This is a genomic window from Vibrio sp. YT-19(2023), from assembly GCF_033337395.1.
Window position 1 is genome coordinate 1 of the sequence record NZ_JAWOQN010000012.1, and the last position, 57,671, is coordinate 57,671.

General features: G+C 44.7%; 48 protein-coding genes, 1 pseudogene and 1 other annotated feature (1 of these 50 running past the window's edge). Of the genes and pseudogenes, 19 read left to right on the plus strand and 30 right to left on the minus strand.

Features of this window, described 5'->3' with window-relative positions; translation table 11 throughout:
* Nucleotides 1-48: 48 nt before the first annotated feature.
* Nucleotides 49-210 carry a hypothetical protein gene (locus tag R7E78_RS10880; RefSeq protein ID WP_318057879.1) on the minus strand — a complete coding sequence of 54 codons (162 nt, stop codon included), beginning with the start codon at nucleotides 208-210 and terminating at the stop codon, nucleotides 49-51.
* A gap of 1,086 nt (nucleotides 211-1,296) precedes the next feature.
* Between R7E78_RS10880 and R7E78_RS10885 the strand changes: the two genes are divergently transcribed.
* A complete protein-coding gene (locus R7E78_RS10885) occupies nucleotides 1,297-2,271 on the plus strand; it encodes a DUF1852 domain-containing protein (protein ID WP_017636059.1) in 975 nt (324 codons plus the stop codon).
* A gap of 30 nt (nucleotides 2,272-2,301) precedes the next feature.
* Nucleotides 2,302-3,330, plus strand: coding sequence for a methionine synthase (locus R7E78_RS10890; protein WP_033905704.1), 1,029 nt, complete (start codon nucleotides 2,302-2,304; stop codon nucleotides 3,328-3,330).
* 433 nt (nucleotides 3,331-3,763) lie between these two features.
* On the opposite strand, the gene R7E78_RS10895 is transcribed toward R7E78_RS10890, so the two are convergent.
* Entirely contained in the window at nucleotides 3,764-4,783 is a 1,020-nt protein-coding gene (locus tag R7E78_RS10895; protein ID WP_033905703.1) for a DUF2955 domain-containing protein, read from the minus strand.
* 9 nt (nucleotides 4,784-4,792) lie between these two features.
* The gene (locus tag R7E78_RS10900) at nucleotides 4,793-5,857 is read right to left on the minus strand and encodes an HlyD family secretion protein (RefSeq protein ID WP_017634711.1); all 1,065 of its coding nucleotides are present in this window, start codon (nucleotides 5,855-5,857) and stop codon (nucleotides 4,793-4,795) included.
* 99 nt (nucleotides 5,858-5,956) lie between these two features.
* On the opposite strand from R7E78_RS10900, the gene R7E78_RS10905 reads away from it, so the two are divergent.
* Both R7E78_RS10905 and R7E78_RS10910 read left to right on the plus strand, forming a co-directional pair.
* Nucleotides 5,957-6,817, plus strand: a complete 861-nt coding sequence (locus R7E78_RS10905; protein WP_017634710.1) for a LysR family transcriptional regulator — start codon at nucleotides 5,957-5,959, stop codon at nucleotides 6,815-6,817.
* Between the two features lie 150 nt (nucleotides 6,818-6,967).
* Complete coding sequence (locus R7E78_RS10910; protein ID WP_005457944.1) at nucleotides 6,968-7,510, plus strand: hydrolase; 543 nt, start codon at nucleotides 6,968-6,970, stop codon at nucleotides 7,508-7,510.
* A 39-nt stretch (nucleotides 7,511-7,549) separates the two neighbouring features.
* On the opposite strand, the gene R7E78_RS10915 is transcribed toward R7E78_RS10910, so the two are convergent.
* Entirely contained in the window at nucleotides 7,550-8,446 is an 897-nt protein-coding gene (locus R7E78_RS10915; protein WP_064376498.1) for a 1-aminocyclopropane-1-carboxylate deaminase/D-cysteine desulfhydrase, read from the minus strand.
* Between the two features lie 218 nt (nucleotides 8,447-8,664).
* Here R7E78_RS10915 and R7E78_RS10920 point away from each other — a divergent pair, with 218 nt between their 5' ends.
* The gene (locus R7E78_RS10920; RefSeq protein ID WP_064376497.1) at nucleotides 8,665-9,903 is read left to right on the plus strand and encodes a leucine-rich repeat-containing protein kinase family protein; all 1,239 of its coding nucleotides are present in this window, start codon (nucleotides 8,665-8,667) and stop codon (nucleotides 9,901-9,903) included.
* A gap of 95 nt (nucleotides 9,904-9,998) precedes the next feature.
* On the opposite strand, the gene R7E78_RS10925 is transcribed toward R7E78_RS10920, so the two are convergent.
* On the minus strand, nucleotides 9,999-11,297 hold the full coding sequence (locus R7E78_RS10925) for a sensor histidine kinase (protein WP_064376496.1): 1,299 nt from the start codon (nucleotides 11,295-11,297) through the stop codon (nucleotides 9,999-10,001).
* Complete coding sequence (locus R7E78_RS10930; protein ID WP_005389368.1) at nucleotides 11,294-11,971, minus strand: response regulator transcription factor; 678 nt, start codon at nucleotides 11,969-11,971, stop codon at nucleotides 11,294-11,296. Before R7E78_RS10930 ends, R7E78_RS10925 begins: the two co-directional genes overlap by 4 nt.
* Before the next feature lie 152 nt (nucleotides 11,972-12,123).
* Between R7E78_RS10930 and R7E78_RS10935 the strand changes: the two genes are divergently transcribed.
* From R7E78_RS10935 to R7E78_RS10945, 3 genes are read left to right on the plus strand one after another with little or no spacing between them, the layout of a single operon-like run.
* Nucleotides 12,124-13,164, plus strand: a complete 1,041-nt coding sequence (locus R7E78_RS10935) for a glycosyltransferase family 2 protein (protein ID WP_017634706.1) — start codon at nucleotides 12,124-12,126, stop codon at nucleotides 13,162-13,164.
* 2 nt (nucleotides 13,165-13,166) lie between these two features.
* Nucleotides 13,167-14,573: an ArnT family glycosyltransferase gene (locus R7E78_RS10940; protein ID WP_064376495.1), complete on the plus strand. Its 1,407-nt coding sequence runs from the start codon at nucleotides 13,167-13,169 to the stop codon at nucleotides 14,571-14,573.
* 4 nt (nucleotides 14,574-14,577) lie between these two features.
* The gene (locus tag R7E78_RS10945; protein WP_031781328.1) at nucleotides 14,578-14,994 is read left to right on the plus strand and encodes a GtrA family protein; all 417 of its coding nucleotides are present in this window, start codon (nucleotides 14,578-14,580) and stop codon (nucleotides 14,992-14,994) included.
* Between the two features lie 134 nt (nucleotides 14,995-15,128).
* On the opposite strand, the gene R7E78_RS10950 is transcribed toward R7E78_RS10945, so the two are convergent.
* The 3 genes from R7E78_RS10950 to R7E78_RS10960 form a co-directional block, all read right to left on the minus strand.
* Nucleotides 15,129-16,073, minus strand: a complete 945-nt coding sequence (locus R7E78_RS10950; RefSeq protein ID WP_064376494.1) for a hypothetical protein — start codon at nucleotides 16,071-16,073, stop codon at nucleotides 15,129-15,131.
* Nucleotides 16,074-16,076: 3 nt separating this feature from the next.
* On the minus strand, nucleotides 16,077-19,574 hold the full coding sequence (locus R7E78_RS10955) for a T6SS effector BTH_I2691 family protein (protein WP_064376493.1): 3,498 nt from the start codon (nucleotides 19,572-19,574) through the stop codon (nucleotides 16,077-16,079).
* Between the two features lie 263 nt (nucleotides 19,575-19,837).
* On the minus strand, nucleotides 19,838-22,171 hold the full coding sequence (locus R7E78_RS10960) for a YgiQ family radical SAM protein (RefSeq protein ID WP_318057880.1): 2,334 nt from the start codon (nucleotides 22,169-22,171) through the stop codon (nucleotides 19,838-19,840).
* Nucleotides 22,172-22,596: 425 nt separating this feature from the next.
* Between R7E78_RS10960 and R7E78_RS10965 the strand changes: the two are divergent.
* The 3 genes and pseudogenes from R7E78_RS10965 (at nucleotide 22,597) to R7E78_RS10975 (ending at nucleotide 26,203) form a co-directional block, all read left to right on the plus strand.
* Nucleotides 22,597-25,053, plus strand: a pseudogene (locus R7E78_RS10965) (EAL domain-containing protein).
* A gap of 86 nt (nucleotides 25,054-25,139) precedes the next feature.
* Entirely contained in the window at nucleotides 25,140-25,850 is a 711-nt protein-coding gene (locus tag R7E78_RS10970) for a hypothetical protein (protein WP_064376491.1), read from the plus strand.
* Nucleotides 25,851-26,002: 152 nt separating this feature from the next.
* Entirely contained in the window at nucleotides 26,003-26,203 is a 201-nt protein-coding gene (locus R7E78_RS10975; RefSeq protein WP_005376762.1) for a DUF4250 domain-containing protein, read from the plus strand.
* Between the two features lie 21 nt (nucleotides 26,204-26,224).
* Here the strand turns inward: R7E78_RS10975 and metR are convergent, their stop codons facing one another.
* Nucleotides 26,225-27,136 (minus strand): HTH-type transcriptional regulator MetR, encoded by a 912-nt coding sequence (gene metR, locus R7E78_RS10980; RefSeq protein WP_005376763.1) that lies wholly within the window; start codon nucleotides 27,134-27,136, stop codon nucleotides 26,225-26,227.
* 281 nt (nucleotides 27,137-27,417) lie between these two features.
* Between metR and metE the strand changes: the two genes are divergently transcribed.
* Complete coding sequence (metE, locus tag R7E78_RS10985) at nucleotides 27,418-29,700, plus strand: 5-methyltetrahydropteroyltriglutamate--homocysteine S-methyltransferase (protein WP_262640466.1); 2,283 nt, start codon at nucleotides 27,418-27,420, stop codon at nucleotides 29,698-29,700.
* 133 nt (nucleotides 29,701-29,833) lie between these two features.
* Here the strand turns inward: metE and R7E78_RS10990 are convergent, their stop codons facing one another.
* From R7E78_RS10990 to R7E78_RS11025, 8 genes are all read right to left on the minus strand, one after another.
* Nucleotides 29,834-30,226: a GspS/AspS pilotin family protein gene (locus tag R7E78_RS10990; protein ID WP_005386726.1), complete on the minus strand. Its 393-nt coding sequence runs from the start codon at nucleotides 30,224-30,226 to the stop codon at nucleotides 29,834-29,836.
* 3 nt (nucleotides 30,227-30,229) lie between these two features.
* Nucleotides 30,230-30,526 (minus strand): YciI family protein, encoded by a 297-nt coding sequence (locus tag R7E78_RS10995; protein ID WP_005386727.1) that lies wholly within the window; start codon nucleotides 30,524-30,526, stop codon nucleotides 30,230-30,232.
* A 115-nt stretch (nucleotides 30,527-30,641) separates the two neighbouring features.
* Entirely contained in the window at nucleotides 30,642-31,037 is a 396-nt protein-coding gene (gene yciA / locus R7E78_RS11000) for an acyl-CoA thioester hydrolase YciA (protein ID WP_005376768.1), read from the minus strand.
* A gap of 225 nt (nucleotides 31,038-31,262) precedes the next feature.
* Entirely contained in the window at nucleotides 31,263-31,826 is a 564-nt protein-coding gene (locus tag R7E78_RS11005; RefSeq protein ID WP_064368603.1) for a septation protein A, read from the minus strand.
* A 198-nt stretch (nucleotides 31,827-32,024) separates the two neighbouring features.
* Entirely contained in the window at nucleotides 32,025-32,267 is a 243-nt protein-coding gene (locus tag R7E78_RS11010) for a hypothetical protein (RefSeq protein ID WP_005376770.1), read from the minus strand.
* 111 nt (nucleotides 32,268-32,378) lie between these two features.
* The gene (locus R7E78_RS11015) at nucleotides 32,379-34,919 is read right to left on the minus strand and encodes a hybrid sensor histidine kinase/response regulator (RefSeq protein WP_086046909.1); all 2,541 of its coding nucleotides are present in this window, start codon (nucleotides 34,917-34,919) and stop codon (nucleotides 32,379-32,381) included.
* Nucleotides 34,912-36,096 carry an acyl-homoserine-lactone synthase gene (locus tag R7E78_RS11020; RefSeq protein WP_262640464.1) on the minus strand — a complete coding sequence of 395 codons (1,185 nt, stop codon included), beginning with the start codon at nucleotides 36,094-36,096 and terminating at the stop codon, nucleotides 34,912-34,914. Before R7E78_RS11020 ends, R7E78_RS11015 begins: the two co-directional genes overlap by 8 nt.
* Nucleotides 36,097-36,252: 156 nt before the next feature.
* A complete protein-coding gene (locus R7E78_RS11025) occupies nucleotides 36,253-37,512 on the minus strand; it encodes a dicarboxylate/amino acid:cation symporter (RefSeq protein ID WP_005376774.1) in 1,260 nt (419 codons plus the stop codon).
* A gap of 543 nt (nucleotides 37,513-38,055) precedes the next feature.
* Here R7E78_RS11025 and R7E78_RS11030 point away from each other — a divergent pair.
* A complete protein-coding gene (locus R7E78_RS11030; protein WP_033905678.1) occupies nucleotides 38,056-39,597 on the plus strand; it encodes a long-chain-fatty-acid--CoA ligase in 1,542 nt (513 codons plus the stop codon).
* A 126-nt stretch (nucleotides 39,598-39,723) separates the two neighbouring features.
* On the opposite strand, the gene R7E78_RS11035 is transcribed toward R7E78_RS11030, so the two are convergent.
* The 8 genes from R7E78_RS11035 to R7E78_RS11070 form a co-directional block, all read right to left on the minus strand.
* Nucleotides 39,724-40,419 (minus strand): Crp/Fnr family transcriptional regulator, encoded by a 696-nt coding sequence (locus tag R7E78_RS11035; protein WP_005376777.1) that lies wholly within the window; start codon nucleotides 40,417-40,419, stop codon nucleotides 39,724-39,726.
* A gap of 196 nt (nucleotides 40,420-40,615) precedes the next feature.
* Complete coding sequence (gene trpA, locus R7E78_RS11040; RefSeq protein WP_199454836.1) at nucleotides 40,616-41,422, minus strand: tryptophan synthase subunit alpha; 807 nt, start codon at nucleotides 41,420-41,422, stop codon at nucleotides 40,616-40,618.
* Nucleotides 41,422-42,612, minus strand: a complete 1,191-nt coding sequence (trpB, locus tag R7E78_RS11045) for a tryptophan synthase subunit beta (RefSeq protein WP_017820482.1) — start codon at nucleotides 42,610-42,612, stop codon at nucleotides 41,422-41,424. The genes trpA and trpB overlap by 1 nt, the downstream gene beginning before the upstream one ends.
* A gap of 64 nt (nucleotides 42,613-42,676) precedes the next feature.
* On the minus strand, nucleotides 42,677-44,116 hold the full coding sequence (gene trpCF / locus R7E78_RS11050) for a bifunctional indole-3-glycerol-phosphate synthase TrpC/phosphoribosylanthranilate isomerase TrpF (RefSeq protein ID WP_262640463.1): 1,440 nt from the start codon (nucleotides 44,114-44,116) through the stop codon (nucleotides 42,677-42,679).
* Between the two features lie 13 nt (nucleotides 44,117-44,129).
* Complete coding sequence (gene trpD, locus R7E78_RS11055; RefSeq protein WP_017820480.1) at nucleotides 44,130-45,140, minus strand: anthranilate phosphoribosyltransferase; 1,011 nt, start codon at nucleotides 45,138-45,140, stop codon at nucleotides 44,130-44,132.
* A gap of 36 nt (nucleotides 45,141-45,176) precedes the next feature.
* Nucleotides 45,177-45,785, minus strand: coding sequence for an aminodeoxychorismate/anthranilate synthase component II (locus R7E78_RS11060; RefSeq protein WP_005434961.1), 609 nt, complete (start codon nucleotides 45,783-45,785; stop codon nucleotides 45,177-45,179).
* A gap of 16 nt (nucleotides 45,786-45,801) precedes the next feature.
* Nucleotides 45,802-47,367 (minus strand): anthranilate synthase component 1, encoded by a 1,566-nt coding sequence (locus R7E78_RS11065; RefSeq protein WP_033905669.1) that lies wholly within the window; start codon nucleotides 47,365-47,367, stop codon nucleotides 45,802-45,804.
* A gap of 126 nt (nucleotides 47,368-47,493) precedes the next feature.
* Nucleotides 47,494-47,597 (minus strand) — a sequence feature (Trp leader region).
* Entirely contained in the window at nucleotides 47,544-47,669 is a 126-nt protein-coding gene (locus R7E78_RS11070; protein WP_005376787.1) for a trp operon leader peptide, read from the minus strand. It overlaps the preceding feature by 54 nt.
* Nucleotides 47,670-47,764: 95 nt before the next feature.
* Between R7E78_RS11070 and rnm the strand changes: the two genes are divergently transcribed.
* On the plus strand, nucleotides 47,765-48,622 hold the full coding sequence (rnm, locus tag R7E78_RS11075) for an RNase RNM (protein ID WP_005386777.1): 858 nt from the start codon (nucleotides 47,765-47,767) through the stop codon (nucleotides 48,620-48,622).
* A 59-nt stretch (nucleotides 48,623-48,681) separates the two neighbouring features.
* Nucleotides 48,682-49,302: an L-threonylcarbamoyladenylate synthase gene (locus R7E78_RS11080; protein ID WP_005376791.1), complete on the plus strand. Its 621-nt coding sequence runs from the start codon at nucleotides 48,682-48,684 to the stop codon at nucleotides 49,300-49,302.
* Nucleotides 49,303-49,395: 93 nt separating this feature from the next.
* Here R7E78_RS11080 and R7E78_RS11085 read toward each other — a convergent pair whose 3' ends face one another.
* A complete protein-coding gene (locus R7E78_RS11085) occupies nucleotides 49,396-50,106 on the minus strand; it encodes a calcium-binding protein (RefSeq protein ID WP_005376796.1) in 711 nt (236 codons plus the stop codon).
* A 565-nt stretch (nucleotides 50,107-50,671) separates the two neighbouring features.
* Between R7E78_RS11085 and rluB the strand changes: the two genes are divergently transcribed.
* Complete coding sequence (rluB, locus tag R7E78_RS11090; protein WP_005376798.1) at nucleotides 50,672-51,610, plus strand: 23S rRNA pseudouridine(2605) synthase RluB; 939 nt, start codon at nucleotides 50,672-50,674, stop codon at nucleotides 51,608-51,610.
* Between the two features lie 187 nt (nucleotides 51,611-51,797).
* Here rluB and R7E78_RS11095 read toward each other — a convergent pair whose 3' ends face one another.
* Together R7E78_RS11095 and yeiP are read right to left on the minus strand one after the other, a co-directional pair.
* Nucleotides 51,798-52,118 (minus strand): HI1450 family dsDNA-mimic protein, encoded by a 321-nt coding sequence (locus R7E78_RS11095; RefSeq protein ID WP_005376800.1) that lies wholly within the window; start codon nucleotides 52,116-52,118, stop codon nucleotides 51,798-51,800.
* 2 nt (nucleotides 52,119-52,120) lie between these two features.
* Nucleotides 52,121-52,687, minus strand: coding sequence for an elongation factor P-like protein YeiP (yeiP, locus tag R7E78_RS11100; protein ID WP_005376801.1), 567 nt, complete (start codon nucleotides 52,685-52,687; stop codon nucleotides 52,121-52,123).
* 194 nt (nucleotides 52,688-52,881) lie between these two features.
* Between yeiP and R7E78_RS11105 the strand changes: the two genes are divergently transcribed.
* The gene (locus R7E78_RS11105; RefSeq protein WP_017635724.1) at nucleotides 52,882-53,649 is read left to right on the plus strand and encodes an elongation factor P; all 768 of its coding nucleotides are present in this window, start codon (nucleotides 52,882-52,884) and stop codon (nucleotides 53,647-53,649) included.
* On the opposite strand, the gene R7E78_RS11110 is transcribed toward R7E78_RS11105, so the two are convergent.
* The gene (locus tag R7E78_RS11110; protein WP_205390931.1) at nucleotides 53,646-56,009 is read right to left on the minus strand and encodes a DNA polymerase II; all 2,364 of its coding nucleotides are present in this window, start codon (nucleotides 56,007-56,009) and stop codon (nucleotides 53,646-53,648) included. The genes R7E78_RS11105 and R7E78_RS11110 overlap by 4 nt on opposite strands.
* A gap of 438 nt (nucleotides 56,010-56,447) precedes the next feature.
* Here R7E78_RS11110 and uvrY point away from each other — a divergent pair, with 438 nt between their 5' ends.
* Nucleotides 56,448-57,092: a UvrY/SirA/GacA family response regulator transcription factor gene (gene uvrY / locus R7E78_RS11115; RefSeq protein ID WP_005386783.1), complete on the plus strand. Its 645-nt coding sequence runs from the start codon at nucleotides 56,448-56,450 to the stop codon at nucleotides 57,090-57,092.
* A 1-nt stretch (nucleotide 57,093) separates the two neighbouring features.
* On the plus strand, nucleotides 57,094-57,671 hold the start of the coding sequence (gene uvrC / locus R7E78_RS11120; protein WP_017820475.1) for an excinuclease ABC subunit UvrC. Its footprint extends 1,255 nt past the window's final position; 578 of the gene's 1,833 nt are visible here — the first part of the coding sequence; the start codon lies at nucleotides 57,094-57,096; its stop codon lies beyond the right edge, outside the window.

Sequence of the window (57,671 nt, forward strand, 5' to 3'; positions counted from 1 at the left end):
GGCTACGACGATTGATGGGCGTAGCCGCTCAGATCGTAGTTTCTTGATTTAGTTCCATCGAATTACGCAACAAAGCCAGCGTGCATCACCATCATCAAGCTGAAGCAATGTCGAAGTGTAAGATTTCAATGTATCTTCAGCATGTGCTGGTGCTAAAGAACCAAGTAAAGCGAGTGCGATAATACTCGCGGAAAGATGCTGTTTTTCCATTATTTTTTCCTATTAGTCAGCCCATAAAGACTTTTGTTTTAAACCATCTTGATGGGCACTTTATAATTATGGACAGGTTATAAATTCAAGCTCAATAAATGAGCGGTGAAATAGTGCATCTTGTTTTTTATTAAAAAAAGAAAAAGGATAGATTCGTGGGATTAATGTCTCATAGTTTTTAAATTCACCACTCAACTATAATAAATAAGAATTTGGTTATTAAGTCTTGTCTTTTTAAGTTATTGCTTAATTTTAATTTTCTAATGTTGTGTTGAGATTTTCTATTGATAAAAGTGAATTTTATAAATGTTAGCCATGTTATTTTTAGGGTTTTTGTTATACCAAATTAAGTAAAGTATCGTTATGTGGTTATCTCGGGTTTATGGGTTTAATTCAAATTAAAACAGTGGCTTATGTTTTTTTGTTATTATTTTTTTAGAGCTTAATGTAATAGTTTAGTGATAAAGTCCGTCAATGAAGTTGCCATGTTCGTGTATGAAGTTATATGTGCTTTTACAGCAGGAAATTAAACTTTACGTTTAAGATGGTAAAGATAGAAAAAGAAATAAATAATCATGTTTCGAGAATATAAAATGTAACGTACTTCTAATTAAACGAATGCTTGAATAAACGATGGAGTGTGAAAAGTGCTATTTAAGTTACGCTGCCCTATATTCCAGTTGGTGCCTTGTTCATACAATGCGTTTTCTCGGCTTAAACTGGTTTACGTACTGCTAATCTCTTATCCGTTTCTTAATTACACATATTGGCAATATGCTCGCCAAGTTACGTGTATTGGTGTCAATGAAAAACAGTATCTACGATAGCTCTCTCAGGGTTGGAACTGCCACTATGAATTTCCTTCATGTTCAATGTGAAACAATACCAATATTACTCAACTCGTGAAGCAAGTATAAAAAAGGACTGCTCTGGTGTTAGGCACTGCGACGGTCGTTTTTTGTACGAACCGTTCGTCGTAAGTGCTGTGCAACCTAACGATTGGGAAAACCAAAAAACAAAAAATGTCCCCATGCACAGAGTTAGGAAAAGTCTGCTTTATCTAAGGAAATAGGATACCAACTCACGATGAATAACGATTTCACATTTGCTATCAAAAGCATTCGCTTTGATGAGAATTACCAACCATCAGACAACACGCGAATCACTACCAACTTTGCTAATCTGGCTCGCGGAAACTACCGCCGAGAGAATCTGCGCAATGCGCTCCGAATGATCGATAATCGTTTTAATGCGTTGGCATATTGGGATAACGCGCAAGGTGACCGCTACTCAGTTGAACTTGAAATCATCTCTGTTGATATGGATATCCAAGGTAGTGGAGAAGCATTCCCATCGATTGAAGTGCTCAAAACTAACATTGTTGACCACAACACTAACGAGCGTATCGAAGGCATTGTGGGCAACAACTTCTCTTCATACGTGCGTGATTACGACTTTAGCGTTTTGCTGTTGGACCACAACAAAAACCAGCCACAGTTCAGTATCCCAGCGAACTTCGGTGATTTGCATGGCAAACTGTTCAAAGCTTTCGTTAATTCTGAGTCTTACAAACAGCATTTCAAAAAGCTGCCAGTGATTTGTCTGAGCGTATCGGACAACAAGGTATATCGACGCACCGAAAACCAACATCCTGTTTTGGGCTTTGAATATCAGCCGAACGAATCTTCGTTGACGGAGCAGTACTTCAAAAAGATGGGCTTACAGGTGCGCTACTTTATGCCGCCAAACAGTGTTGCACCATTGGCATTCTACTTCTTCGGTGACTTGTTGAACGATTATTCAAACCTAGAGCTTATCAGTACGATTAGCACGATGGAGACATTCCAGAAGATTTACCGACCTGAGATTTACAATGCCAACGCGGTTGCCGGTAATTGCTACCAGCCAAACTTAAAAAACCTAGACCACTCGCTAACTCAAATCGTTTACGACCGAGAAGAGCGCAGCCAACTGGCGATTGAACAAGGGAAATTTGCCGAGGAGCATTTCATCAAACCTTATCAATCTGTGCTTGAACAATGGTCTGCAAACTACGCGTAATCGACAACGAGAATCTAGAAAGGAATGACGATGAAAACACTATTACCGACTTCAACGGCTGGCAGCTTACCGAAACCTTCTTGGCTGGCCGAACCAGAAAAACTTTGGTCACCGTGGAAACTGCAAGGTGAAGAACTGATTGATGGCAAACGCGATGCGCTACGTGTCGCTTTGCAAGAACAAGAACTGGCAGGCGTTGATATCGTCAGTGATGGCGAGCAAACTCGCCAACATTTTGTGACGACCTTTATTGAGCATTTAAGCGGCGTAGATTTTGAAAACCGCAAAACGGTGACCATTCGCAACCGTTATGAAGCAAATGTTCCGACTGTGGTTGGCCCAGTAAGCCGCACAAAGCCCGTGTTTGTTGAAGATGCCAAGTTCTTGCGTCAGCAAACTAAGCAACCTATCAAGTGGGCGCTGCCAGGCCCTATGACGATGATCGACACACTTTATGATGATCATTACGGTAGCCGTGAAAAGCTGGCTTGGGAATTTGCGAAGATCCTCAACCAAGAAGCGAAAGAGCTTGAAGCGGAGGGTGTCGACATTATTCAATTCGATGAACCTGCGTTCAATGTGTTCTTCGATGATGTGAACGAATGGGGCATTGCGTGTTTAGAGCGTGCGATTGAAGGGCTGAAATGTGAAACTGCAGTGCACATCTGCTATGGCTACGGCATCAAAGCGAACACGGATTGGAAGCAAACGCTAGGCACTGAATGGCGACAATACGAAGAAATATTCCCTAAATTGCAGCAGTCAAATATCGATATTATCTCGCTTGAGTGTCATAACTCACGAGTGCCTATTGAGTTACTTGAGTTGATTCGCGGTAAGAAGGTGATGGTTGGTGCGATTGACGTCGCTACCAACGAAATTGAAACGCCAGAAGAAGTGGCGAACACACTGCGAGAGGCGTTGAAGTACGTTGATGCCGACAAGCTTTACCCATGTACCAACTGCGGTATGGCGCCTTTGTCTCGTGAAGTATCGACCGCTAAGCTCAATGCATTAAGTGCGGGTGCGGAGATCATTCGTAAAGAGTTGGTGGGTTGATATTAATACTTAGGCTCCGCACCATGAACTAAAATTAGGGTCATTCTAGCGAGTTTAAATGAGACTAGGAATCGGTTTACTGCTCGCTAGGAAATGACGATAACTTTCGCACTTCAAAGCAGTCGGTGAGTAGATCCTGAATCACGCTCGTCCCTCACTGTTCAGGATGATGGATGTTGGAAGATACATTGCTCGCCATCCCTCAGGTATTAGAGCAGCTCTAAGGTAGGGTCATTCCAGCGAGTCTAGACGAGACTAGGAATCTGATTACAGCACGCTAGGAAATAGCGATAACTTTCGCACTTCAAAGCACTCGGTGGGTAGATCCTGAACCACGCTCGTTCCTCGATGTTCAGGGTGACCGTTTTAAATAAAAATGCCGCTCACAGTAAAGTGAGCGGCATACATTTCCCGTTTCCAGCCTCGGCCAGATTTAATTCAACTCTACGTTCTTAATCTCAGGATGCTTTAGCAACATCACACGAATCCAGTGATGCACCACCCACATCACCATCGCGGTGAGCAGAACCGCAACGAAAATCGAGCTGAAACGGTACAAGATCGAAAAGAACGCGTCTTTTTGTTCTGGCACCAACGAGGTCGTCAGCGGAACCGATAGGGCAGACATGGCAGAAAACGCGATAGCCGCTTTAATTTGCCCCTTGGTGAGCCACAAGCAGAATGGCCCCATTGCAATGGTAAAGGCGAGCCAAAAGAGTAGCCCATGCCCATACCAACTGCCCAATATCAGCTGAACAGCCATCCCTGCGATGCAGCCTAGTGCGGTGCCGATGATGCGAATTTTTGCCATGGCGAGCGAGCCCGCTAAAGTCATTGGGGTTAGGATGATCAAAATGGAAGCTTGTGCGGATAGCGAGTCATATAAGTCCGCTACTTGGAATACGATAAACGCAGCCATCGCCACTACCCAACCCATAGCAACTTGGCTGATGTAGTCAATATCGCTTTTTACTGGGGTCGACATCTCAAGGTGCTCGGCGGGGGATTTTGGCTCCGGGAACAACCAATACGCGAATGCGCAAACAAAAATATTGCTGAACGCCATCACCCACATGTTGACGTTGAACTCTTCAATATCCATGAAGTTATAGCTGGCAAAATTCAACACAATTGAACCCACCAACAGCCCCATGTAACCAAACAAATAGGTTTTCTGGTTCATCATTGCAATGCACTTGAACAGCATCATAATTCCGACGGCAACGGTCATTAATGTTGGATGAAACTGCAAGTATTCCAGCAAAAATGTGGCTTGTATGGTTGTCCACACCGCAGAGAAAAACACGATCAATAAAGCCGAAATATTAAAGTTGTCCATTTTGCCCAATATAAACAGCGGCATCATGATGGCAAAAAATCCGTAAGACCAACCGAAGATCATGCTTAGCGCGAGCCCTAAAGAGCAGCCGAACCAAATTCGTAAGGTTTTCATTGTCGCCGCCTAGTAAATGAAGTGGAACCAGCTTGCGAGGTGAATCTGTGCTTGCGCCATCAACTGCCAGAAAATGCTGTTGTCTGGGTACAAAACAATGGTAGCGCGAGAGCCGACAAACAGTGCTGGTGGTAACTCTTCGCTGCTGGTTAGGTTCACTCGTGTACGCTGCGCATCACGTACCCAGCGGTTGTTCACTTCCACTTTGGTCAGTGCGCCATTAGGCGTTTGTTGTGCGGCTGCTACACCGTAATCGCGGCTAGCTAAATCAAAGTCGTACACCGAACCTGGGTTGGAATCAAATGTGACCAAGGCGTGGAAAGTCTTGTCTACGTTCGCGACGGACTTTTCACGAAAATCAGCGGCTACCCAGAGTGATCCTGTTGGTACAAACGTCAGCAATGGCATGTTGGTGTTTGCCATCGTGCCAACTTCTAGTTGCAGGTTGGTCACGACACCATCACTGGGAGCGAGTACCGCGGTATTTGCCAAATCAAGTTGCGCCTTTTCGATGCCGTTTTTGGCAATTCGAACGGCGGTGCTTTGACCTTTTTGATCGCCTAATTGCGCCTCAATGACTTTTAAGTTTTGTCGTTCCGCTTTAAGCGCTGCACGTGATACCTGATTTTGGGCAAAGGCATTATCGAGTGTCGATTGAGAGATGACTTTCTGCTTCGATAGTGTCAGTAAGCGGTTGTACTCGCGGTGTGCATTATCAAATGTCGCTCGTGCGCGGGCAATATTGGCAAGAGCGGCTTCGCGTTGAGAATACAGTGTTGCTTCTTTTTCATAGGCGGATTGCAGAGACAGCTCCGCCTGTTCAAGCGCTATCTTGTATTTACGATCATCAATCGTAAACAACACATCGCCTTTTTGAACGGACTGGTTATTCTCGATGAGAACGTCGGTCACTTTACCAGATACCTCGGGTGCGACTTGGACAACGTATCCTTGCACTCGTCCTTCGGTCGTTAAGGGGGCGTGGCGGTCAGCAATGATAATGTACAAAAATAGTACGATGAACAGGACAATCAAAGTTCGCATCCAGTGTTTGAATTTTTGGTCAGCCGTCATTACAAGTTCCGTTAAACATATTGGATAGCGGATTATAGAGAAGTCACTCACAATTCAGTAGAATGATAATACGAACATAAATGACCTAAAAATAGGACAATGAACGTTAATTTTGATGATATTTACCTATTCACTCAGACGGTGGTTCACGGCGGTATAAGTGCAGCGGCAGAGGCGAATCAACTACAACGCTCAAAAGTGAGTCGTCGTCTGCAAGAATTAGAGAAATCGCTCGGGGTACAGCTTTTGATTCGCACAACACGCAGCATTGAGTTGACGGAGCACGGGAAACGCTTGTTTGAGTTGGTGGGGCAGCCTATTGACCATATTCAGCAAGGTTTAAATGCCATGCACGAATATCAACAAGAGCTGACGGGCAAGGTGCGTTTAGCCATTCCTTCCGCATTGATGAGCTCTGCCGCGTTTAACGCGATCATCACTGAGTACACAACGCGGTATCCGGAGATTTCGGTCGAGATCGAAAACCATCAAGAGAGTGTCGATCTCAAGCGTCAATCGTTTGATTTACAGCTTCTTCCGAGCGTGGTCAAAGTCACCGATGACAGCTATGTGCAGTTCAGTCTTTTGCCTTATCGTAGTCACTTTGTTGCGTCAAAAGCCTATCTAGAATCGCATCCGCCAGTAAAAACGGTGGAAGATCTTAAGCAGCATCGCCTTTTAACTAATCGTTACAATGCCGATTTGCTCGATTCAGATCTGCATGTGGCGTTGCGTTCGGATGACCTCAACTTGCTGCGCTCGATGGCGATAGCAGGAAACGGCATCGCGTTTATTCCTCAAATTCATTCCAAGCCTGCACTGAGAGACGGTTTGTTGGTCGAGGTGCTGCCTCAATTCGCGCATCCGAAGCAGCATCTTACTCTGATTTATCCCTCGGCCTTATTTCTGCCCAATAAAGTCAAAGCCTTGATTGAACTAATTCGAGAGAAATTTAAATAGCCAGTTCAAACCACTCTTACCTAAGGGCAAATGTGTGAGCGAAGGTCATCTTTCTAGGTTTTATTGCTCTAACATGAAAGGGTTCTGATACATTAACTTTTGCTCAACTTGTTGAGTATGGTTTGTGGTCGCACAAGATAGGAGATGGAAATGTTATCGAAAGGAAACACGGGCCTGATTGTGGTGGATGTTCAGGGCAAACTCGCTACATTAATGCATGAAAGCGACGCACTGATTGAAAATATCACGAAACTGGTAAAGGGCGCCAAAGCACTAGATTTGCCTATTCTGTGGCTAGAACAGAATCCAGAAAGGTTGGGCCCAACCGCGGAGCCGATTCGTGAAGTGCTTGAAAGCACGCATTTACCTATTACCAAGTACACGTTTGATGGTTGCAAAGAGGCGACGTTTAAGGTCGCGGTGGAGAACGCGAAAGTTGATACCTGGTTGGTTTGCGGTATTGAATCCCACATTTGCGTCTATCAAACCGCGGTTTCTCTGCGCCAGTCCGGTTATCGCGTTGAATTAGTCACGGATTGTGTCTCTTCCCGAACCGCTGCCAATAAAGCGCTCGCTCTTGCGAAGTTAACCGCTAACGGTGTGGTGCTCACTGGGTTAGAAATGTGTTTGTATGAAATGGTCGAAGATTGCCGAGCACCTGAATTCAAAGAAATTCTGGCGCTCATCAAATAGTGGAATCACTGTAATCAGCAACAACTTTATTTGAACACGCTATTCAAATTCTCGTTGATATCTTGGCAACATCGACTCGTTGCCAAGTAACCCGCCTTGGTGAATATAAATCACCGTTTTATCTGTGTTCTCTTCCAACCAAGGGGTGAGGCATTGCCACATATACGGGTCGTATAACAGGTCAAATTCGAGGTCGGTTTGCTCAAAGAGTGCTTTCCATGTGATGTAATCTTCTTCGTACAAGCGACCAAAATGGTGTTTGTTGCGCACGGTTAAAATGGTTGGGTGGCTGTTTTCACCGAGCTGGTTGAACTGCTCAGTTAAGTAATCTGCATCGCCTACGCAAGGGCAAGTTAGCACTTCTATGCCGTGTGGGCTTAAATGTTTATGAAGATATAAAGCCGTCGTGCCAGTACCTGATGGCAGGGCGACCGTAAACTGCTCTTTACCTCTCAATCGCGTCCAATCAAGAATTTCTCGTGCTAACTGTTTGATGCCAGCTTCAGCGAGGTGGGAACGTCCACCCTCTGGAATCAGCAATGTCGACTCATCTACTCTTCGTACCTGGTGGATGTATTCACTAGGGTGAAGTTCGCTACCGATGTCTTGCATGGCGGTGATTTTCATACCCAAATCAAGCGCACCACGATAGTTGCCGATAGGGGAGTCTTTAAGCCAAGAAGGAATGTGTTGAACGTAGAATTCGAAGTTCCAGCCTTTGATTTGCGCCAGAGCGGCAAGCGAATACATCGCGTTGGATTGAGCAGAGCCATAACTGATGAGGGTTTTGATGTCGCTGTTCTGCGTTTTCATCAACGCCATAAACTTACGTGCTTTGTTCCCAGAAAAGTGAGAATGCAGCATGTCATCACGCTTAAGAAAAAACGTATGACCGTTGAAGTTGTGTTGAGTTATCGGGCTTTCAGAGAGTTTCATGCTGCTGACGTGTCCAACCACGCGACCTTGCCGTTAAAAAGGGCGCGTAGTGTAACGCCATTAAACCCAGATAAAAAGTCTGGGTTTCAGTACATCCATTTCGTTATTCCTGATGTTTTGCCGCTTTGTTTTCAGGGGATTCAATTCCACGGCTCGCCTTTCTGCTTTAAGCCACGTACACTACGCCGCTTATTTCAACTCAATCAGAAGGCTTGGTTTTGCAAACTCTAGAACAATTAAAAACAGGACAATTAGTAGGAACGAAACAACTGAAGTTGGCGGAAGGGCTAACTGAGTTTCCTATGGAAATATTAGAGCTTGCAGAAACGCTTGAAGTGTTAGATTTATCTGGCAACGCACTGTCAGATTTACCACCAGAACTGGAACAGCTGACCAAGCTAAAAATCATCTTTGCTTCCAACAACCTGTTCACCCATCTGCCAGAGGTGTTGGGCAAGCTGCCAAACCTTGAGATGGTTGGGTTTAAAACCAACAAGATCAAAGTAGTCAGTGAAGCCTCACTACCAACTCAGTTACGTTGGTTGATTCTGACCGACAACGAGATTGAAGTTCTGCCAAACAGCCTGGGTGAAAGACCGCGCCTAAGAAAGCTTGCTTTGGCGGGCAATCGCATCAAACAACTGCCAAACAGCATGGAAAACTTGGTCAATTTAGAATTGATTCGTTTATCTGCAAACCAGTTAGAGCATTTCCCGGATGTGTTGATGAAGCTGCCTAAATTGGCATGGTTTGCATTCGCAGGTAACCCATTCTGCAAACATCCATCTTCGCTAGACAGCGTGCCTAAAGTGACCACAAACAGTTACTCACTTAACCATGTTCTTGGCCAAGGTGCGAGTGGCGTGATTTCTCATGCTAACTGGACTGACGCTCAATACGACTTCCCGAACGAAGTTGCGGTGAAAGTGTTCAAGGGTGAAGTGACCAGTGACGGCTACCCACATGATGAACTTGAAGCATGTTTGCAAGCCGGGCATCACAACAACTTGGTGAAATCCATCGCGCAAGTGGATGACGGTAATGAGCTTGCTTTGGTTATGGAGCTGATCCCAAACTGTTACTACAACTTGGGTTTGCCACCAACGTTGGAAACTTGCACCCGAGATACATTCCCACAAGGTTTTACGTTGACGGTCGAGCAAGTCAATTCCATTGTTGAGCAGATGGTGGACGTGTTTAATCACCTGCACGACAACAAGGTGTGCCATGGCGATTTGTATGCGCACAATACTTTGGTGAATGAGCAAGGTGAGATGATCTTCGGCGATTTTGGTGCGGCGAGCATTTACGGTTACTTATCGGACGAACAGCAAGCGGCAATCCGAACCATTGAATCTAGAGCGTTGAAGTACTTTATCGAAGATATGTTTTCTGTGTGTGACGCGTCGGAATCGGCATCGCAAGCATTCAATCGACTAGCAGCACTTGCAGCATAAGATTTCATTCAATCGAAATTAGAAAGAGGTATCGAATTGCTCGTTTGATACTGAGCAAAGTAGATACCTCTCAATTGAATTAGGCGCTGGGGAAGTTACTCTGAGCAAGCCTCTTGATGCTCTGACGTAAGGTCAATTACTGCTTCACAACCACCCTCTGGATGTGTACCAATCTTAAATTGCCAGCCATAGCGTTGGCACAAATCATCCACAATCATCAAACCTAATCCGTGCCCATCAGAGTGCGGAATGGTCGAAAAGCCTTCACCTTCATCACGCACCGAGATGGTGTTCTCATCCATGTTGATATGAATTGATCCCGATGGTGTCGCGGCGATGCCGTTGCGAATCAGGTTGCCAAGAATAATGGTTAGCACGGCATTGGTCGCGCGCGTTCTTGGGTTACCGTCTATCTGTACATCAAAGTTGAGTGCTTTCTCATCCGCCTGAGCTTGGCTTTGGAAGATGATTTGGTTGAGTTCTTCTTCGGTGATGCTTCGTACTGGTGAATCATCTGCATTACGCTCGTAACGCACTAAGCCGAGTAGGGCATCTACCATGGTCGACATCTGCTGCGTTGCATCCTGGATTCGGTTCACTTGTCGGGTCTGGAAATCCGTGTTCGCACTTCTCGCCAGTAAGCTGCTTGAGCCTTTCATTACGGTTAACGGTGTACGCAGTTCATGGCTTGCGTATCGTGCAAAGGCTTGCTCACGCTTGATGACTTGGTTGATTTTGTGGCGATACTCATTCAACTCATCCGCGAGGGTTTGGAACTCTTTGGCCGAGCCCTCAGGCACACTAAAAGTTTGCGTGGCATCTCCTTGGTGATGGTCGAGTTGAGTTTTGAGCGCATTGACGGGTTCAATCAAGCGTTGTGATAAGCGCAGTAGCAGGCTACCAAACAGGAACACCAGCACGGCGACAATGGACAGCACCATAGCGACGACGAGAATGAATTCCTCTGAGGTGATCTCGATTTCATCAATCAAGGAAACCAGGATCACAGGATGTTCAACGCCTTTGTAGGTGTAAGTACTCATGTAAACCATGCGCGAGTATTCACCGTCTTCTACTTCATCAAGAAAGTGCTTTTGACCAATCAGGTATTTTTGGTAGCGCTCGGCAACCAATGAGATGTCGTTGTATGCAGTGGTGAGCAGGTCAAGCTGAATACTGCCTTGCTCTGGGTGGGACTGGAAATGTTCAATCGCTTCTTTTTTGTCGACCATAATACGACGCTCGCCCACGCGGTCTTCAGACCAAAGCAGGGAGCCGGTAATCAACAAAAAGCAGAAGATGCCAATCACGACCGACACAAAAGAGAAAAACAGAGCGAGTCGCCCTGTCATACTTTGTGTGCTTTGCGTGCTAGCAAGTAAGCGATTGATCATGCACCTGTCTCCAAGCGGAAGCCAACTTTCGGCACGGTGATAAGCACATGTTGTTCAAATGGCTTATCAAGTTGGTTGCGAAGTTGGTAAATGTGGCTGCGCAGAACGTCGTTGTTTGGCTCGTTCTCTTGCCAAAGTTGGAAGGCGATTTCTTCACGTGTCACTACATCTGGCGCGCTTTTTACAAGCATTTCCAGAATGGTGTAAGTGGTGGGGTTTAGCGCCAGCAGTTTATCTTGGCGGTAAGCTTTACGCGTTTTTTGGTCGATAGACACTTCACCGTATTCCAACTTGCTCGATGCGACAGTGCCACGGTAACGGCGGATCAGTGCCATCATGCGCGCTTCAAGAATATCCAGATCGAAAGGTTTGGTCAGATAGTCATCCGCACCGTGTTGGAAGCCTTTGAGCATATCGTCACGGCTATCGAGCGCCGTCAGCATAAGTACCGGTGTGTTGTTGCCCGCGTCGCGAAGTTTATTACACATGGTCAGGCCATCCATGCGTGGCAGCATGAGATCGAGCAAGATGATGTCGAAGGTGTTTTCCATCGCTAGTTTCAGGCCGAGTTCGCCGTTGTCTGCATAATCGAGTTCCATACCTGCACACTCAAAATAATCGAACAGCATGCCTGCAATTTCTCGATTATCTTCGACTAAAAGTACGCGTTTCATGTATTTCTCTCCAAGTGGGCAGGTGTTCGAAAATAAGACTTCGTCTTAACCGAACATTATTCACTAAGGACGTGAAAAAGATGTCAATAACATCTCTTTCACGTTGATGTTTGTAGACTGGATTCATTCATCGGATTTAGTGGAAGAGTAGCATGTCAACCTTCAACATTCACGCTGCAACCTTTTCAAAGGTGAGCCAACACACTGAGCCTAAAACAGTTTTGTCTGTTGTGGTGCCATTCTTTAACGAGCAAGAAGTCTTACCTGAATTTCATCGTCGTTTAGCCGCCGTTTTGGATGAAATGCCAGAACGCTGTGAAATCGTTTATGTGGACGACGGCAGCAAAGACGAGAGCCTAATGATCGCGCAAAACTTTTCTCAATCTTCTAGCGACGTTCGTTGTATTGCACTAAGCCGTAACTTCGGCAAAGAGTCCGCCATGAGTGCGGGTCTGGAACACTGTCAAGGTGAAGCGGTGATCGTGATTGATGCCGACTTGCAAGACCCGCCTGAGTTGATCCCGCAAATGGTATCAAAATGGCGTGAAGGGTATGACGTGGTGAACATGCAGCGCAGCGAGCGCCACGGTGAAACTTGGTTCAAACGCTTCTCGGCCGCTTGCTTTTACAAAGTGCTTAACAGCATGGCGAAATTGGATGTGCCTGAGAACGTGGGCGATTTCCGTCTACTGAGCGCAAAAGTGGTTAAACACATCAATGCGTTGCCAGAGCGTAACCGATACATGAAAGGCATCTTTTCTTGGCCGGGTTTCAAGCAAGTGACGGTTCAGTTTGAGCGTGACGCTCGTTTCTGTGGTGAAACCAAATGGAACTACCTCAAGCTGATTGGCCTTGCAATGGACGGCATCACCTCGTTTTCCATTCGTCCTTTGCGTTTAGCGACACTTGCCGGTGCATTGGTGGCGTTCAGTGCCTTTATCTATGGCGCATTCATAGTGATGAAAACTGTTGTGTTTGGTGAGCCTGTCACTGGCTACCCATCCATGATGGTCGTCCAACTTGCCTTGGGCGGTGTGCAACTGCTGTCGATTGGCCTTTTGGGCGAATACATTGGCCGCATTTTTGTCGAGACCAAGCAACGCCCTCTTTATCTTGTTCAGTCTGTTTACGAGCAGCCTGCAAAACATCAATCCATCCAAACCATGAAGTTTAAACTGGGAGAAACCGCGTAATCATGAGTATTAATAAAACCCATCTGTGGTTGTTGTTGGCGTTTGCTCTTTTACTCCGTCTTATTTCACTTGCCGCTTACCCTTTGATGGACACCACGGAAGCCCGCTACGGCGAAATGGCGCGCTTAATGGTGGAAACCGGCAATTGGCTTACCCCACAGTTTGATTACGGCGTGCCTTTCTGGGGGAAGCCACCCCTGTTCACTTGGATGAGTGCTTACGGCATTGAGCTGTTTGGATTGAATGAATTTGCAGTGCGCGCGCCTCATTGGTTGGCGGGTGTTGCGACGATTGTTTTTGTTGCTTTCATGGCGTATCGCGCTGGCTTTAATGCTGGCATCGCAGCGTTGGTACTGGCGACGTGTGGCATCTTTTCAATTGCGGCGGGTGCGGTGATGACCGACATGGCACTGACGTTGGCCATGACGATGGCGATGGTTGGTTTTTACTATTGCTGGCTTGGCAAAGACAAACACAGCCGATTATGGTGTTACCTCGGTTTCTTTGGCTTGGCTTGCGGGCTGTTAGCAAAAGGTCCAGTGGCGATCGTGATTATGGGTATCGCAGTGTTTCCTTGGCTCGTGATTCAGCATGGTTTCTTCGGTGCCTTCAAAGCCTTGTGGCAGCGTTTTCCAATTGTGTCGGGGTTGGCGCTCATGCTGGCGATTGCTCTACCGTGGTACATCATGGCTGAAATGGCGACGCCTGGATTTATTGATTACTTCATTGTTGGCGAGCACTTTAAGCGTTTTGTTGTCAGCGGTTGGGAAGGGGACCTGTATGGCTCTGCTCATGATCAACCACGTGGGATGATCTGGGTATTCTGGCTACAATCGGCTGCGCCTTGGTCAATCGTATTGCCTATCTTGGCGTGGAAACGTCGTACGGTGCTCAAAGCCATTGAAACCGATCATCAAGGTTTGTTTAGCTTCCTGATGTGTTGGCTGATTTCACCAATGATCTTGTTCACCATGGCTGGGAATATTTTGCCTGCTTACGTACTACCGGGTGTGCCTGCATTGGGGATCTTGATTGCAATGCTGGTGGATAAACACGATTTCAAATGGCTGACCGGAACGGCAGCGGTGTTGCCAGCCCTGCTTATGATTGCGATGTTGGTTTTGAATATGGGCAAAGCAGACAGTCGCAGCGACCGCATCATCTTCGCGCAAATTAATGACAACGCTCCGGTCTTTTATATTGGTAAGCGCCCGTTCTCAGGCCAGTTCTATAGTCATGGTCATGCGAAAAAGCTTGAAGATAAGAATGACTTAAACAATCTGAAGAAATTCCACCTGATTGGTAAATCGCAGCAAGTGGATAGCATGATTCATGAAAATGCGTTGAGTTGTACCAACGAGTTCACAGCAAAATCGAAACGCTCACTCTACACCTGTGTGGTTGGATAACGGAATGCGCAAATTACCAAAATTTACTTCGCTGGAAAGGTTTGCTTCGTTAACAAGGTTTGCTCTAGTAGGTGGTGTCGGCTTTATGGTCGACACCCTTATCTTTTCTGTGTTGTTCCATTGGTTTGGTCTCGAGCTGATGCTGGCTCGTGGGATTGCATTTTTGTTTGCGGCAACCACGACTTGGCTTGGCAATCGCTGTCTGACTTTCTCTCAAGCAGAAAAAACCAACCCTTTCGCTCAATGGCAAAAATTTATGGCGAGTGCCTTTATCAGTGCTTTGCCTAACTTTATTGTGTTCAAAGGCGTAACGCTCGCGCTAGGAACGCAAGGGGTGATGGTCTATTTGGCTTTGATCTTAGGCATATTGGCAGGCATGGTGAGTAACTATTTACTCAGTGCAAAATGGGTGTTTAGTTGAGGATAGAAAGGTTCGGGCTTACTATCCTATCCTCGAGTTAAAAATTCGTTATCTGAACCAATTTTTCTTTTTGTACATCAGAGTAAACCTAAAGCTTTTCATGGGGGGATGTAAAAAGGTAAACAAGCCAAGGTTTATACCTTGGCTGCCGTTAGTTCAGATTTTGATTGTTCGATTTCAGACTCGGTTTGCCACTTGCCGTTATATAGGTACTCTCGCTCTGGGAGCGGGGCATTTGACGCCCTTAAATCAAATACCTCATCGGTTTGATATTCTTTATAACAAACTGGCGTACCAAACAGTCTAGCCTCTGGCTTAGCTTCAAATAGCTTTTTGTGGTCGGCGACTTCTGTACAGTCAAGCTTATATTCCGTGGCTAGCTGATTGACCATCGATTCTAAGTCCGTTTCAGTTTTGAAAAATACGTAGCAATCAGATCTACTATGTGAACGGACAATAGTGTTGTGTTCCATATCGATATATTCACACTTATCGTGCTTAAAGTAGAACTGGATCACTTTGCGCTTTTTGTTGTAGTCGGCAAACAACCAATCTTCACGCTCTCCAATTCTCACTTCTGTTGGTTCATCGGGCTTGCGTTTTAACATACCAAATGAGAATAAAATAAGAGCGCCCGCTCCAGCTAACGCCATCGGGCCAACTACCGCTACCATCAAAACGCAAACTACCGCACCGATCCAGCCAACGGCTTGTGTGGCGGTATTCGCCCACTTAGGCATGTTGCGACGCTTCTTCATCACAAAGCCTTTGTCAGAAAAGATATAGTCATAGCGATAGTCGAGGCCAATCGTAAGATAAAAGATCCCGGCCATCATTACTGACAAGATAAGGCCAAAAAAGGTCACGACAAGCGTATCACTTGAGTGTGTCAAAAATACAATTACAAATAAGAAGCTCATAAATGGCAAAGCCGTTAACTTGTAATGGTAGCGAAATGGCTCTTCTACATCATACTTATGCCATGTTGTTAAATTGTCCCCTTTGAGAATCTCTTGCTCTTGTGCTTCTTGATAAACCGCCAATTCTTCTGGGGTGATATAAAACGGTGAATATGCCAAGGGTTACTCCTGAAAACCTAGTGTGCCAACAGCGGGGGTGAGTGTTTTTTTAATTATGTCTTGTTTGATATTGTCTGAAATAATGCCATAAGTTGCACTCTGTTTTATGCCGTTTTGGAACCAATACTCACGCTTAGCAGGGGCATCATCTTCCACATCGTAAGCTACTTGCATTGCAAGGTAATGATCTGCTTCTTCAATTGGCAAGGTTACTTTGTACACCAGTGATTCTTTGCTCGCTTGATCTTGAGTTTGTAGCGTGACTAAATCTGCGTTTTGATGCCACGAGCCTGACATCAAATCATCTTCTGTTGCCTTGCTGTTAGTTCTCAACGTAATACCATTCGTTGCAGCACGCCTTGGCAGTTGAATATGCACTTCCAAACCGATTAACTCACGATGTGTGTAACCTGGGTAAGCTTGTACTTTTTCAATAGGTTGATGGTATACCGTAGGCTGTTGAATAATAGATTGTAAGTCAAACAGCGCTTGCTGAACCAATGCTGAATTATGCTTCTCTCTTTCGGGTAAGCTCGAAGATTGGCTCCACTGAGTGCGAGTCGGGTGATAACCCCAAGGCAGTTTATCTAACCATTTTTGGAAATCATCTTGTTTCAGTTTATTCAACTTATAATTGATGGCCAGGTATGCAATCGTGAGAATAACCAGGCCGGCCGTTATAGGCCCGCCAAAGGATAAGTTTAATGCAAATTGTCCAGTTAACCCTCCGTATACTTGGAATATACCGACAGCTGACATTGCTGTTAATACTAGGGTATTTGCTACATGCAGATATTTTTCTTGACCATAAACTTTGTCAGCACTCTGCCAAGAACGGTAAGCCTCAATACCCGAAGCTAACGCACCTAAAGCCCCTGTGATTGCTAGCCATTTATTGAATACCTTTAGGTCATCAAGGTTTAAGTTTTTAAAGGTATCTTCGTTTCTATTCACTAACTTTTTTAAGACATTATATGAATGTGACCTTAACCTAGGTTCACCCTTCACTTTCTCCCATAACTTACCTGTACGAACACCTGTCCAAGCGTTGACTGTGTAAAATAACTTTTGCTGGATATCCAAAAATTCATCTGAGGACATTAACCCCGTGTCTTGAATACTGCTCATGGCATCACCAAGCGCGATGCAGTTAAATATTAATGCCAGAAAGCCTAGACCACCGGCATTCTCGAACAGTTTATTCAAATCATTGAGCTTATTCATCACGATCCGCGTTCTAAGCTCGATGGTTCTTTGAGGTAGATCATCAGGTAACTCAATGTACTGCGGGTACTCCAATGTAGCTACAGCGAGAGCCTTCTTAATAGTCTTTTTATTTTTTAAAGCTGTTGTGTATTTAGAGTCAGCTTTGCGGTTATTTTTCTGGAAGTCAGCAATGATTGCATCGTTTTTTTCGAGCTTAATCAGATAATCATTTACGCGTGTTTTCCATTTTTTAAAATCGCGAGCGTAACCTTCTTTTATTGTTACGGGCATGTTGTGTGCCATATGTTCTGCAATAACGGCAAATAAATAATAGCTATGACGGTTCAGAGGTTTAGCGAAAACAGGCATCAGCGAAATTGATACTTGTGAGGTCATGCTAACGCCAAACTCTACAACGCCTTTTGCAAGCGCACCTATTGCAGATTTAAAAATAATATCCAGCTCTTGGAAACCTTTGGCGATATCTTTGAGAAAGGCTGTTTCCGCAGTGTTTGGGTTGGAAACAAAGTCCATGATCTTAGAGTACATATTCACGCGGTTGCTGGTATCAGATATCTGGTCCATCAACTGATTATCAGGATCAGGATTTTCTGAGACGATCGACTGTTCATCAAGCGCCTCTGTAATATTCTTCTCCATCACTTTAAATAAACTACGACTAAACCCAGAGGCATAGAGAGCAAGTAAACTGGTTGGTTTCTCCCATTGGCTTTCAGCCCATTGGCGGTCTTCTTCTTGTATCACCAAAGTAAATGACTCAACCGCTTGCTTGTGTAGTTGATACAAGCTGTACTGCGTGTCTTCGCTGTATAGGTCGAAGGTTCTTTCGAGATGATGCGGCGTTAAGGACTCCATTACTGCGATAAAGTCGCGTTTGACCGAAACCACTTGGGCTAGCATGGTTTCTTTTTGTTCTGACAGCTCTTGCATCTCGCTCAGCATTTGCTTCCAGTTGAGCTGCTGACGCCAGCGTTCAGTCGCTATCCATTGTTCGTATTTACCAAATCGGCTTGCAGAAATTCGATATTTGTCCTGTATTGCTTTGGCAATGTCGCTTTGGGTATGTTGGTGTGATTCAATCGCTCCGGCGGAAAATTTAGCAGGATAGCCTGATTGAACTGAGCTTTTGTTTTGTTCTGCCAAGTCGAGTTGACTAGAGGAGTCATAATATTCTGCCATGTCGGTATAAAACGACAGCTCTTCGCCGTTACGCTTAACGCTAGCTGGCATGTCTATCTCGTCACTTGCCCCGAACATGCACAGTTGCATAGCGGTCTGCATCAAGTTCCACTGGTTTGAAAACTGGTCAGTGAAAAGACGGTAGGGGCTTGCAGCGCCAACAAAATGCAGCGACATATCTTGAATGTCTGCGGCGTAATCTTTTATCGCGACTAAGTAGCCTGATTCTTCTTCTGGAATCGCAGAGGTTAAATCGCTTTCGACTGCGACAGGTTTAAAGACAGAACCATCTTCATCTGCTTTGGTGGCGACGCCAGAATCCGCAAAGCGACCATCATCGACGGCAGAAGATTCAATATCAGCGACTTGGGTTAACTTATCGATTGGTGCAATGTTGTGCTGATTCTCGTTTGAGGACAGAACAATGGTTTGCATGCGATCGATATGATTACTCGGATTGTTAAGTACGCGCATGAACGTGTGCCATGTCCACCGGTGCTCAGAGAAGCAAATCGATAGTACGCTTCCGTTGACGTAAGTAAGGAAGGGCTTTGCATCTTGTGGTGTCCCACGCTGCTCTGATTTTGGGCTTTCTGATTCTCCCAACTTATAGAGCGTGAATTGCGTTCCTTTGATTTCGTATTCGTCTAAGCTTTTGTTGATTGCATCATAGACATACAGCCAACCGTCGCGCAGTTGACGCAGGGTGTAACCAACGGTATTGAGTTTGGCTGGGCCTTGCCCTTTCCATTCTTCAGGCAAACCAAAAGGTTGTGTCTCTTCTGTTTCTAGCTGATCGATGGCATAGCGGACTGGGATAAAGTGCGCAGGTGATGCTTCCGTTGCTTCTTTCTCAGTTTTTAAATTGAGAGGCTCTGGTTCAGACGGCGGTGGCGGATCGATTTTTTTTGTTTCTCCCTCCCAAAACATACTGCGCTCTGGGGGTGAGCCAGCAAGATCATCGGATTCCGTGGTTGGAACGATATTCAGCGATTTCAGTGTACCATCGCTTTCAAATGCCTGAACGGCCTCCTCATAGGTATAGCTGTTGTCATACCAGAACATAGAAGTTTTTGGGGGAAGTGGATTATTCATCGTTAGCCCATGTTTAAGAGTTTTATTCTATTACGCAAATATCGCACCAAAAATAAAGCAGTTAAAAATCAATGAGTTAGATTTTTATGGTTTTGCGTCAATCAAATAATTGTTTGTTTTTCCAATAAGTTGGTTGGTGTTTACCATTTTTTGTATTGATTGAATCAAAGTTTTAGTTGTGAGTGATGCCTCAATGAGCCGACAAAACAAAAGGGCTCCAGAGTTACCTCTGGAGCCCTTTCTAGTATTTAAGTGCTAAAGAGTTAGCGACGCTTTGGTTTACGTTGACCAGCTGGTTTGCTTTGTCCTTGTGGGCGACCTTGGCCTTGCGGCTTGCTACCTGCCGGGCGGTTTGCACCGTTGCCGCTAGGACGTTGGCCGTTGCTTGCAGGGCGTTGACCACCTGTAGCTTTACCCGAACCGTTACGGTTGCCAGATGGTTTACCATCTTTTGAACCGCCTTCAGAACGTTTGTTCAAATGACCACCGAAGCCTGGTTGGTTTTTGGTATGTTTGGTTGCAAAGCGGTTTGCCCCGTGACGACCAGATTTACGACGTTGCGCAGGTGTTTGTGCTTCAATGTCTTCCGCAGGAACGAGACAGCCTTGTTTGTCACCGATCAAATGTTTTTTACCCATACTGACTAGGGCTTCACGGATCATTGGCCAGTTTGCTGGATCGTGATACCGCAACAGCGCTTTATGCAGGCGACGTTGACGTTCACCTTTTGCTACAGGTACATCTTCACGTTTTTTGTACTTCACGCGTTTCAGAGGGTTTGTCTCTGAGTAGTACATCGACGTTGCGTTACACATTGGCGAAGGGTAGAAGTTTTGTACTTGGTCACATTCGAAGTTGTTCTTTTTCAGCCACAGAGCAAGGTTCAGCATGTCTTCGTCTTCTGTGCCTGGGTGCGCAGAGATAAAATAAGGGATTAAGTACTGCTTCTTGCCTGCTTCTGCACTGTATTTCTCGAACATCTCTTTAAAGCGATCGTACGTACCCATACCTGGCTTCATCATTAGATCAAGAGGACCTTTCTCTGTATGTTCCGGTGCAATCTTCAAGTAACCGCCCACGTGGTGAGTCACGAGCTCTTTCACGTATTCTGGTGATTCAATCGCAAGGTCGTAACGTACGCCAGATGCAACCATCACTTTCTTCACGCCTTCAACTTTACGCGCTTCGCGGTATAAATCGATCGTGTGTTTGTGGTCTGTGTTTAGCTTGTTACAGATGCCCGGGAATACACAAGAAGGACGACGACAGTTCGCTTCCGCTTTTGGATCTTTACAGCCCAGGCGGTACATGTTTGCAGTCGGGCCACCAAGATCGGAAATTGTGCCGGTAAAGCCTGGAACTTTGTCGCGAATTTCTTCAATCTCGTTGATGATAGACTCTTTCGAACGGTTTTGAATGATTCGACCTTCATGCTCGGTAATCGAACAGAAAGAACAGCCACCAAAGCAACCACGCATGATGTTTACAGACGTCTTGATCATGTCGTACGCAGGAATTTTTGCTTTCCCGTACATAGGGTGAGGGACACGCGCGTAAGGCAGGCCAAACACAAAGTCCATCTCTTCGGTCGTCAATGGAATTGGAGCTTGGTTTACCCAAAGTTCACGATCACCATGGCTTTGAAGTAACGCTCGACCAGAGTACGGGTTCGTTTCTAAATGCAGTACACGGCTTGCATGCGCATAAAGAATGCGATCGTTTCTTAGCTTTTCAAACGAAGGTAAACGGACCGCAGTCGTCGCAGCATCGTGGCGTGATGGGCGAATTGTGATTGGTTGTGCAACTGGCTCGTCTTTTTTAGTTTCACACTGAGTTTCTACTTCGTATGGGTTCTTTGGTACGAACGCTTCTTTACGAGGTTTTTCAATGCGAGAAGAATCAATAACCGTGTAGCCTTCTGGCGCCGCTGGCAAGTTCACGGCAGTACCACGAATATTGGTCATGGTGCTGATGTCTTCGCCGTTTGCGATGCGATGTGCTACTTCGACAAGTGCGCGCTCTGCGTTACCAAAAAGTAGGATGTTTGCTTTTGCATCAAACAGTACAGAACGGCGAACTTTATCTGACCAGTAATCGTAGTGTGCCACACGGCGTAGGCTGGCTTCGATACCACCTAAAACAATAGGTACTTCTTTGTAAGCCTCACGACAACGTTGAGAGTATACCAAAGTCGCGCGGTCTGGGCGTTTACCACCTTCGTTATTCGGTGTGTACGCGTCATCGTGACGAAGCTTTTTATCCGCGGTGTATCGGTTGATCATGGAGTCCATGTTACCCGCAGTGATCCCGAAGAACAGATTTGGCTTACCAAGTTGCATGAACGCATCTTTATTTTGCCATTCTGGTTGAGCAATGATACCGACACGGAAACCTTGTGCTTCTAGCAGGCGGCCAATGATAGCCATACCAAAGCTTGGGTGATCCACATAAGCGTCACCGGTTACAATGATAATGTCACAGCTATCCCATCCTAGGGCATCCATTTCTTTGCGACTGGTCGGCAAGAAAGGTGCCGTACCAAAACACTCTGCCCAGTATTTTTTGTACTCATGAATAGGAGTGATGTTATTGGTCATATTTTGCTCTCTGTTCCAGGGAGCGCGAATTATAGCGATTTGATTATCAGGTATCTATAACAAACTCATCTATTCCAGCTTAGTTCATCGAGTTTTATTTGGTTTGTAAAAATATCAATGCTCTATCGGCGATTTTCTGTCTAATTTCACCTTGAAAGCCTCATGGTTATAGATCGGTTCATGAAAAATGTCGCAATCTTAATACAAAGTATAAGCAATGGTGTGCTTATATGGGGTAAAGCCTATAATCAAATTGGTGCATATTAAATACAAAAGGCTGAGCTGCTCTGGAAATAGTTCTAAGTCGATAGGCTTATCGTTGACACAATCCATCTATAAAGAGGATCGGCAGGTCCCAACTGGAATGTCGCGAATTGACTGTGAATTTTGAGCCTTGGGCTAATTACAAAAAAAGGGGCTAGGGTATGAGTGAATCTACGACAACAGTGCATCCAAAAATGCAAACGACTTCCAGTCTAACTCCTGTTATAGAGTGGTCTTACGATATTGATACTCGCGAGTTCGAATGTGATCAGCAAGGAATGGCAAAGGCATTTGGGATAAGTACGCCAATAACCAGCCTAAATAACTTGTTTGATCATATGCTGATGGGGCAACAAGAAACGCTAAAACAACGAATTCTAGAAGTGGGACTCTTTGGCGGACGGGGGCGGTTTTCTTGTTGCATGATGCTAAAAAACGTTAACTTAGTGCACGTTACTATTAGTTTTGAAAGGCTCAATAAGCGCATTATCCAAGGCACTATCATTCCACAATTAACAATCACTGGTTGCGAGGAGTTAGCGAAAATTCTCGAAACGATTTTTGATTTGCCAAATGTAGGCGTTTTAGTTGCCGATGAAGATACGCGCATCTTAGGTTGTAACCGTGCCTTTGAGTTACAAATGGGCTATCAAAACCGAGATCTGGTTGGGCTTAAAACTCATATATTCAGTACCTCTCACCATAGCCAAGCGTTTTATGATCAGCTGTGGCAGCAAATTAATGATGAAGGATGTTGGTGTGGTAACTTGCTGAGCAAAACAGCAAACGGTAGCAACCAAGCTCATCATCTTTGTATTTACCGACTTACGTTTCACTCTGGACGAATTCTTTATCTGGGATTTTCTACGGATATTTCTGCTTCGTTGTTGTGGATGAAAAATCGTTGTGAACAACAGCATGATTAGGCTGCCTTTTTACCGACGAGGAAAGAATTTGAACTCCAATTAGCTACCTTAGCGAATGAAAGCAGAAATAAAGAACTCAACATTGTTATGACACTCAGACCCAAGTTTTCGGAGAGATACTTGCTTGAACAGCAATTAGGTTTTGCAGATTTTATTATGCGAAGTCGTTACACCAGTATTGCGGGGCAGTTATCTCGGGACGTGTTTGTCGTATGCTTGCAGACCCCTCATTGTCAATGGTTGAGCCCGGTTCGTTTGATCCAAATTGCCATGAAAGGGTTCTTTAATGAGCTAAGAAATGAAATGGGCACAAAAATGCATGCCACTATCGTTAAAGGCCAAACTGGTGTGTCAATCCTTGGCTATGATACGAACCGACCAAGACAAGCGCTAGCACATGCAGCGCAAGCGATGTTGTCCTCTATTTCCGGTGAAGGCAGCTATTTCAACTTTTACGACAGTGAACTTCACTCTGAATTAGTGAAGCGCCAACATCTCGAGGCGTTTTTGGAGGCGCAAATAGAGAGTGGGCTAGTGGACGTTTACTTTCAACCGATTATCGACGTTCAAACCGGAAGAGTGGTTAAGTTCGAGGCTCTCGCACGCTTCTATGATGAAAATGATGCGTATTGTACGCAAAAGATGATCGCTATTATTGAAGATCTAGAACTCATAGCGGCACTTGATGATGTGGTCTGCCAAGCTGCGTTGAAGCACTTTCCGCGCTTACAAGAAATTTATGGCGAGGAAGTGGGTGTGACCATCAATCGCTCCCTCAATACGAAATTGGATTCTCTTCAGATCCTTCAGCGGTCGCATGATTTGATTAAAGCCAGTGGTGTAGACTCTAAGCGAGTAACTATCGAGCTAACAGAAACCGCGTATTTTGAACAAGATGAGGAGCATACTCGAGCTCTAGAGGAAGTGCGGAAAGAGGGCATTGAGATCGCGATTGATGACTTCGGTACTGGGTATTCTTCTTTTTCTTATCTAGAAAAAGGGCAGTTTGATTTACTGAAAATAGACCGAAAATTCATCAAGAACATTCATAAAGGGAGCACCAGCTATAACATTGTGAAAATGGTCACCGAGCTTGCACAGCAAATGAATGTAAAAGTGGTTGCTGAAGGCGTGGAATCTAAGCAAGAACTTCAAGTATTGGCAGAAATCGGTGTCGATTACATGCAGGGCTTTCTATTTTCTGCTGCCGTGCCTGTCGATTTGATGGATAAAGCGGACAGTTATGAGCATCTGTTCTCTGACATCGCGATTGAGTCTAAGCAAAGTGATGTGTTGCAATCTGTGAGCCATGAACAAGTCAGGTCTATGGACCCTGGAGAACCGCTCTCCTTGGCAGTGGAGTACATGAATTTGAATCCAAGCTCGCCTTTAGTTGTTCTCAATGAAAATCGTTGTGTTGGGTTAATTACGAAAGAGACGGTGAATTTACACCTAACGCCTTCGATGGGAACAGAGCGAGAAACTGAACGAGAAAGCCGAATTTGGAAACGTCCTGTTAATCAGATAATGAGCACCGAATTTGTGTTGGTTGATGAGGATTTACCTGTCTCTGTTATTCGAGAGTTGGTTAAAACCGGCATTCGTTTCCCTTGGGTACTGTGTAATACCAAAGAAGAGTACCGTGGAGTTTTAACGCAGGAAGACGCGTTGAAGTATCTTGCTTCTCTGTGAATAAAATTGTCTTACCGTTTTAGCTCATTTGGGGGCCGACTTTCGGTGGTTTGGCGATAGTTGATTTGATATTATCGCCCCCCAAAATGACTTTTGAGCGTGCATTCAACATGATTCAACAATTGCTGGTTACTTTCCCTCCGATGCTATTTGGCGCACAAGCGCTACTGACTTTGCTTCTAATCAAGGGCGATATTTGTCCTGGTCAGCGAGGACGTCTTCATAAAATGTTGCCAGCAGTAGCTGTATTGTGGCTCGCTGTTGCGTCACTTCGCATTGAAGCATTTATGATCGTGTTTGCTATTTTCTACTTCTATTCTCAGGTTCAAACCAAGAAAACGCGTGAAAAAGGGCCACTATGGGCGATGTATTTAGCGAATGGTTTGGCCTTTGCGTATGTGAGTATTCAAGTATTTGAGCAATCAAGCTGGCCAGCATCGATAGCGATAGCGCTAATGATATTTTTCCTTGGGGCGTCATTTTCTCAATTGCTGCTTACGATAGCTCGCAGCAGATTACAGGCATTTCACCGTATTTTACCAGTTACGGGCATTGTGTCTGGAATGCTATTAGTCATCGCAACGTTGTTTGCTTCTTACCAGTTAAATGAAGCTGCACTGAACGCTGCAACACAGCCAATCTTGCTGTCTTTAGCTATGTTAATTTCTTCAATTATTGTGTGGTGTTGGCATATTTTTACGCATAAGAAACCAGAAAAGGTGCAACTGAGCGTTGCCTTGTTGCTAGCACTCGCGTCGATGACGAGCCTCCAAGGTTTATTCTCTCTCGCGGCTTAACCTCTACTCTAAAGACAAAGCTAGACGGCTTATATCCAAGTGCTTTCTTGATGCTTGGGTATAAGGTGATCACGTTTTAGATCTCACTCACTTTAAATTCGCGTGATTACTACTACGCTTGTTTATATACCTTGTCGAAGAGGAGAGTCGCGATGGATTTAAGCAATGTAGGTAATCTGGACAGCACTATTTTGCTAGGTATCGTCAACGAAAAGCTACGTTTAGAGTGCGACAGTTTTGACGAGTTAGTATCAGTGTATGAGATGGATGTAGAGTCTGTAGTCGGCAAGCTTGATATGCTCGGTTATCAGTACGATCCATTGACTAACCAATTTAAAGCATATCAACGCTAAGCCTTTCATAACCCAAATCTTTTAAGCCACCTTGATTCCGTCAAGGTGGCTTTTACATTGTAGCCTCGCGGTTGCGAAAAAAGCTTGTAAGTAACGCTTTTCTTTCTCTGAGTGACGCGTTGCAGCAAACAAGCGACGCCATAAGCCTTGGCCGAAAGGTTTACTGGTAATAAGACCTTGGCGAGAAAATTCAGAAATCGCCCAATTGGGTAGTGCGGCCACCCCCAATCCAGCAGAGACCATCTGAACTAACATGAGAGTGTTGTCGGCTTGCTTCCATTTCGCAGGTTCTATTCCTGCTGGCTGAAGAAAGTGTTTTACGACGTCTAGCCGTTGTTTTTGAACAGGATAAGAGAGCATGGTTTGATCTGCGAGATCTTGCGGATCAATAATTTCTTTTTCCGCCAATGGGTGGTTGGTTGCGGTAATTAAACGCATTTCAAAGTCGAATAGAGGCTCGTAGTGGACTTCGGATCGAGGTTGGATATCGGAAGTAATAACGAGATCGAGTTCGCCTGCCAATAGAGCTGGGAGTGGTTCAAAGCCAAAACCAGAGGAAAAGTCCAATGTTACGCTAGGCCAAGCAAGTTGGTACTCCCTAAGTGCAGGCATTAGCCATTGGAAGCAAGAGTGACATTCAATGGCCATATGTAATCGGCCATTGACGTCCTCTTTCAAGCTCGCTAAATCATTTTCTGCTCTTGCGAGTTTCGGAAGGATATCTTCTGCAAGACGCAATAGGATTTCTCCCTCAGAAGTGAACTTCACCGGACGAGTCTTTCTCAGGAACAGTTGCCCTCCAATTCGCGCCTCCAAATCTTTGATCTGATGAGACAGTGCCGACTGAGTGAGATGCAAAGCGGTCGCTGTCGCCGTTAGAGAGCCAGTGTCTCGAAGCGAAGTGAGTGTCCGCAAATGTTTTAGCTCTATCATGAATTCCTTTCATCCTTTGTTGCTCGCTATGAACAGAATAGCAATCGTGTAAATAACTTAACGACAAAAAATGGATATGTAAACGTCTAGACGTCTATTTGTTGTTTTTATTTGCGAATCATGTCGCTTCATGATGAATTTTTTTAATAAACAAGTTGAATAAATGGACGTTGTTCTAATATCAGATGAGAGCGATAGTTTAGCCATCCAGACATCTTATTCTTTACCGAAAGATGCTCTGATCCAAACAAATTGAACAAAATTGAGAAAGGAATAGGGACATGGCGACAACGACTCACATACTAGGTTATCCACGCATTGGTGAAAAAAGAGATTTAAAATTCGCTCAGGAGAAATACTGGCGAGGAGAAATTGATCAAGCTGAGCTTAAAAAGGTTGGGGCAGATCTACGCGCCAAAAACTGGCAAACACAAACGGATGCTGGTCTGAGTTTTGCCACCGCTGGCGACTTCGCTTGGTACGATCATGTACTGACGACCACGTTGCTATTGGGTCATGTGCCAAAGCGTCACGCTGATGGTTTCCCTAACCTGGATACGTTGTTCAAAGTGGGTCGCGGTCAATCTCAGGCGGGTTGCAGCTGTGCGGGCGCTGCGGCATCGGATATGACCAAATGGTTCAACACAAACTACCATTACATTGTCCCTGAATTCAGCAAGGACGATACGTTTGAAGTGAGCTGGCCGCAACTGTTTGAAGAAGTCAACGAAGCGCTTCAAGCTGGCCACCAAGTGAAGCCTGTTTTGCTTGGTCCAGTCAGTTACCTTTACTTGGGCAAAGAGGTCGAAGAAGGGTTTGACCGCTTAACCCTGCTACCACGCTTACTTACTGCTTACCAAGCTATTTTGGCAAAGCTAGCAAGTCAAGGTGTTGAGTGGGTTCAGATTGATGAGCCAATTTTGTCACTGGAGCTAGAAAGCAAATGGGCTGATTCGTTTAAGCTAGCCTACCAAGTGATTCGAAGCGATGTAAAAGTGCTGCTAACGACGTACTTTGACTCCGTAAGCGATACGCTAGACAAAATTGTAGAGCTACCGGTGGATGGTTTGCATATCGATTTATCTGCCGCCCCTCAGCAGCTTGACGATGTGGTTGCCAAGTTACCGGAGGGGTGGGTGCTTTCTGCTGGCGTTGTGAATGGTCGTAACGTGTGGCGTTCGGATTTAAGTGCCCAACTCGAGCGTCTACAGCCAGTCAAAGAGAAACTGGGCGACAAACTTTGGGTTGCCAGTTCATGTTCTCTGCTACATAGCCCTGTTGATTTAGCACTGGAAACAGAACTGAGCGAAGAAGTAAAAAGTTGGTTTGCCTTTGCAAAACAAAAAGTGGCAGAAGTCGCCTTGCTTGGCCGAGCGCTCGATGGTGATCAAAATGCGATTCTCGCTTGTGATACCTATAGCCAGCCAATCAAAGCACGTAAAACGGCAACGCATGTGAATAAGCCACAAGTTCAAGCACGTTTAAACAGTATTACTGCATCACTTGCCGAGCGCAGCGCACCTTACGCGGAGCGTGCTGCGCATCAAGCTGAAGTATTGGGCTTGCCTCTGTTGCCAACCACGACAATCGGTTCTTTCCCTCAAACGGGTGAAATTCGTGTTCAGCGCAGTGCTTATCGTACAGGTCAATTATCTGAGTCTGAATATATCCAAGCACTTAAAGGACATATTGCTGACGCAGTAAAACGTCAAGAGGCGCTCGACCTAGATGTGCTAGTTCATGGTGAAGCAGAGCGTAACGACATGGTGGAATACTTCGCTGAGAACTTGGCGGGTTTTCAAACGACCAAATTTGGTTGGGTACAGAGTTATGGTTCTCGCTGTGTGAAACCTGCCATTGTAGTTGCTGACATTGAACGTGAAAAACCGATCACAGTTGAATGGTCGACGTACGCACAATCGCTAACCAGCAAACAGATGAAAGGCATGTTGACTGGACCAGTAACGATTTTATGTTGGACGTTCCCACGTGAAGACATCACACGTCAAGAAATTGCGCAGCAACTTGCTTTGGTACTACGTGATGAGGTGTCTGACCTGCAAGATGCAGGCATCAATATCATTCAAATTGACGAGCCAGCCATTCGAGAAGGTTTACCACTCAAAAAACGCGATCACAAAGCGTACTTAGAATGGGCCGTAAATGCGTTTAAGGTCTCTGCGGCAAGTGCAAAACCAGAAACTCAGATTCACACTCATATGTGTTACAGCGAGTTCAATGAAATCATTGATTCGGTTGCGGCACTCGATGCGGACGTCATTACCATTGAAACATCTCGCTCAAATATGGAGCTGCTGAAAGCATTTGAAGAGTTCAATTACCCGAACGAAATTGGCCCTGGTGTTTATGACATTCACTCACCAAACATTCCTACGGAAGAATGGATTGAAGGTTTAATCAAGAAAGCGGCAGAAAAAATTCCGGCTCAACGTTTGTGGGTAAACCCAGATTGTGGTCTGAAAACACGAAACTGGAAGGAGACAGAAGCCGCATTGGCAAATCTGGTTTCAGCGGCGAAGAAGCTCCGTGCTGAGCTGGCGTAACACATCGTTACAGCAAATAAAAACGGAGACTGTGGTCTCCGTTTTTCTATTCTTAATTGTTAACTTTCGTTTTCAGATTATCCAATAATAGCGAATCATCGTCTCATGCCGAAAGCAACAAAAATTACTGTAGCTACTTCACCTGAGTACAAGTCTGTGCGGAAACCAACTCATCTGCCATCAACTGACCGCGAGAATTACGTACCTTAATACGATACATCAAGCCCATATCAATTTGCTTGCGAACTTCTGGGTTGCTGCAGTAGGTATAGATACTGGTATTCAGTACTTGATTTAACGGCTTTGCACCGAGTGCGCCATCGTTATAAATCATCATCATCTCTACAACATTTTTGTTGGATGAGACACGCATTATTTGCAGTGGACCGTACTCTAAAGGGAGGCCCGCAGACAAGACTCCTGCTCGGTTTGATGCCATAAGCTCAAGTTGGCGCTGATTATCATCGGTTGATGAACAGCCAGCCAGAGCACCAAATACCAAGAAAAGACACAGTAATTTTTTCATAAATTAAAACACTTTTTTGAACGGTTTCACGATTACATGATCGTAAACACCAGCCGCTACATAAGGATCGGCTTCTGCCCACGCTTTAGCATCCTCTAGAGAGGCGAATTCAGCGATGACAGTTGAGCCCGTAAATCCAGCTTCACCAGGATTGTCAGAATCTATCGCAGGCATCGGACCAGCTGTAAGAAGGCGACCTTCGTCTTGTAGCTTTTGTAAGCGATCCAAGTGTTGTGGGCGAACGCTCATGCGTTTTTCCAACGAGTTCTCAACGTCCTGTGAAAAGATGACATACCACATAGCATAGTTCCTTAATTGGTAGGGTAAAGTGTTAATTTAACGCCTTTTTTGTGTCTCTCACAAGTGAACAACAGAAAATGTGAGATCCTTTCTAACTGTTAGCGTTGTAGGTTGACTAATTCTGAACCGGACGTGGTTTACCTTCACTGTCAATGGCTACGTAGTTGAAGGTCGCATCACAAACCATGAAGCGTTCGCCAACACCGTGAGCTTTGACGGGTTTGACCCATACTTCCAAATCGACACTCATGGATGTGCGGCCGATCTTAGTGCATTCGCCGTAGCAGCATACGACATCGCCCACACCAACAGGCTTTTTGAACGTAATGCTTGATACCGAAACGGTGACAACGCGACCACAAGAGATCTCTTTTGCCAGAATCGCGCCCGCTAAGTCGAGCTGAGACATTATCCAACCGCCAAAAATATCGCCATTGGCGTTTGTATCTGCAGGCATTGCAAGGGTACGAAGCAGCATTTGACCTTTCGGAGAGCTAATTTCTTGACTCATTGTGACATCCTAAATCTTAAAGGCGCTCAAACTAAGCGCCAACATAGTAAATACCTAGAACCAAAGGTCCTTAAAAAACCGCAGATACCGGACCAGAGAAAGTTGATTTACAGCAGCAAGAATGGTCTGAAAACGGTACGTTGTTTGAGCGGTTTACTGATACATGGAGCAAAACAGCGACCCTAAGGTCGCTATGAAGTCGCGGATTATAGCAAAACTGAGTTTTTAATCATCAGTGGACACATCGGATGAGTTATTTTTTTGTTCTTTTGGCATGTGTTTATAAATGTAAAAGCCAGTCGCAATCATGTAGGCAAATGTCGCGATCAACATTCCAAATACTTTGAAGTTAACCCAAACATCCAACGGCAATTCGTAAGCAATATAAATGTTTAGGCCAGCGAAGAATGAGAAGAAGCCAACCCAAGCCCAGTTAATCTTTGCCCAAACAGCGTCAGGTAACGTAATTTCCTTGCCTAGCATACCTTTGATGGCTGATTTTCCCAATGCGTGGCTCACTGCTAAGCCAATCGCCAGAATCGCGTAAATGATGGTGACTTTCCACTTTATAAAATTGTCGTCGTGGAAGAAAAGGGTCATGCCGCCGAAGATAGTGACGATAACAAATGTTATTAGCTGTATCTTTTCGACTTTCTTATATAGCGCATAGGTGACGACAAGCTGAATGGCTGTTGCTGCGATCAGTGCACCTGTCGCCACGTAGATGTCGTACAGCTTGTATAAAGCGAAGAAAACGATGAGTGGTATAAAGTCTAGGATCTGCTTCATGATGGCAAAATCTACCTAATTATTGAATTGAAGACAGTCTAACGGAATCTGACAAGATGTGAATACTGAGGAAGTTAAGGTAAGAATAGTAACGCTTAGTATATCGTACAGCCCGCAAGCTTCTTCCACGTCGAAACAGCAAATGGAAGGAATAAAAATTGCCGCGTGAAGCGGCAATAGAGTTGAGAGTTTTAAACCTTAAGCAACACGTTGATATTGGGAAATAAGCGTTTTTACATCTTCTAAATAGCCTTCCCGTAGTAAGTTATCGACCGTTGCTTCTAGCTCTTCGAGAGACATCGTGAAGCAAGTGGATTTACCAGTCATCAGGCTCAGATATTGATGATACTCTTCTTCTGTATAGTGGCCTAAGCGATCAAGTAACAGTGTTTTGATTCCATGATGAATCAAGCCGTAGTATGTATGTCGATGAAGTAACATGGCGATCTCCTTATCAAGCTCATACGCTACTCTTTTGCAGCCTGCTTGACCTTCTGGATAATTCGATTTACTCCAATAATGCACATCTAGTGCCAATTCTATATTTGCAGATTAAAAAGTGTTGGAAGGTGCAAAATTCTCGTTCTGTAACCATCTTTGGATGACGACTTGAAGTGCATTTAACGTGGTGGGCTTTTCGAGTCTGTCATCCATGAGTTTCGAAATTAGCTCCAACTCTCTAGCTCCAGACTCACCAGATAAGGCAATGATTGGAACGGAGGATGTGATTTGCTTAATCCGTTGGCTTGCGTCAAATCCATTCATTACCGGCATTTGGACATCCATAAGAACGAGATCAATCTTGTGAGAGTGGAATAGTTCTACCGCAGAGGCTCCATTATTTGCTTGTAAGCTGTTGACTCCCAATCTTTTTAAATACATCTGTACCAAGGTGCGTTGCACCTCTTTGTCATCAACAATGAGCACTGTTGGTGCATCTTTACATACTTGTACGTGTTGAGCTGAATGATTTTCAGAATGTGATGGGGTTGCTTTCCAGCTATCAAAGTCCGGTGCTCTCAATGTCTCTGGTTTTGGTGCGTTTGGTACGACTGGGAAATACAAGTAGAATTCTGTGAACTCGTTCAATTCAGACTGGCACTCTATTCGTCCTCCGAAGGAGCGCATAACACGTTGGCAATAGCCCAAACCTAAGCCACTGCCTCCGCTTTTTTGATACGAGAAAAAGTCATCAAATATCTTGTGTAAGATACTGCTATCTATACCTGGCCCACTATCTCGGAAGATCAGAATGTTTTCGTAAGCCCCCGTCTGGGTACGAATCTCAATTTGACTGTCGGGATAAGAATCAAAATAGTAGATAGCGTTACGAATCAAATTGAAAATGACAAAGTTAAACAGGGTCTCATTTAACTTCGCGACAAAATCGTGTGCCTGTGGCAGGTTAATTCTCTCTATTATTTGATCGTTTTCAAAACCATAACGGCTTACTGCTTGGTCGATGGCTTTATGTATGGAAGTGAGAGCTAAAGGCTCATGCTCTGGTGAACTGTCGCTAACTTCTCGTAAAATAATATCGATAAGTTGTCTACCGCGTTGTATAGCGGCTTCACCTTTATCAATTTCTCTTTTTAGCGTATCCAGTGAGGCGTTTGACTCTATATGTTGTTTTAAAGCTTCAAATTGTAATTGTACTTGAGCGAGAGGGTTACGCATTTCATGTGCAATGGAGTTAGCCAGCGCACGGCTTTGGCGTACCTTTCTATCGGCTTCAATGGTGCTCTGGATGCGAACTAATAACGTTTGCAGAGCTGAGATTTCTTCATTAGAAAACAGCTTATTATCTATTTTATGTGAAGAAATTAGTAAGTGAGTAACAGACTTTCCACGACCGAAGAGAGGCATAACGAGCGCAGTATTGCTTGAGCGCATGCGCTCGTAGAGCTTTCTCATCGACCCTTTAGAAGAGGAGGCATAATCAATTTCTTCAGACAACTCATCAAGCACGAGAACTGACTTGCTTGACGGCAGGTACTCTTCGTAAAACGTTTCTGTGTAATTGCTAGTGACTAGCTGCAGCTTGTTGTTTGGTATGTTAAGTAACGATGCCAACTGATGCATAGCATCATCTATTGAGCGTTTAAACTCTTCCTCTAACCCAAGGATTTGCTGAACGGGAGTGTGTCGTTTCCCATAAATAAAATACGAAGCGAAACGACTGACTCGCTTAAAAAGCAAGTGCCAAGTGATACCGATAAGCGCACATAAAGGTACCGCAACAAGCCATTGGTTATCTTCAGAGATAGGAATAAATATCGCCCCTAGCGGCAGAACAAAAATGGCGCAGACTAAGAGCGCGCTTACCGTTAAGTACGTGAGATATTTAGCGCTGTAGAAGCGAGAGGTAAGTAGAGCATAGCCGACAAACAACATTTCGCTGATTGAAAGTGCTGGTGGTAACCAAGTTAGGGAGAAGTCGCCAAGGAAATACGTCATTCCAAGGTGTATCACTGCCGTAGATAACATGAATACCAAAATGCCAGCGATCATATAGTTGCTTTTTGCTAGCGTGAGCTTGCTGCTGTTCGCGCGCATGGCAATCAAGTTAAGCAGCGTTAGTACCACGAAAGCTAGCAAACTAATGAAAAAATATGAGGTATGTGGGCCAAATTCAATGACGAACTGGCTTGGACCACTAATGGTGACATTTTCGACAGTAAGATTCGGCACTAAGTTGATGTACAGTGAATACGTTGCTAGTGCGACAAAGACGACTTTTTGCCAGACTTTGACCGCTGTTTTTTTAACATCTGCGGTTAACTGGCAAGAAAAATAGAATGCAAACGCAAAGGCGAAAAAAGACGCTAAGTTCGCTAACTTAGCCATAAAAATGCCACCAACAGAGCCTAATTCTGGCAATAAATCGGTATGGAAATAGGCGTTACTGCTTATCCAAACAATGATACAGCTGGAATAAGCGATGTAAGGCGCGTGATGCGAGCCTAAGATTGATTCACTCTTCTGTTTTAGGCGATAGCAGTAATACAGTAGCCAAGCGAATACTATTAGTACAGTCGCGTACAATGCCATTGCTTTTGGGTAAAAGAGACCGTGCAAATGAACATCAAGCATGCTCATTCACCTTTTTATCCATTCTTTTTGTTCGTACGCAATGTTTGTAGTCGCGAAATTGTATGTCTTGAAATGCTTCAACCATTATACCTAAATTCCAGAAACCGCGGTATGTCTTGGTACCGTCACCGTTAATGTCGCGGTATCCTGAGTGAAAGTAGGCACTTAAATCAATAGATTGATAGAAATTTAACATAAATACTTGCTCAATAATGGTAAAGCCGAGCTTATAGCCTGCTTTATAGAGCTCGCTCATCATAGTTTTTTGCGCCAGATACAAAAAATACAGCTTTTGTTGGATGTTGCCTCCCACCGTAAGGCGCAGCACTTCGCAAACCGCTTCAGTGTTCTTTACATGAGATTGAAACTGAGCATCAAACCCAATAAGAGTGTGCTCATGAGTTAGAGCACGACACTCCAAAATACCCAGTTGATTGAGAACACTGTACCCATGATTAGGAAAGCAAAACTGCCATTGTTCGTTACTAAACTGTGGTGAGTAACTGAGCCAGTTATTTCGCTGATGCCAGCCTTGCACTAAAGCGGAGGAGACCATGATTGGTGAAGATGACGATTTGAGCAAGAGCGCAAAGTGCTGCCCTTTTTGCGAGAGTGATAAAAGAGGCAAGATTTCAAACCATTGTTCAGTTTGGACGAAAAGCTCAAGATTACTCAGTGTGATCGCTTTGGAAATCGGCATTAACGCTGCATGATTTGGCAGCATTACCTCAAGATCGAAATCTGCGATATCTTCAATTAACACGCTAGTATAGCTGTGGTCGTCAAACGGAAGCGGAGTAGGAATCGCCGCTTCGTTTGAAGGATATTTTTGCTTGATTGCTTCGATCTCGCATTGACACCAGAAAACCATCCAATGCGGGTAACAATCTGCGGCAAGTTGTTCAAGTAAACGAATCTCTTTGGAGAAACCTGTCGGATACTGTTGCACTAAATCTCGATAATCCATTAACTCAAATAGTGCAGAAAGACTTTTTGATGCGTGTTTAGGAAAGAGAGATTTAAGCAGTTTTATTCGATACAGAGCAACCTGTTGAAAAAGAGCATCTCGTTTTTGTTTCGTTAGGGTAAGAATAACTGAGTCAACCAGGGCCTGCTGCTTTGATTCGATCGGCAAATTTATTTTGGTGAGATATTCCAAAGATTGCTCAAGACTCATGATATAACCTAGCTCTAACGTTTTGTTATATTTTGTAATGGTTTATATCATTTTGAAAAATTTATGCCATCGGTTTCTATTTGTATAGTTACGTAATGCAAGAAAAGACAAAAAAACCGCTCATTATGAGCGGTTTTTGGTCTATTCAAGAAAGGGTTAGGCTTCTTGCTTTTTTAGCTCAGCTTCTGCCGTTTCTTCTTCAATTAGCGCATCAACGATAACTGCACATGCAGCATCACCTGTGATGTTCAGTGCTGTACGAATCATATCGAAAATACGGTCAAGAGCGAATAGCAGCGGTAGACCTTCAATTGGAATGCCAGCGGCAAGAAGCACGGCAACCACTAGGAAAGAAGGGCCAGGAACACCCGCTTGACCAACCGCACCCAATGTAGACGTTACGATAATTGCAATGTAAGCGCCCATGCCTAGATCGATATTGAACAGTTGAGCAAAGAAGATAGCAACCAAGCCATAGTAAATCGCATTACCTGACATGTTGATCGTTGCGCCTAGAGGCAGAACAAATGATGCAGTTGAATTTTTTACGCCCAGCTCTTTTTCACAGGTGTCCATTGTGACAGGCAGTGTTGCCATAGAAGACGCTGTTGAAAGCGCAACTGCTTGCGGTTTCTTCATTGAAGACAGGAATTTCTTCGCAGATGTCTTCGTGAATACATGCACCATTGCTGGGTAAACAACGAAACCGAAGATTAGGATGGCGGCAACGTAAACAACGAACAGTTTAAACACCACCATTAGCGCACCAAAACCGAACGTACCGACGGCTTCTGCCATCAGACCAAATACACCGATAGGTGCAATGATCATTACTTTATTGATCATCCAAACCATTGCGTCAACGATGCAGTTAACACCATTGATGATTGGTTCACGACGTTCTTTTGCTTGCTTAGAAATCGCAATACCAAAGAACATACAGAAAACGAGTATCTGTAGGATGTTTGCTTCATTTAGTGATTGGAAAACGTTGGTTGGGATCATACCAGTGATGGTTGCCCAGAAAGTAGGTAGTTCACCTTTTGAAGCGTATTCTGCTGAGAACATGCCTTCAACGCCAGAGACGTCGATACCCATGCCTGGTTGGAATACTTCACCCATAAATAGTGCAAGCGCAACGGCTAGGGCGGATGTTAAACCAAAATAACCTAGAGTGACGATGCCAACTTTACCTGCTGACTGGCTGTTCCCAAGACCAGCGGCGCCAGAAATCAAGGCTACAGCGACCAAAGGAATAACCAACATTTTGATTAAGTTGATAAAGATAGCACCTAAAGGAGCGAACACTGTCGCATCATGACCCATCATGGCACCAACGGCTGTGCCCACGATCATGGCGATTACGACTTGTACGCCAATGTTGTTTAGCAAACTCTTTTCTTTTAACACTTCCATAACCTCTGTGCTAATAAAATGTAAAATCCTAAAATTACCCACTAACCATAAATGGATTTACGGATAATTATCTCGCCTTGCTTTTTACACTTATCGTTTACAATTGGCAATATGCAGCAAGGTATTATTGATGGATTAATCGATATTTTATTGACGAACGATAAAGTTTTGTTCAATGGCAAACGTTTGCTATTGATTTTTCTTATAAGGATCGCGCTTAGGATTGTTCAAGTTTATTTTTCTTTATTTGTTTTCTTTTTGTTAATTTTAACCGCTTTTGTATTTGCTATTGCAGTCAGAGTTTTTAGTGGCTTGGGTTGATATTTATAACAATTCATCTCTTTCAAGCTCACACTTTTATTAATTTGCCTTCTGAAATGTTAATTGCTTTACATTCTTGGCTCTAATTGCGTTGTAAACATAATGTTAAATGGTAATGACTAGTGAGACTCAAATGCTGACGATCCAGTGTTAAGGATAACTTGCTTAGTTAATGCTCCTGAGCTGATTAGACGAGAAAGACAAGTAAGAGGTAAAGATACTATGATGAATCTTGCTGCTGCGTTACAAAGAAATGCTGCGAGTAAACCAGATAAAACGGCGTTGATATGTGGCGCTGAAAAGATAAATTATGCGCAGTTTGATGCGATCGCCGGCAAGATCGCAGCGTCTTTAATCAATAAAGGCGTAAAGCCAGGTGACCGCGTTGCGATTTCATGCCCAAACATTCCTTTTTTCGCGTTTGTTTATTATGCAATACAAAAAGCTGGCGCGGTTGCAGTCCCATTAAATGTGCTTTTGAAAGCGCGAGAAATTAAGTATCACTTAGAAGATTCAAAAGCGAAGTTTTATTTCTGCTTTGAAGGGACGAAAGAACTGCCAATGGCAAAAGAGGGTGTCAAAGCCTTTGAACAAGTCGATACATGCGAAGGCATCGTCGTATTGACTCAATCTCAAGATGAAAGCTATTGGAATGGTGTAATAACTCTCAATGCGTTTATAGCTGATGTCCAACCGTTGCCGGATTATATACCGCGTAATGCGGATGATACTTGTGTGATTTTGTATACATCAGGGACGACAGGCTTACCAAAAGGCGCTGAGCTGACTCAGCAGAACATCATAATGAACGCTCTGGTGGCACAAAATATTATGGGCAGCCAGGCCGATGATATTCACTTAGTAACTTTGCCTTTATTTCATACATTTGGTCAAACTGTCCACTTAAATGCTAGTGTTTTGGGCGGGGCAACATTGGTGTTAGTGCCTAGGTTTGAGCCTAAACATGTTCTTGAGCTGGTGGAAAAACATAGGGTGACGATATTTGCTGGTGTGCCAACGATGTATATCGGTCTGCTTCATGTGCAGCATCAATTTGATACCTCGTCATTGCGTGTTGCAGTAAGCGGTGGTGCGTCATTGCCAACCGAAATCTTTCGAACCTTTGAAGAAACATTTAATGTGCCGATCTTAGAAGGATACGGCTTGTCGGAGACAAGTCCTATTGCATGTTTTAATCATTTGGATCAGGAGCGTATACCAGGCTCGGTAGGTCAACCGGTTCAAGGCGTCGAAGTAAGAGTTATCGACATTGAAGGCAATGCACTACCGATAGGCGAAGAAGGTGAGATTGTTGTGCGTGGTCATAATGTTATGAAGGGATATCTTGACCGTCCAGAAGTTACTGAATCTGCGCTACAAAATGGTTGGTTCCATACTGGTGATGTGGGCCGCTTTGACAGTTCAGGTAATTTATTTATTGTCGATAGAATGAAAGATCTGATCATTCGAGGTGGATTTAATGTTTATCCCAGAGAAATTGAAGAAGTTTTCATGACTCATCCTGCAGTTTCAATGGTCGCGGTGATAGGGATTCCAAATGAAGAGTATGGCGAAGAGATAAAAGCTTACGTTGTACTTAAACCAAAAGAATACATTGACGCCGATTCATTACAAAAGTGGGGTAAAGAGCAATTAGCCTCGTTTAAATATCCTCGTTATGTCGAAATTCGTGAACACCTCCCGATGAGTGCGACAGGAAAGATTTTGAAACGTGAGTTGAAATCTGAATTGAATATAGCTTAGTCAATTCAATGGTTTTTGTGTCACAGCGCCACTTGCCTAAGCGCAAATGGTGTTGTGCTCTTGACCAATTAGATGCATAAGTTTTTTAGCTATCGTTAGACAATACTTACCGTTTGCTGAATGGATCTATTGCTCGAGTTCTTTAAAGTATTCTTCTAAGCGTTTCGGATTGGTAATGGTTACTGAGCCATAGTTTAGCTCTAGCATCCCGATACTTTCTAATCGTTTTAGTATCTTGTGTACGCTCTGACGAGTTAGCCCCATCATGTTAGCGATATGTTCTCTTGTTACCCTGACAACGCATGGTCGAGTATCGATCGCTTGATTAAGTTGGTATTCAGCAAGCAGCAGCAACCTTTTGGCGACTCGTTCTTCAATTCCTCTAATCGCGTCATCTTCGATAACAGAAATAGCAGACCACAAGCGGCGGCTAAGTAAGTCGAGTATAGTGGGGTAACTTTGAGGGTATTTGGCGAGTAATTGGCGAAATTTATCTCCAGGAAGCTCCATTACAGTCACGTCAGAATGAGCGGTCGCACCAAAAATACGAGGCATGCCGGGAGAAAAAACATTGTCTCCAAACCAACCACCAGCTTCGAAAATCATCAGTGTGACTTCTTTGCCTTTTGAACTAATTGAGTTCACTCTCACTGCACCTTGAGCTATGACCATAAGAGAAGATTGAAGCGCACCTTTATTGCAAATCAGTGCTTTTTCGTCGAAGCAGCGAACCTTAGTCATTTGCGCTGCTTCACTAAGCCCTTTATCTGGCAGCCCTGATAGTACAGGACATTTGGCTAGCAGTGTTTTGACTTCTTCCATGTAGCAACCTTACTGCACATTGCTTTATTGAGTTAGTTAAGTTACCCAAGCTTAACACTCTTTGAGTGCTCTGCTTGAGATAGATTTGGAAAGTGCGGGCGTTGAACAAAAAATGACGTGGTATAAACGCGATAGTAAGAAAACGCCCACTAAACATAATGTTAAGCGGGCGTTGTTGTGTCATATCAAACTGAAATTATTTTTGAGTGGCAGCTTTCATTGCAGAAACGAATTCACCTAGCTTGTCGAGCATAATTTGTGGCTGCTCAACGTTCGCTTCAATGATCTTCACGACAGCCGAACCGGAAATAGCCCCCGCCGCACCAGATTCTAGTGCTTGTTTCACCTGTGCTGGCTCTGAGATGCCAAAACCAAGTAGTGCTGGTGGTGCATCAAATTGGTTCAGTCTATCCAGCATATGACCTACAGGCATGTTTGCTTTGGTTTCTGCGCCAGTAACACCTGCACGAGAGAGTAGGTAAGTGTAGCCGCCACCTAACTCTGATACTTGCTTCAGTGTTTCATCACTTGCCGTTGGTGGTGCGATGAAGATTGGGTGAATACCAAACTTTTCTGCAGCAGCAACAAATTCGGCACTTTCATTAGTTGGCACATCTGCAATCAAAACAGAATCGATGCCTGCTTTTGCACAACGCTCATAGAAGTTCTCGATACCACGAGAGTAAACAAGGTTCGCGTACATCAGAAGACCAATAGGCAACTCTGGGTACTTAGCTCGGATCTTACCGATTTGCTCGAAGCAGATATCTGGTGTTGCGCCTGAGTCTAACGCGCGAATGTTAGCGCCTTGGATGGTTGGGCCATCGGCTAGTGGATCTGAGAATGGAATACCAAGTTCAAGGGCATCTGCGCCAGACTCAACCAGTGTTTCCATGATTTTGTAAGATTGCTCTGCGTTTGGATCGCAAACCGTTACGAACGGTACAAATGCGCCTTGGCTCTTTTCGTTTAGGCGCGCAAACATCTTCTCATAACGGCTCATTAGATTGCTCCTTTTTCTTCTAGGATGGCATGTACAGTGAAGATATCTTTATCACCACGACCTGATAGGTTAACAACCAACAATTGCTCTTTTTCTGGATTCTCACGTGCCATACTTAGTGCGTGTGCCACGGCGTGAGAAGATTCAAGAGCAGGGATGATACCTTCGTGACGTGCAATCTCTTGGAATGCTTCTAGCGCTTCATCGTCTGTCACGTTGTCGTATTCAGCACGGCCAATTGCGTTTAGGTGTGCGTGTTGTGGGCCAACTGAAGGGAAATCAAGGCCAGCAGATACCGAGTAAGACTCTTCTACTTGACCGTTTGGATCTTGCATCAATGGCGCTTTCATACCGAAGAAGATGCCTGTTTTACCATGCTTAAGTGGTGCACCGTGCTGGTCAGTATCGATACCTTTACCTGCTGGTTCAACACCAATTAGGCGAACACTTTCTTCTTCGATGAAGTCAGCAAACATGCCGATAGCGTTTGAACCACCGCCCACACATGCGATAACCGCATCAGGAAGACGACCTTCACGTGCCAAAATCTGATTCTTCGTTTCTTCACCAATCATGCGTTGGAAGTCACGCACGATGGTTGGGAATGGGTGAGGACCTGCCGCTGTACCTAGTAGGTAGTGCGCGTCTTCATAAGTTGCAGACCAGTCGCGTAGCGCTTCGTTACATGCATCTTTAAGTGTCGCAGAGCCCGAGTGGACAGGGATAACTTCTGCGCCCATTAGTTTCATACGGAATACGTTCGGGCTTTGACGCTCAACGTCTTTTGCACCCATGTAAACGCGACACTTAAGGCCAAGCAGCGCACACGCTAGTGCAGTTGCTACACCGTGTTGGCCTGCGCCTGTTTCTGCGATGATTTCGTTTTTACCCATGCGTTTTGCAAGCAGCGCTTGACCCAACACTTGGTTGGTCTTGTGCGCGCCACCGTGAAGTAGGTCTTCACGTTTTAGGTACAGTTTGGTTTTCGTACCTTTGGTTAGGTTACGAGTTAGAGTCAAAGCCGTTGGACGGCCCGCATACTCTTGAAGAAGCGTCATGAATTCGCTGCGGAATTCTGGATCTTCTTGCGCGTCGATAAACGCTTGCTCTAGTTGCTCCAGTGCTGGAACTAGAATTTGCGGAACGTACTGACCGCCGTATTCGCCAAAGTAGGCATTCAGTTTTGCCATCGTTATATTCCTTCTCGTATTTTTCGCTACGAATAGCTTTAAATTTTTTAGCTGATATCCAGCTTTAGTAGTTGCGAATAGCAGTGAATGCCGCGAGCAACTTCTGTGAATCTTTTTTGCCTGGTGCGCTTTCTACACCAGAGTTTAAATCTAATCCCAAGCAACCTAGTGTCGCTGCTTGTTGAGCATTTTCTGGCGACAGTCCGCCCGCTAGCATAATTTGACTTGGGTCGCCGATCAGTGACCAGTCGAACACTTGACCAGTTCCACCAGTTTGAGTGCCAACTTGCGCATCTAATAAATGGCGATCAATGTTGTCTGCTAGCAGTTCTGGCTTGGCATCAGTCACGCCGTAAGCTTTCCAAATTTCTACCGCTGCTGGTAGTTCGGCTTTGAGTTGGTTTACGTAAGCTTGGTCTTCTTGACCGTGCAGTTGCACCGCTTTTAAACCCAAAGAGGTCACGACAGAAGCAACAAAATCGATATCGTGATTTTGGAAAACGCCTACATAATTCAGAGGAGCACCGCTCATGGTTAAGCGAGCACCTTCAAGGTCAACCGCACGCTTCGACTTCTCGACAAAAATCAGGCCACCAAATACCGCACCAGCTTGATACGCTTTCGCTGCGTCATCTGGATGAGTAAGACCACAGACTTTGTTTTCACCCAGCGTCACTTTACGTACTGCAAGTTCAAGGTTGTCTTCCGCCATCAGCGAACTACCAATCAAGAAGCCGTCTGCGAATTCTGCTAAATCACGAACTTGTTGATGGGTATAAATGCCAGATTCTGAGATTACTGTTGCGTTAGGAGCCAGTTCGCGAATTGTCGGTGCCAGTTCTTTTGTACGATTCAAATCAGTACTTAGGTCGCGAAGGTTACGGTTATTGATGCCGATAACGTGTGCGCCTAGCTTAACTGCACGATGAAGCTCTTCTTCGTCGCTGACTTCGGTCAGGATACCCATGTTCAGGCTGTGTGCTGCTTCTTCTAAGGCTTTATACTCTTCGTCATTCAGGACAGAAAGCATCAGTAGCACAGCATCAGCACTGTAATGACGTGCTAGGTAAACTTGGTAGGTATCTACCATGAAGTCTTTGCACAGAACGGGTTGTTTGACTTGACCGCGCACTTGAGGAAGAAAGTCAAAGTTACCTTGGAAGTATTTTTCGTCTGTTAATACTGAAATTGCATCAGCATGGTTGTTATAAACCGATGCAATGTAATCCAAGTCGAAGTGATCACGAATCAAACCTTTAGAAGGAGATGCCTTCTTACATTCGGTGATGAACGCCGTCTTTTCACCACTCAGAGCGTCGTAGAAGCTGCGGTCCGATGGCAGCAAATCAGACTGAAATGTGCTTAGCGGTTGAGACACCTTACGGTCTGCTACCCATTGATATTTATCGCGGACAATTTTCGCCAGTACTTCTGCCATTTCTGCTTCTTTTTTAGAAACGTGCTCAGACAGGTTGTCAGCTTGCTGAGTGTTGAAGTCAGTCATCTTCTTCAATTCCTTAAGCGTGTGCGGCAAGTTGTTGTACCAATTGGTACGCCTTGCCTGAATTCATTGCCTCAATCGCTTGTTGCGTGTTGGCTTTTAAATCTTCGTGGCCGAATAGACGCATTAGCAGAGCAACGTTCACCGCCACTGCACCCAATTGTGCGTCTGTACCTTTACCCGTCAGAATATTGGTAATGATCGCCTTGTTTTCTTCAGGATCGCCACCTTTGATCGCTTCTAGTGGGTGCGCTTCTAGACCGAAGTCTGCAGGCGTTAGTTTATATTCTGTGATCTTACCGTCTTTGATTTCAGCAATGGTTGTTTCGCCGTGAATCGCCACTTCATCCAAACCACTACCGTGTACTACAGCGGCGCGCTTCATACCCATTTGTAGCATGGTTTCTGCGATAGGACGAACCAGTTCTTCACTGTAAACGCCCATCAATTCGATGTTAGGACGAGCAGGGTTAATCAGTGGGCCAAGAATGTTAAAGATGGTGCGCGTTTTCATGGTTTGACGCACTGGCATCGCATGGCGCACACCACCGTGGTACTGAGGTGCAAATAGGAAAGCAACACCGATATCGTCGACCGCTTTGCGCGTATCGTCTGCGCTCATAGCTAGGTTGATACCAAATGAATCAAGAAGGTCAGAAGAACCCGATTTGCTTGAAACGCTGCGGTTACCGTGTTTCGCTACTTTTAGACCACATGCTGCAGCAACAAACGCCGCAGTGGTTGAAATGTTGATGGTGTTGTGACCGTCGCCGCCAGTACCTACGATATCCGCGAAATCATAATCTGGACGAGGGAATGGGTTTGCATTTGCCAGCAGCGCTTTTGCCGCGCCTGCTATTTCATCTGGTGTTTCGCCTTTGATTTTTAGTGCAGTCAGCGCTGATGCCATCAAAATTGGGTCTAGCTCACCACGGATAATGATGTCGAATAGCTGTTGGCTCTCTTCTTGAGTAAGCGATTCTTGCTCGTACAGTTTGGTAATAATAGGGTTGATGATTGCTTCCATATTTCCTCTCCTAAATTTCTTATGTGCCAGTGCTTTTTAAGCAGTGAGTGGGTTAGCTGAAGTTTGTTCTTCAAGTGCCCATTCAATGGCATTGGCCAACAGTGTTGCTCCGTAGGTCGTCATAATAGATTCCGGGTGGAACTGGAACCCGCAAACTTTATCTTCTTCATGTACAACAGACATTACCAAGTCATCCACTTCTGCTGTGATGGTTAGGCTCTCAGGAACCTTGGTCGCAACCAGCGAGTGGTAACGTGCAATCGCAAGTGGTGATGGTAGGTTTTGGTAAATCGCATGGTTTTGGTGCTCCATCATAGAGACCTTACCGTGAATGATTTCGCCTGCGCCAGCAACGGTGCCGCCGTATGCTTCAACAATCGCTTGGTGACCAAGACAAATCCCGATCATCGGCACTTTGCCTTTCATGCGTTGGATAAGCTCTGGCATTGAGCCTGCCTCTGACGGTGCGCCTGGGCCTGGCGATAGCAGAACCACTGGGTTTTCAAGCTCGTTTACCGCTTGTTCAATGGTTTCTGCTGGGATGTTGTTTCGGTAAATCTTGACTGAGTGACCTAGCGAGCGGAATTGATCCACAAGGTTGTAGGTGAACGAGTCAAAGTTGTCGATAAAAATGATATTAGCCATCTCTGAACCCTATTCCTTATTGTGATTTATGCGCTGCTTGGATAGCAGAGATTACCGCTTGTGCTTTGCCGCGCGTTTCGTCTGCTTCTGCTTGTGGATCAGAATCGAACACCACGCCAGCACCAGCTTGAACTTGAGCAATGCCGTTCTCAACGTACGCTGAGCGGATCACGATACAGGTGTCGAGTGTGCCTTCACCAGTGAGGTAGCCAACAGCGCCGCCGTAGCTACCGCGTCGTGCGCCTTCTACATCGCGAATCAACTGCATGGCACGAATCTTAGGTGCGCCGGTGAGCGTACCCATGTTCATACATGCTTGGTATGCGTGCAGGGCGTCTAGGTCTTCACGCAGTTGACCAACCACACGAGACACCAAGTGCATTACGTGGCTGTAGCGGTCGACTTTTAGAAGGTCTGCTACGTGGCGAGTACCAGCTTGAGCAATACGAGCGACGTCGTTACGTGCCAAGTCAACCAACATCATGTGTTCTGCGTTTTCTTTCATGTCGGTGCGCAGTTCAAGTTCGATGCGGCTGTCTAGGTCGAAATCAATCTCGCCGTTAGGGCGCTTACCGCGGCGACGAGTGCCTGCGATTGGGTAGATTTCAATTTGGTTGGTATCGGTTTCATACTTAAGCGCGCTTTCTGGTGATGCGCCAAACAGAGTGAACAGCTCATCTTGCATGTAGAACATGTAAGGGCTTGGGTTACTTTGTTTCAGTTCTTTATAAGCAGCCAGTGGAGAAGGACAAGGTAGAGTGAATCTACGAGACGGTACAACTTGGAATACATCGCCTTTCACTACGAACTCTTTTAAGTCGCGAACGGTTTGGCAGAAGTCTGCATCAGACACGCTAGGTTCTACCGTTACATCTGTTATTTGCTCTGCACTCGGCAACAGTTTTGGCGCTGCACATTGGGCGCTAATTTCTGCAATACGAGTCTCTAACGCTGTTTTCTCTGAACCATCAACAAACAACGTCGCTTGAAGCTGGCAAGATTCCGTTTGATGGTCGACAACAAGTAGTGTTTCCGCGACGTAGAAAACGTAATCTGGACACTGATTTGTTGCTTCGGCATTACCAAGCGGCTCAAAGTTTGCGACTAAGTCGTAGGCAAACAGACCACCAAGGAAAATTGCGTGTTTGTCTTGCTGTGAAATATCAAAACTATGCTGAACCAAACGCAGCGCATCGAAAGAAGAGGCTTCACGTAGGCGAGAGTCTTCATCTAACGTGTCGCATGGCTGGTTAAACTGCAAAGTTAGCGTTTCGCCATCGAACTTGCTCTCAACGTCACCACGGATGTTCTGGTTTAGGTGAGACAGTAGGTTTTTACCGTTATTGGTCAAGGCGTGCATGCTAACGGTATGGCCGAAGCAAACAATGCGAACCGCTGAATCTACGATCAGCAGGGATTTTAAATTTTGCTTTGAATCGATCTCAGCAGATTCCAGCAATAGGCTGTCAGTTTTGTTCTCACATAGTGTGTGGAACAAGCGAGTCGGGTCTTGAGTATAAGGGACGGAAGCCGTTAGCACTTCAAGCTGTCCAAGTTTCTTAATTTCAATGGCCTTGTTCACAAGACCTCCTTGTAGCTGTTTAAATCTTCCTGCCGTACATAGTCGCATAAAGCAAACGTTCTCCCAATCTAGAGTTGGCTATATTCGATTAATGTTTAGGCAGTTGAATGTGAAATGAGCAACAAAACAAAAAAGCCCGCTTAAGTAGCGGGCTTTACAACGTTTGGTTCTATAAACTAGAAGTATACGTTTGCCCACCAAGAACTAGTCCAAGTGCGCCACCAAGCAAGATCTGATGAGTTTGCCTTATTAAGACAAACCGCAACTTTCGCTTTTTGGTTTTGGTTAAATTCTTGTAACATGGTGAACCTTAAATTACGTACTTTGTATTTGTGTACTAGTTAACTAGTGCGAGAGTAAAAAGTCAACCCCAAAACGGCATTAAAACGATAAAAATATGAGAATTGATTTACATAGTCACACCACTGCATCGGACGGTCGGTTAGAGCCTAAAGATTTAGTGGAAAGGGCGCTGAGTTTTGATATCGAGGTTTTGGCGATCACTGATCACGATACGGTTGACGGTTTGGCGTTAGCTAAGCAATACGTTCAAGATAATAATTTGCCGATAAAAATCATCAATGGCATTGAGATATCGACCGTCTGGCAAAACAAAGACATTCATATTGTCGGCCTGAATATCGATCCGGAAAATGAACAATTATCTGCCCTCATAGAACAGCAGAAGCAGCATCGCATAACACGATCTGAGTTAATTGCAGAGCGACTACAAAAAGCAACTCGAGTAGGTGTGCTTGAAGAGGTAAGGCAAATCGCCGGTGATGCTCCAGTGACAAGAGCGCATTTCGCGAAATGGTTGGTAGATAATGGTTACGCAAAAACCATGCAAATGGTGTTTAAAAAATACCTAACGCGTAATAACCCAGGTTATGTACCACCGAATTGGTGTTCGATGAAGGATGCGGTTGATGCTATCCATGCGGCTGGTGGAATGGCGGTATTAGCGCATCCTGGTAGATATAAGTTGACAGCGAAGTGGATTAAGCGTCTTCTAGCAGCGTTTGTCGAAGCGGGTGGTGATGCGATGGAAGTTGCACAGCCACAGCAAGCGCAACAAGAAAGGCGCAACTTGGCTGATTATGCTATACAATACAAACTATTAGCCTCTCAAGGCAGTGATTTTCACTACCCATCACCGTGGATGGAGCTAGGAAGGAACCTATGGTTGCCTGCTGGCGTCGAACCAGTTTGGAAAGATTGGGGAATAGATCCTTCGTTGAATAATACTCAGTAATACGAAGTCGAGAACCCATAAAAATATAGAGCCGAGAGGCTCGATAATGAGGAATTACAATGAGCCAGTTTTTTTACGTTCACCCAGAAAACCCACAGGCTCGCTTGATTAATCAAGCAGTAGCAATCATTCGTAACGGCGGCGTTGTGGTTTACCCTACTGATTCAGGGTACGCACTTGGCTGTCAGTTGGAGAACAAACAGGCACTGGAACGAATCTGTCAGATTCGTCGTCTGGATGATAAGCATAACTTTACTTTACTGTGTCGTGATTTGTCGGAGCTTTCTCTCTATGCGCGAGTGGATAACTCTGCATTCCGACTGCTGAAAAATAACACACCAGGTCCTTACACCTTCATCTTCAAAGGCACAAAAGAGGTGCCGCGTCGTTTGATGAATGCAAAACGTAAGACCATCGGTATCCGTGTTCCAGACAATCAAATTGCCTTGGACTTGTTGGAAGCATTAGGTGAGCCGATGATGTCTACGTCGTTGATTCTACCTGGCAGTGACGTAACAGAATCTGATCCAGAGGATATTCGCGATAAACTAGAACATGCGGTTGATGTGATTCTTAATGGCGGTTACCTAGGTGAACAACCTACGACTGTAATTGACTTTAGCGAAGGTGAACCTGTTGTGGTTCGTTTGGGATCTGGTGACCCTGCACCATTCGAATAGTAGACGCACACCACCGTCAAACAAAATAGGAGGCATCGCGCCTCCTATTTTAGTTGTCATATCGAATATCTCATTGAACTTAACTGATTGAGGTTAAGCGAAATCGAAAATGTCGATACCATTTTGTTCTGCATAGTTGATGTATGCAGAGCTCACACCGTTTAGTGTCACTTCAACATTGTATTCATCACTTGAGAATACTGCCCAGCCACATTCATTGTAAGATAAAGTCAGATCATCCGCTGAATCCAAGAACGTATCTCGAATGCCATCGTTATCAGTGTCTCGGCCCATATCAAAGACAAGTTTGTCATGGAAAATATTAAAATCGACAATGTCGGCTTTGACATCAATATCGTTGGAAGATACTGGCTGATCAGGTACACCAATAGCCAGGCGGTTTGTAAGCACGAAGGTGTCGTCTCCACAGCCACCGCTCAGTACTGATTCACCATCACCAACAACGAGTGTGTCGTTACCCCAGCCACCACTCAAGTAGTTGTTGCCTGAATAATCAAAAATTGTGTCGTCGCCACAGCCACCAAAGAGTTTGTCGTTTCCTAATCCGCCGGATAGGAAATCGTTTCCAAAGCCGCCAGAAACAAAGTCGTTACCTCGGCCACCAAGCAAGGTATCGTCTCCCCAGCCACCGAAGACAATATCATTACCTCCGTATCCTACAAACTTATCATCACCACAGAAGCCGAAGAAAATATCGGTTGTTTCAGAGCCTTTTGTGCCTGTCATATCGTCATCTTGAGATGTCCCAAAAATCCAATTTAGGTCGAGATTTAGCATAGACATTGTTCTATTCCTTTTTGTCTGATTTATGCCAATCGCCGAGAGTGCAGAGCGAACCTAGTGAGTCAGAGTACACGATAGCATTAGTGTTATTTTTGATGTGAACTAATGACTTAAAGACAATTTTTGTCTTGTTACCCACGACCTTGCTTTGCTATGAGCGCTCATTGTCTGCGGTGATTGGTATTACTTAGCAGCAAACAGGGACGGCTTATTTTTCGTTGCTTTCTAGCAATACGAACAGTAAACACACCCCAAGTGGTTATTGTTGTAACCCTGACAATTTTATCAGGTACCGCGTGGTTAAAGTGGTTCAGGAAGACCGATATTAGTGGGATTCTCGTTGAGCAATGCCTGCTTTAAGTAGTAAAAAAGTTGCAGAATAGGACAAATATTTCGGTCATTTTTGAAGTGAATTTTGGTGTGGAGAATGGCGCCGATTTAGCTTACATTAACTAAGAAAGTTACGTATAATGTCCGACCGAAAAATCCCACTGAAATGGGTAAATAGCAAAATACAGACCAATCCTGGTCTAGACGTCTGTGAAGACGACACATAGGTAGATAAATGAGCGAAAAGTTACAAAAAGTATTAGCACGTGCTGGTCACGGTTCTCGTCGTGAGATTGAATCGTTAATTAAATCTGGTCGCGTTAGCGTGAACGGTGTAGTCGCTAAGCTTGGTGAAAGACTTGAAGACGAGAGCAGCGTAGTTCGTATCGATGGTCACATTGTCTCTGCAAAGATTCAAGAAGAAGTGATTTGTCGTGTACTTGCGTACTACAAACCTGAGGGTGAACTGTGTACTCGTCACGATCCAGAAGGTCGTCGTACTGTTTTTGATCGTCTGCCAAAAATTCGTGGCTCTCGTTGGATTTCAGTTGGTCGTCTGGATGCGAACACTTCTGGTCTTCTACTTTTCACAACGGATGGTGAACTGGCGAACCGCTTAATGCACCCAAGCCGCCAAGTTGAACGTGAATACCTAGTACGTGTGTTCGGTGAAGTAACTGAACAGAAAGTTCGTAATCTAGTAAAAGGTGTTGAACTGGAAGACGGTTTAGCTCGCTTTGAAGATGTTGTTTACGCGGGTGGTGAAGGCATGAACCACACGTTTTACGTTGTTATCAACGAAGGTCGTAACCGCGAAGTTCGTCGACTATGGGAATCGCAAGAGTGTACCGTTAGCCGTCTGAAACGTGTTCGTTACGGCGACATCTTCTTAGACAAGAAACTGCCTCGTGGCGGTTGGATGGAGCTTGACCTGAAAGAAGTAAACTACTTGCGTGAGCTTGTAGAGCTTCGTCCAGAGAAAGAAACCATGCTTGATCTGAACAAAGACAACACGTCACGCAAACGTGAGCGTGCACGCAGCCAAAAAATTCGTCGCGCAGTTAAGCGCCATGAAGAGCGTGTTAACACACCAAAAGGTCGCAGCAACAACCCTTCTCGTCGTAAGCCGAAGAAGACTGCTGGTGACCAAGGCGCACGCAACAAGCATCGTTAATCGATAGCAAAACATCAGAAAGGCTTGCCAATTCGGCAAGCCTTTTTCTTATCTGTTACATAACAAAAGGATCTAAAGCCGATATAGAGCAGGGTGTTTTGGATAAACAAATATCTCAGCTAAACAAAAACAGCAGATAAAAAAATACCAGCACTAGGCTGGTATCTTTGTTCATGATGAAGAAACGTTAATCGCGTTTCCAAAGCATATGGCAGAACTTATGTTCAGGGTCTCGGCTGATTAGCATACGAGCAAATACGTCATCAAGAACGTCATTTTCCTCATTTACTAGGCCGATACGAACCTCTGCATATACTTCTTTGTCGATCTCGAAGCCAACATGTTCAACCCAGTCATCACCGGTTTCAACAAGTTCTGCGGCACCACGATCTTCAAATTGCGCAGTAAACAGAATCACGTCAGCAGGCTCTAGGTTATCTGGAGCCATCTCAAGGAAAATGTCGTACGCTGCGTCGATGACGTCGTCGTAAGAAATCAAATCAGACATGCTTATGCTCGGCTCATGTATTTACGTTCAGCTGTGTTAATGATAACACGGTCACCAGTTGCAATGTACTCAGGAACCTGGATGACAAGACCTGAAGCGAAGCGTGCTGGTTTAGTACGAGCAGATGCAGAAGCACCTTTGATTGAAGGGTCAGTTTCTTCAATCACTAGCTCAACAGAAGATGGTAGTTCAATACCCACTGCAGCACCGTTAACAAGGATAATGTGGATACCTTGTGTATCTTCGTTGATGAACAGCATGTCGTCTTCAACTTCATTGTGCTTGAATGTGTATTGTGAGTAGTCTTCGTTATCCATGAAGATGTGCTCATCTCCGTCAGCGTATGAGTACACAACTGCACGTTTGTTCATTTCTACCGTTTCAACAACGTCATCAGACTTGTAACGCTCATCTACACGTGCGCCCGTGTTTAGATCTGTACAACGCATTTTGTAGATTTTAGCGCCGCCACGACCGCCAGGAGTCGTTACTTCGATGTCTTTAACTAGAAGAGTTTTACCATTAGACTCGATTGCGAAGCCTTTTTTGATTTCACTTGCCTTTGGCATTGTATATTCCTATTCATACTTATTAAGCAAAACTCGGTGATTATAGCGCTAAGTTAGCCGCCTAGCATTAAAATTCATTGCAGAAATTTGTTGTTACTCCCATGACTAAACACCTGAATGGACTTGATTCAGTGAGTCGGCTAAGAGAACATATAGTCCAACTTCTTGAACCATCTGAGAACACGTTTTAAGTCATGTCTCTGCCTGTTATCGATCCTAAACAACCATTTCAACCAGAGTTTGCGCCTTTAATTAGGGAAGTCACCGCTTGTCTCAAAGGTGGACTGGGGCAAAACTTACACAGCGTTTATGTATACGGTAGTGTTGCTCGCAAAACAGCGATCGTTGGGAAGTCGAACTTAGACTTGGTTGTCGTTACTCAATCATCCTTTGAGCACAATCGCGCGACTTTGCTCAACACAATTAAGTGGCGTGCGCAGCAGAGTTACCCTCACGTTAATGGTGTATCGGTCCGTACAGCCTTAGTGAGCGAAGTGGCTAATTTAGATAGTATTTTTACTTGGGGCTTTATGCTTAAGCATTGCTGTGTCTGTGTTTATGGTGATGATCTAGCAGACTGCTTCGGTGATTACGTCCCAAGTTGGGAAATTGCTAAGCACTGGAATATGGATGTGGAAGATTGGATTACGGTGTATCGCAAAAAAATCGTACAAGCGAAGACGATAGAAGAGCAGGTGGCCGCCCAGCGCGTGATTGCAAAAAAGTTACTAAGAGCGTCATACTCTTTGGTGATGTATCGAGATAAACGTTGGTTTGATGACCCTATACAATGTGGCAAGGTATTCTTAACTTATCATCCTGAAAAGCAGCTTGAGATCGAGCGGCTAGAAATTTTACTTTCTGGCCGGGGTATTCCCAAGCGTTCTGTTATCGGGCTAATTGATGCGTTTGGTGATTGGTTAGTCAAACAGTACCAGAAAACAGAGTTTCGTATCGGCTAAAACAACCCCATTTGTGGCGCTGAAAGCCTGTCAAAGTCCGTCCCAATGAAAGGGAGAATCGCATCCGCAACGGGTTTGAGTTGTTTATCAATGTAATGTTGATAATCAATCGGGCTATTGAGGTACTCATAAGGTTCAGGGCCGTTCACGGTAATAATGTATTCAATTCGCCCTTTGTTTTGATACTGTAATGGGCGGCCAAGCTTGGCATTTATCTCATCGGCTAAACGAGCTGCACGCACTTGTGGCGGGACGTTCTTCTGATACTCATGCAGTTTTCTTCGCAGTCGCTTTTGATACACCAACTGTTCATCAAATTCACCGTTGTTAGTTTTCTCAACCATCTCTCGGACATAGTCGCTTGGATCTTCACCATGGAAAATCATGCTATAGAGTGTATTTTGAAATTTCTGTGCTAACGAGGTCCAGTCAGTACGGGCACTTTCTAACCCTTTAAATACAATCCGTTCTTGCTCTCCTTCACCGATTAAACCCGCATAGCGCTTTTTCGAGCCAGTTTCCGCGCCACGAATCGTTGGCATAAGGAATCTGCGATAATGGGTTTCATACTCGATTTCCAACATAGATGTTAGGTTGTACTCAGAACGCAGGTGTTTTTGCCACCAAGAGTTGATGTAATCAACTAATTGATTTCCAACAGCGTCAGCTTCTACTTGACTGTATGGTCGATTCAACGACACGAATGTGGAATCCGTATCGCCGTAAATCACTTGATATCCTTGCTCCTCAATCAGCACCTTAGTTTGCTTCATGATTTCATGTCCGCGCATGGTAATACTAGAAGCTAACCGAGTATCAAAGAAACGACATCCCGATGAGCCCAGTACGCCATAAAAGGAGTTCATGATGATTTTGATTGCCTGAGAAAAAGCTTTTTCATTGTTCTTCTTTGCAACATCACGTGCTGCCCAAAGCTTTTCAATCATTTCTGGTAAAAAGTGTTTCGTACGATGGAACTGCCCACCGCGAAAGCCAGGTACAGCCTGATTTTCTTCTTTTCCAATATCGAGCAATAACCCCTCAACTAAACCCATAGGATCAATCAAGAAAGAGCGAATAATCGATGGATATAGACTCTTAAAATCCAATACTAAAACAGAATCATATAGGTTAGGGATGGAGTCCATCACGTAACCTCCGGGGCTGGCAATCCAATTTTCAGGGTGTAGGTTCGGAGCAACGTAGCCTGCTCGGTGTATCTGAGGCATGTATAGGTTTGTGAATGCTGCAACCGAACCGCCGACACGATCCAGTTCGACACCAGTGAGACGAGAGCGCTCTATTGCAAAGTCTAGCAGGTGAGTGTGATTGAAAATCTTATTCACTAACACGCAGTCTTGTAAATTATATTTAGCCAGCGATGGTTTGTCGGAGCGGTACATACGATTGATCTCATCCATGCGGTCATGAACGTTGTGGATTTCTTTCCCTTCCCCTAAGAGTTCTTGAGATACAGACTCTAATGACCAAGACCGAAAGTGATAAGTCGCCGTTTTTAACGTATCGATACCGTCCATTACAACTCGCCCTGGAATGGAAATAAACCCTTGTTGGCTTTGAGATGAACTTCTGAAAAAGCTGGCTTGGTCTGCTCTACCAAGCATTAGCTTCATGTTGTGCCATTCTGCTCGTTTGTGTAGCAGACGAAAGTCAAAATCAATGACGTTCCAACCGACAATGACATCGGGGTCGAATTGTTTAAACCAAACGATGAGTGCTTCTAGAAGCGCTTTTTCATCCTTAACCCATTGTATCGGTGTCTCCGAAGGTTCTGGTTCTCCGATCATTATAACGCGGGAATCCATGACGCTGTCTAATCCGATTGAGTAAAGAATGCCTTTCTCAGAGCATTCTAGATCTAACGAGACAACGTTTAACTTCGGCTCATATTGCCCCGCACGGCATTTTGCGCTCTGGACGTGTTGGTAGCCATTGGTGCGAGTCACATTGCCTGTAAACTCGATACTGCCTTTGATAAAACGTTCCATTAGGTAGCGATCGGCGAGGCGAATATCACTTTCATACGTAGTGATATCTTTTTGAGCGAATGTGTCTTTGAGTGCGAGAGTGTCTCTGGTTACATTGGTATAGCAGGCAGCAAGAGGCGTATGTTCAAACGTTTTGAGATCCAAAAGGCGGATGTCGACGAATATGTTTTTTTCTCGTGCGAGTGTCTTTGCTTGCTCTGAGTGTTTCTGAGCGATGAAAAATACTGGCTTCTCACCATTAATAAGTAACTGAGTAGGGCCTGCTTCTGTCGAAAGCCACAGCTCGATTTGAGTTTGACCTTTGATGTCTCGTGCATGTCGAGTTAGCAGGAAGCCTTGTTGAATATTCAAATGTGAGAAACCTTAGAAAACTTGAAGAACGTTAGTTTAACACTAAGAACTGTAAAAATAACCAGTAAAGAAAGCGTCTCAAATTTTTGCTGGAATTAGTGATTACAAGTTAGTCTTTGGTGCAAGAGGGACAGTGTCATTTTAAGTTATAGCGTGTTTCTCTGGGCAATATGAAACCTAGTTACTTGATTTATTGTACTTAATGTTGTTAATTGTCTTTTCTTAGATTTCGGTTCTGCTCATCACGCTCTAAAATAATAGAGTGGTTTATGAATAAGTTCTTGCTAAAGTTTGCGTTTCAGCACATATTCATAGAAAGCAATTTTTTGTCGATTACGTTAGTATATAGGCAGTCATACTGATATCCACATTTAACAAATATTTAACAAATAATGGTTATGTGGGTGCAGAACCAATACAAAGTGTGGAGATACAAGTTTGATAAATGTTTTCCTTGTAGATGATCACGAGCTGGTTCGCACAGGGATACGACGTATTATTGAAGACGTCCGTGGAATGAACGTAGCAGGAGAAGCTGACAGCGGTGAAGATGCAGTAAAATGGTGTCGCAGTAATCATGCTGACGTCGTTTTAATGGACATGAACATGCCAGGAATTGGCGGCTTGGAAGCCACTAAAAAAATTCTTCGCGTGAATCCTGATGTGAAAATCATCGTACTTACCGTTCATACAGAAAACCCGTTTCCAACCAAGGTGATGCAGGCAGGTGCGTCTGGTTATTTAACCAAAGGTGCTGGCCCTGACGAAATGGTGAATGCGATTCGTGTAGTTAATAGTGGGCAGCGTTACATCTCGCCAGAGATTGCGCAGCAGATGGCATTGAGTCAATTTTCTCCAGCCTCTGAGAACCCTTTTAAAGACTTATCCGAACGTGAATTGCAGATCATGCTTATGATCACCAAAGGCCAAAAGGTAACGGATATTTCTGAGCAACTTAATTTAAGTCCAAAGACAGTCAACAGCTATCGCTACCGACTCTTTAGTAAATTGGACATTAATGGTGACGTTGAGTTAACTCACTTAGCGATTCGCCACGGAATGCTGGACACCGAGACCCTTTAGCGTGAATCCTCCTTTCGATTCGGCTTCCTTTCTCAAGACAGTAACTCATCAGCCCGGCGTTTACAGAATGTACAACGCCGAAGCTGTTGTAATCTACGTAGGTAAAGCCAAAGACCTTAAAAAGCGCCTTTCAAGCTACTTTCGAAAAAAAGTAGACAGTGAGAAAACTCGCGCGCTTGTCAGTAATATCGCCAAAATAGACGTCACGGTGACTCATACTGAGACAGAAGCGCTGATCTTAGAGCATAACTACATCAAGCAGTATTTACCGAAATACAATGTGTTGCTGCGAGATGATAAGTCTTACCCTTATATCTTTATTAGCGGTCATAAGCACCCACGGCTTTCTATCCACCGTGGCGCCAAGAAGCGCAAAGGTGAATATTTTGGCCCCTACCCAGATTCTGGTGCAGTAAGAGAAACATTGCATTTGCTGCAAAAGATATTTCCTGTGCGCCAGTGTGAAGACACTGTCTATTCCAACCGAACGCGCCCATGTTTGATGTACCAAATTGGTCGCTGTGCAGGACCATGCGTTAATACCATCATTTCTGATGAAGAATATGCAGAGTTGGTTGG

Coding starts and splice junctions, on each gene's coding strand:
- R7E78_RS10905 (WP_017634710.1), top strand. CDS start 5,957: ATGAACGTTAATTTTGATGATATTTACCTATTCACTCAGACGGTGGTT.
- R7E78_RS11070 (WP_005376787.1), bottom strand. CDS start 47,669: ATGTTACAAGAATTTAACCAAAACCAAAAAGCGAAAGTTGCGGTTTGT.
- R7E78_RS11060 (WP_005434961.1), bottom strand. CDS start 45,785: ATGGCTAATATCATTTTTATCGACAACTTTGACTCGTTCACCTACAAC.
- R7E78_RS10930 (WP_005389368.1), bottom strand. CDS start 11,971: ATGAAACGCGTACTTTTAGTCGAAGATAATCGAGAAATTGCAGGCATG.
- R7E78_RS10880 (WP_318057879.1), bottom strand. CDS start 210: ATGGAAAAACAGCATCTTTCCGCGAGTATTATCGCACTCGCTTTACTT.
- R7E78_RS11025 (WP_005376774.1), bottom strand. CDS start 37,512: ATGGAAGTGTTAAAAGAAAAGAGTTTGCTAAACAACATTGGCGTACAA.
- R7E78_RS10915 (WP_064376498.1), bottom strand. CDS start 8,446: ATGAAACTCTCTGAAAGCCCGATAACTCAACACAACTTCAACGGTCAT.
- trpA (WP_199454836.1), bottom strand. CDS start 41,422: ATGAGCCGTTATGAGAAGATGTTTGCGCGCCTAAACGAAAAGAGCCAA.
- R7E78_RS11005 (WP_064368603.1), bottom strand. CDS start 31,826: ATGAAGCAGATCCTAGACTTTATACCACTCATCGTTTTCTTCGCTTTA.
- R7E78_RS10935 (WP_017634706.1), top strand. CDS start 12,124: ATGTCAACCTTCAACATTCACGCTGCAACCTTTTCAAAGGTGAGCCAA.
- R7E78_RS11010 (WP_005376770.1), bottom strand. CDS start 32,267: ATGTTACTTCATCGACATACATACTACGGCTTGATTCATCATGGAATC.
- rluB (WP_005376798.1), top strand. CDS start 50,672: ATGAGCGAAAAGTTACAAAAAGTATTAGCACGTGCTGGTCACGGTTCT.
- metR (WP_005376763.1), bottom strand. CDS start 27,136: ATGATAGAGCTAAAACATTTGCGGACACTCACTTCGCTTCGAGACACT.
- R7E78_RS11015 (WP_086046909.1), bottom strand. CDS start 34,919: ATGCTTGATGTTCATTTGCACGGTCTCTTTTACCCAAAAGCAATGGCA.
- R7E78_RS11030 (WP_033905678.1), top strand. CDS start 38,056: ATGATGAATCTTGCTGCTGCGTTACAAAGAAATGCTGCGAGTAAACCA.
- R7E78_RS10885 (WP_017636059.1), top strand. CDS start 1,297: ATGAATAACGATTTCACATTTGCTATCAAAAGCATTCGCTTTGATGAG.
- R7E78_RS10955 (WP_064376493.1), bottom strand. CDS start 19,574: ATGAATAATCCACTTCCCCCAAAAACTTCTATGTTCTGGTATGACAAC.
- R7E78_RS11020 (WP_262640464.1), bottom strand. CDS start 36,096: ATGAGTCTTGAGCAATCTTTGGAATATCTCACCAAAATAAATTTGCCG.
- R7E78_RS10945 (WP_031781328.1), top strand. CDS start 14,578: ATGCGCAAATTACCAAAATTTACTTCGCTGGAAAGGTTTGCTTCGTTA.
- metE (WP_262640466.1), top strand. CDS start 27,418: ATGGCGACAACGACTCACATACTAGGTTATCCACGCATTGGTGAAAAA.
- R7E78_RS10890 (WP_033905704.1), top strand. CDS start 2,302: ATGAAAACACTATTACCGACTTCAACGGCTGGCAGCTTACCGAAACCT.
- R7E78_RS10910 (WP_005457944.1), top strand. CDS start 6,968: ATGTTATCGAAAGGAAACACGGGCCTGATTGTGGTGGATGTTCAGGGC.
- R7E78_RS11085 (WP_005376796.1), bottom strand. CDS start 50,106: ATGTCTATGCTAAATCTCGACCTAAATTGGATTTTTGGGACATCTCAA.
- rnm (WP_005386777.1), top strand. CDS start 47,765: ATGAGAATTGATTTACATAGTCACACCACTGCATCGGACGGTCGGTTA.
- R7E78_RS10940 (WP_064376495.1), top strand. CDS start 13,167: ATGAGTATTAATAAAACCCATCTGTGGTTGTTGTTGGCGTTTGCTCTT.
- yciA (WP_005376768.1), bottom strand. CDS start 31,037: ATGAGTCAAGAAATTAGCTCTCCGAAAGGTCAAATGCTGCTTCGTACC.
- R7E78_RS11080 (WP_005376791.1), top strand. CDS start 48,682: ATGAGCCAGTTTTTTTACGTTCACCCAGAAAACCCACAGGCTCGCTTG.
- R7E78_RS10975 (WP_005376762.1), top strand. CDS start 26,003: ATGGATTTAAGCAATGTAGGTAATCTGGACAGCACTATTTTGCTAGGT.
- yeiP (WP_005376801.1), bottom strand. CDS start 52,687: ATGCCAAAGGCAAGTGAAATCAAAAAAGGCTTCGCAATCGAGTCTAAT.
- R7E78_RS10990 (WP_005386726.1), bottom strand. CDS start 30,226: ATGAAAAAATTACTGTGTCTTTTCTTGGTATTTGGTGCTCTGGCTGGC.
- R7E78_RS10900 (WP_017634711.1), bottom strand. CDS start 5,857: ATGACGGCTGACCAAAAATTCAAACACTGGATGCGAACTTTGATTGTC.
- R7E78_RS10960 (WP_318057880.1), bottom strand. CDS start 22,171: ATGACCAATAACATCACTCCTATTCATGAGTACAAAAAATACTGGGCA.
- R7E78_RS11035 (WP_005376777.1), bottom strand. CDS start 40,419: ATGGAAGAAGTCAAAACACTGCTAGCCAAATGTCCTGTACTATCAGGG.
- R7E78_RS10925 (WP_064376496.1), bottom strand. CDS start 11,297: ATGATCAATCGCTTACTTGCTAGCACGCAAAGCACACAAAGTATGACA.
- trpD (WP_017820480.1), bottom strand. CDS start 45,140: ATGGAAGCAATCATCAACCCTATTATTACCAAACTGTACGAGCAAGAA.
- R7E78_RS10995 (WP_005386727.1), bottom strand. CDS start 30,526: ATGTGGTATGTCATCTTTTCACAGGACGTTGAGAACTCGTTGGAAAAA.
- R7E78_RS11105 (WP_017635724.1), top strand. CDS start 52,882: ATGTCTCTGCCTGTTATCGATCCTAAACAACCATTTCAACCAGAGTTT.
- trpB (WP_017820482.1), bottom strand. CDS start 42,612: ATGGCAAAACTGAATGCCTACTTTGGCGAATACGGCGGTCAGTACGTT.
- R7E78_RS10895 (WP_033905703.1), bottom strand. CDS start 4,783: ATGAAAACCTTACGAATTTGGTTCGGCTGCTCTTTAGGGCTCGCGCTA.
- R7E78_RS11095 (WP_005376800.1), bottom strand. CDS start 52,118: ATGTCTGATTTGATTTCTTACGACGACGTCATCGACGCAGCGTACGAC.
- R7E78_RS10970 (WP_064376491.1), top strand. CDS start 25,140: ATGACTTTTGAGCGTGCATTCAACATGATTCAACAATTGCTGGTTACT.
- trpCF (WP_262640463.1), bottom strand. CDS start 44,116: ATGACTGACTTCAACACTCAGCAAGCTGACAACCTGTCTGAGCACGTT.